This is a genomic window from Streptomyces bohaiensis, from assembly GCF_012033785.1.
GTDB classification, from domain to species: Bacteria; Actinomycetota; Actinomycetes; order Streptomycetales; family Streptomycetaceae; genus Streptomyces; species Streptomyces bohaiensis.
The window spans coordinates 1-44,905 of the sequence record NZ_JAAVJC010000015.1; the positions used below are offsets into that span (position 1 = coordinate 1).

The window sequence follows — 44,905 nt, forward strand, 5'->3', positions numbered from 1 at the left end:
GACAAGCACGTGAAGCCTCTGGTGGGTATCGGGCGATCTTGGTCGTGAACCCGTCTACCAGGGGCTTCACTCACGTGTCGAACCAACCGCCCAGCCCAGAGACCAGGTTGGCAAAGGCTCATCGGCGAATGGGTCGCGGTGAAGACCCGCTGGACCCTCTCGGTGGACACGACCGAGCAGGCCGCGCTCACCGAGACCGCGGCCGGCTGCCCGAACGAGACCATCACGGTCCAATTGGCGGACTGACAGAACGCGACCGCCCTGTGGCGGGCGTCGACGTCTTCGTCGACGCCCGCCACAGCTACCTCTTCGTCAGCGACGGACCCGCGAAGGCCAGAGAGCTCGGGACCAAACCGACGCCGCGATCGCCACGGCGAGAGGCGGAACCGGCACTAGGCCAACGGCGAAGGCGAACTCGGCCTCGGTGGCGGGCACCGCCGCCCAGCTGCCGCAACCTGGCGACCCACGGGCCAGGACCCGCCCCTGGACGTTACGCCGTCCCCGGCACCGGACGCTGATCGCGAGCTGGCGAGAGAGCCCGCGCCCTTGGCGGCGCGTCACGTACTGCGCTACGACTGCGAGGAGCAGGAGCACGGCGGCGAAAGAGGCAGGCCTGGCAACCCCACTTTCTCCCGAAGCCAGCACAGTGCCGGGGCCCACCAGATCACATGAGGTCAGAAACCGTCCACTTGAGCGAAGGGGCCAGTAGCGACGGTGACGTAGGAGCCCTCACTAGCAGCCGCCCCAGCCCCGAAACAGGCAGCACCGACGTAGGTCATCCGCGCTTACCCTTTCGCGCCATGAGATAAGAAAGATAGAGAGCGCAGAACGCCATAACTCCACCGAGGAGCCACCACACAACACTCTCACCCCCACCTTTACTGGAGGCCAGAACCAGCGAGGAGATAGCCCCCAGAAATAGAACACCTACGAATATTTCAAGCTTTACCATGAGATCACACGCATTCTTCACCACATGACCATGATCGACGATCAAGAGCTCGACGTCTCACCGCTTACGGTGCACGAGCTCGTCAGGCTCTGTTACTCCATACTCCGAACACCGTCATGGCCGCCCCTATCATCGCAGCCACCCCGACGACAACCGGAATCACCCAGTTAGTGGCATCGAATACAATTCCATAGACCAAGAAGCAGCAGCCAATAAGGCCAGCAAAGATGGAAATCCCGGTAAGTCGAGCAGCAGGACTCATGGACCAACCTTTCATAGAACCTTTCAGGGAAGGGTAGAGACGGGGCAGCGACCGCAATGCCCCCAGGTGAACTGGGAGCATTGCGGTGAGCTGCCTGCGCCAGTACACCAGCTCCCCTCCTGCGTAACTGACGCCAGCGCCCAGAGCGCAGCTGAAGACTCCGACACCGACTGATGCGGTCGGGCCGAAGGCGCTGGCCATGGTCATCACCCCGGAGTGAGCCGCAGCCTGAACGCCACTCGCGCAACCGCCCGCAAGACTGAAGGCGGTACTGGCGAGATCGGAAGCGTCGTCAAACGACAGGAGTCCGGTGGGGTAGATGCGGTTGACGGGGTCGCCTTCGGCGTAGAGGTAGGGGTTCTTCTCCTGGCCGGAGGGGTCGGGTTGGGTGAAGCGGCCGATGCGGGGCTCGGAGTAGAGGGCGGAGAGGTGGTAGACGAGTCAGGCCCCCTGGGCGTTACGCCGTGCCGGGAGCCTGGCGCTGCTCCCGGGTTGGCGCGTCGGCCCGAGCCTGGGTGTCGCGACGCGTCACGTACTGCGCCAGAACTGCGAAGAGCAGGAACGCGGCGGTGAAAAATGCCGGTATGGCCACTCCGGTCTCTTCCGAAGCCAGCGCGGCGCCCAGGAGCAGAAGCCAGACCAGCGCCCAAAGCAGATAGAACCAGCGACTGAGCCGCACCACTTTCGCGTAGGTCTTGCCTAACGGGAATCGCTTCGATGCCATGCCCAGCCCCTACCCGAAACGAATCGGATAATGAGCCTTTTCCATCCTCACTCCGAGCTGGCCAGATGCAGGGTGAGGACGGCCTGGACGAGGTTGGTGATCCGGGTGGTTGAGCACCGCAGCTTCCGGAGGAGTCGCCAGGACTTGAGGGTGGCGACGGCCTGTTCGACGAGGGCTCGGATCTTCGCGTGGGACCGGTTGACCGCCTGCTGGCCTGGAGAGAGAGTTTCCCGCCGTCCCCAGTACGGGGTGCGGACTGTGCCGCCGGCACCGCGGTAGCCCTTGTCGGCCCAGCACGGTATGCCCGCCTCGGTGAGGGCCTCGACGACGCCGTGTTCACGGGCCGCGCGGACGTCGTGGACAGCGCCGGGCAGGGCCGATGAGGCCCACAGCAGTCGGCCGAAGGGATCGGCGAGGACCTGCACGTTCATCCCGTGCTTCTTGTGCTTGCCGGAGTAGAACGGCCGGTCCGCGGCGACGCGGTCGATCGGCAGCAGCGTGCCGTCCAGCAGCACGAACGCCTTCGCCGAGGCAGTCCGTGCCGCCTCGGCAAGGCTCGGAGCGAGAGCGGCCAGGACCTCCACTGCCTCGGCGATGTACCGGTAGGCGGTCGTGGTTCCGATGCCGAACCCAGCCGCGAGCTGGGCGTAGGGGTGGCCGTTGCGGAGGTGGGCGAGGGTGAGCAGGGCCTGCCGCCCCGTGTTCAGGCGTCGCCAGCGGGTACCGATCACCTCACGGCGTCGGCGGAGCTCGGTGGACAGCAGGCGCAGGGCAGAGCTGGACACGTCCAGCCCGGACGGGTAGACAGGCACACGAAGCCTCTGGTGGGCGAGGGAATCTTGGTCGTGAACCCGTCTACCAGAGGCTTCACCACGTTGTCAGCACAACCGCCCAGCATCAGAGGCAGGTTGGAAAGGGCTCAATGCACCGGAACAGGCAACACCCGGCGTGGCATATCCGATGCTGCAAGCATGGGCGAAAGTAGCCGAGGCCCCACTCACGAAATTCGGGAAGAAGGGAGACTCCTGTGGTGAGCCGCAATACTACGCGACTCACCACAGGGGTCAGGGGGCGGTTCGGCCTGCCGTCCGCAGGGCGACACCTCGGGTTCTACCGAGAGCATCCCACCTTCACTCGACCCCGTTCTCATCTCTTCCGCCGTACACGACGGCGAGAACTATGAAACCAATCACGGAGGCCACTCCGACGCTGATCCAAACCCAGGAAGGAGCTCCCAGCGACACACCTTTAGCAATTAGTTCGTTCATGCTTTTCCTCTTCTTTCATTCTTCTGCTATGACATAATCTCGGAAGTAAGGTAGCCAGCGGCAAACCCCACACCGACGCAGACACCAGCCGCCACGGCTCCGCCCACACCTGCCGTGGGCGCGGCAATCAGTCCCGCTCCGAAGGCGCACGCTGACTGGCCGGCCACGCCCCCGACCATGCCGACGAGACCGTCTACCGCGGCGTCCAAGTCCCCGTTGAGGGTGTCTTCGACGACGGAGTTGGCGTCAGACAACGTCAAGAGGCCGCCTACAGCTCCGACCGCGCCAGCGACCCACAGTCCGGTGGGGTCGATGCGGTTGACGGGGTCGCCTTCGGCGTAGAGGTAGGGGTTCTTCTCCTGGCCGGAGGGGTCGGGTTGGGTGAAGCGGCCGATGCGGGGGTCGTAGTAGCGGGCGGAGAGGTGGTAGAGCCCGGTGGCGTCCTGGTATTCGCCGGCGAAGCGGTGGGGCTGGTCGAGCTCCTCGGTGGTGTGGGCGGTGCGGGGCACGCTGCGGGGACTGTAGCTGTACGCGTTGAGGCGGTCGCCGTCCTCGTCGATGACGGCGACCACCGACCCAATGGCGTCGGTGACGAAGCAGTGCGCCTCTCCCTCCCGGGTGAAGGAGTCGAGGGTGCCGCCGGGTTCGCGCACGAAGCCGGTATCAACCTCGTCGGTGGTGGTCGCGGACAGGCCGAGCGGGCCGTGCTGGAACTCGCAGTGGGTCGCGGCCCCCGTGCCGGACCCCGCAAGGGCTCGCGGCACGCTGCTGACAAGTCCCAGGACCGCCACAGATCGCCGCGACGGCCCACCGTCGCCACGGAGCGGAGTGGTCAGCTGCACAGCTCCGCTCCGTGGTCACTACGCAGGCGACCTCAGGTAGTAGACGCATCCGGCGGCCACCGGGAGCATCGGCACGGCGCTCACCAGAGCCGTTCTCCACTGGCCCAGAGCAAGGGTCGTCACGAGCAGGCATGCCGTCATCACGAGGAATCCCAGCATGACGATGCGGAGCCCACGCCCCGGCTGCCATCTCGCTGCTCTACTCACGCTGCCCTCAGTTCCTGAGCGAGATCACGGTCAACGCCACCTCCGACGACGCCGATGCCTCCGCCGATCGCGCCGCCCGCGACGCTCCCCGCGCCGCACCCGGGAAGGGTGGCCACGAAGAACCCGACGCCACACCCCACGCCCGCGCCGGCCGAGGTCCCGGCTGCCCCGGACACGGCCACGGCACCGATGTCGATGGCGATGGCGATGGCGAAGTCTTCAACCGAGTAGAGCCCGGTGGGGTCGATGCGGTTGACGGGGTCGCCCTGGCCATAGGAGTAGGGGTTCTTCTCCTAACCGGAGAGGTCGGGTCGGGGGCGCCCCTAACCGCCGTCGCCCCGGCCCCTCAACGCCACCACACAGACAAGAGACGCGAGAAGCGCGACCCCCAGGAAAATTCCCAGGGCAGCACCCCGAGAAACTCCTAGTGCGGCTACGATTCCTCCTGTCACTGCGAAAAGCATCATCGCCCCCAGAACAACGCCAAGAAGCTGCCTGTCAACCATCGATCACTCCTTCCCCGAGGGCGGGAAACCCTGGTTCGGGTTCCCCGCCCTACTCTCTGTCTACTCCAGCCCGCCACCACGGCGAACCATCCCGGGTCGGATCAACCCAGTACGCGACTCGTTACCGTGTAACCGACGCCGAAACCGAATCCGGCTGCGGCGCCGACACCACCCCCGGCCCCGGTCCCGACGACGGGCACCACCGACCCGACGGCAGCTCCCAGACCCGCCCCGATACCCGTGGTCGAGCCGACGAACCCGACATCCTCCCGAAACTCCTCATCGGAGTAGAGCCCGGTGGGGTCGATGCGGTTGACGGGGTCGCCTTCGGCGTAGAGGTAGGGGTTCTCCTCCTGGCCGGAGGGGTCGGGTTGGGTGAAGCGGCCGATGCGGGGGTCGTAGTAGCGGGCGGAGAGGTGGTACAGCCCCGTGTCGTCCTGGTAGCCGCCGGCGAACCGGTAGGGCTGGTCGACCTCCTCGGTGGTGTGGGCGCTGCGGGTCACACCGCGGGGACTGTAGCTGTACGCGTTGACCTGCGATCTGGCTTCATCGACCACGGCGACCACCGACCCGATGGCGTCGGTGACGAAGTAGTGCACCTCTCCCTCCCGGACGACGGAGTTCAGCGTGCAGCCGGCTCCCCAAACGAAACCATCACCGTCCAGCTAGCGGGCTAACAGAACGCGGCCGCTCCGTGGTAGCCGTCGACGAATATGTTCACGGCCACCACAGCTACCTGCGCGTCAGCTACTGACCCGCGAGGGCCTGAGCGCGGAACCAAACTGACGCCGCGATCGCCGCGGCGAGAGGAGGAAACGGCACCGGGGACACGGCGAACTCGGCCTCGGTGGCAGGCACAGCCGACCAGCCCCGCAACCTGGAAACCGCGGGGCAGGCCCCCTGGGCGTTACGGCGTCCCGGGCGCCGGACGCTGCTCCCGGGCTGGCGCGTCGGCCCGAGCTTCGGCGTCGCGGCGCGTCACGTACTGCGCCAGCCCTGCGAACAGCAGGAACACGGCGGTGAAGAATGCCGGTATGGCCACTCCGGCCTCTTCCGAAGCCAGCGCGGCGCCCAGGAGCAGAAGCCAGACCAGCGCCCAGAGCAGATGGAACCAGCGACTTAGCCGCACCACTTTCGCGTAGGTCTTGCCTCACGGGAATCGCTTAGATGCCATGCCCAGCTCATACCCGAAACGAACCGGCTAAAGCACCGGACCAGACGACAAACGGCCCGGCATATCCGATGCAGAAAGCATGGGCAACAGTAGCCGAGATCCCACTCACGAAAGCGGCGAAGGGAGACTCCCGTGGTGAGCCGCAATACTACGCGACTCACCACGGGATCAGGGGACGGTTGGGCCTGTCGTCCACAGGGCGGCATCTCCAGCCGACCGAGGGCAGCTCGCCTTCACTCGGCCCCGTTCTCCTCTTTCCCACCATAAACAATGACGACTACTATCATAACAACAACGGACAGCACGCCCACGCTGACCCAAAGCCAAGTAGGGGCCCCCAGCGACACACCTTTAGCGACTAGTTCGTTCACACTTCTCCTCTTATTTCGTTTTGCCACTATGAGGAACAACAACACACCCGCAGGCGGCACAACCCCTCGACGGCGAGAAACGTCAGCCGCGGTAGTAGACCATGCCCGAATTGACCTGGGCCCGATCGGAACACCCTGGGCACGGATGCCAGCGGCGCGAGCTAGGAAATAATCTGCCATAACCACGATCACTGGAACCCATAACACACCTGTAATATCCGCACGCGCACCGCAAGTCGAAAGCCTGGGATCTACCCGAAAAGCAGGCCATAGAGAAACCAGAACCCAGACACTACCATGAGGGCTCCAGTTGCCACAGCGATGAACAGGGCAGCGCACCTCCAAAATCCCGAGGAAGAGCCAAACGCTTCGCGCATTGTGACCGCTATCCCGGCCGCGAAGCGCTGCCTGAAGGCAATGAAACCGCACCCCGCGAACACCAGCAGCACCGAAGAGAGAATCTCCATCACCCACCACACCCCGAAAGAAGGTAGAGCACCGAGGCGAAGTGCGCCTCATGCGAACAGCAAAACATCCGCCATCCCCCTAGAGGCCTGAGTCCGCGACGATCAACAGACTGACAACGCCGGCAACAACGAAGCCCGCACCGAACAGGAGCGCGGTCCACTTGGAAGACTCGTGCAAGAATTGCGTCCTCCTCATCTTGAAGATGCGAGCGGAACTCTCCACGGAAGACCGCGCAAATCTCTCCCGAAAAAGAATGAGACCGCAGCCGAACAAGATAGAAATTACGGGACCTATAATGTGCACTTTCACCTTCAGGTGGACTAGTAGCGGGGGCACTAGTCCAGAGCCCCCGCCTAAGGATATTTGCTAGAACTGGTGCGCATACCCAACGGAACACGCCGGAGTACCGAAATAGCCAGTTCCGACAGATCCCGACGTGGCTCCGGTAAGTTCGTACGAAAGCGGCCCTGCCCCGCAGGAGCCGTACCGAGACCCCCCACGCGAGTATCCGTAACTCGTACGGAATCCGCCAGATACAGACGGCGGCCAGCCCACCCCGATGCTCGTCATCGCGCCGGTCTCTCCCGTGTCAACATTTCTGTTGACTCCTGCGCCGACGCAGATGATCGCGCAGACTTCGCCTGAGAAGCCGATTCCCCAGTCGAGTCCGGTGGGGTCGATGCGGTTGACGGGGTCGCCTTCGGCGTAGAGGTAGGGGTTCTTCTCCTGGCCGGAGGGGTCGGGTTGTGTGAAGCGGCCGATGCGGGGGTCGTAGTAGCGGGCGGAGAGGTGGTACAGCTCCGTGGCGTCCTGGTAGCCGCCGGCGAAGCGGTGGGGCTGGTCGATCTCCTCGGTGGTGTGGGGCGGTGCGGGTGACGCCGCGGGGGCTGTAGCTGTAGGCGTTGAGGCGGTCGCCGTCTTCGTCGATGACGGCGACGACGGAGCCGATGGCGTCGGTGACGTAGTAGTGGCTGCGGCCGTCGCGGGTGAAGGAGTTGAGGGTGCCGCCGGGTTCGCGGACGAAGCCGGTGTCGGCCTCGTCGGTGGTGGTGGCGGACAGGCCGAGCGGGCCGTGGTGGAAGTGGGTGTCGCCGAGGCGGACGCGTTCGCTGTTGTCGGTGGAGGCGTACTCTCCCGCGTACTCCTGGCCGGCGACAGTGATGCCGGTGAGCTGGGAGAAGGCCGACCACTGGCCGTCGGTGCGGGTGGTGGCCTCCGTCGGGGCGGCCGCGGTCTCGTTGCCGGCAGCAACTGGATTCGATACGTGCCACCCCGACCGCGCCGGGGATCAGAGACACCTCACACAAAGGGAGCGCTTCGAAACTACTTGTTCCGCTCAATAGTTGCGAAGAGACCGAGGCCGCCGCACAGCGACAACCCTCCCCCAAGCAGGAAAGCCCAATTGAACGACTCGGCATTGAGAAACAAGGAAAGAAATATAGCACCAAATAGCACCCCTACTGCAGCAAGCATCCTCGCCCTCGCGACTGCGCTCACGTACCCAACCCCTCTCCAAATGCAGCGCCAGACCAGAGGCGTGGGGTCAACCGAAACTCCATGAACCCACACCCCCAGGCCAGTGTCAAACATTCTTGAATCTACGCCGGAAGCCCACCGCCTACCTCATCAATTCCTACACCGGCCCTGTAGCCCAGGCTATTGCGCCTCACGTGCGGTCAAAGAACGCCCGCGCGAGCGGAGGCGAGCAGCCCCAGTGACGAAGAAGCACGCGTCAGCAGCCACCCGGCCCTGAGACGGCAGCAACGATACAAGTCATCTGCGCTTACCCTTTCGCGCCATCAAGCAAGAGAGATGGAGAGCACAGAACGCCATGACCCCACCGAGGAGCCACCACACAACTCTTTCACTCACACCTTAACTGGAGGCCAGCATCAGCGAAGAGATAGCAGCAAAGCATAGAATGCTCACGAACACCTGAAGCTTTACCATTCCATTCAGAAATTCTTCCTCATCTCTGCACTGTGGGGTCGAGGAGGGCACGCAGATCTCGACCCCAGCGCATCCAGCGGCTGGTCGGCGACGGCCAAGACATCGGCATCGGCCCAGCGCGGCGATCGGCACGGGACCGACGGCGAGAACGAACTCGGCCTCGGTGGCGGGCCCCGCCGCCCAGCCCCGAACCCTGGAAACCACGGGGCAGGCCCCCTGGGCGTTACGCCGTGCCGGGAGCCTGACGCTGCTCCCGGGTTGGCGCGTCGGCCCGGGCTTGGGCGTCGCGGCGCGTCACGTACTGCGCCAGAGCTGCGAACAGCAGGAACACGGCGGTGAAGAAAGCCGGTATGGCCACTCCGGCCTCTTCCGAAGCCAGCGCGGCGCCCAGGAACAGAAGCCAGACCAGCGCCCAGAGCAGATAGAACCAGCGGCTCAGCCGCACCACTTTCGCGTAGGTCTTGCCTAACGGGAATCGCTTCGATGCCATGCCCATCCCCTACCCGAAATGGACTGGCTAAAGCACCGGAACAGGCAACATACGGCCCGGCACATCCGATGCTGCAAGCATGGGCGGCAGTGGACGAGGTCCCATTCACGAAATCCGGAGAGAGGGGAGGCCCCTGTGGTGAGCCGCACTGCTACGCGACTCACCACAGGGGTCAGGGGGCGGTCAGACCCGACGTCCGCAGGGTGGCATCTCCGTTGGCCGATAGTCGCCACCCTTCACTCCGCCCCGTTCCCTTCCCTCCCACCATAAATGATGGCAAGAATTACGAAACCGACGACACTCAGCGCTCCGATTACGAGTCCAACCCAAGCCGGAAGCCCCAGCGAAGCGCCTTTAGCGACTAATTCGTTCATGATTTTCCTTTTCTTACACTTGCTATGACAACGCTGCAGAAGTGAGGATTCCAGCCCCGAGTCCTGCACCGACGCAGACACCAGCTGCCACGGCTCCGCCCACACCTGCGGTGGGTGCGGCAATCAGTCCCGCTCCGAAGGCGCACGCTGACTGGCCGGCCACGCCCGCGGCCATGCTTGCGAGACCGTCTACCGCGGCATCCAGGTCCCCGTTGAGGGTGTCCTCGACGACGGAGTTGGCGTCAGACAACGTCAGGAGGTCGCCGGCAGCTCCGATTGCTCCAGCGGCCCAGAGTCCGGTGGGGTCGATGCGGTTGACGGGGTCGCCTTGGGCGTAGAGGTAGGGGTTCTCCTCCTGGCCGGAGGGGTCGGGTTGGGTGAAGCGGCCGATGCGGGGGTCGTAGTAGCGGGCGGAGAGGTGGTACAGCCCCGTGTCGTCCTGGTAGCCGCCGGCGAACCGGTGGGGCTGGTCGATCTCTTCGGTGGTGTGGGCGGTGCGGGTGACGCCGCGGGGGCTGTAGCTGTAGGCGTTGAGGCGGTCGCCGGCTTCGTCGATGACGGCGACGACGGAGCCGATGGCGTCGGTGACGTAGTAGTGGCTGCGGCCGTCGCGGGTGAAAGAGTTGAGGGTGCCGCCGGGTTCGCGGACGAAGCCGGTATCGGTCTCGTCGGTGGTGGTGGCGGACAGGCCGAGCGGGCCGTGGTGGAAGTGGGTGTCGCCCAGGCGGACGCGTTCGCTGTTGTCGGTGGAGGCGTACTCCCCCGCGTACTCCTGGTCGGCGACGGTGATGCCGGTGAGCTGGGAGAAGGCCGACCACTGGCCGTCGGTGCGGGTGGTGGCCTCGGTCGGGGCGGCCGCGGTCTCGTTGCCGGCGGCGTCGTAGGCCCAGCCGTCGCTGTCGCCGTTCTTCGCGGTGATCTGCGAGGCGGCGTTGACGGTGTAGGTGGTACCGCGGGGGCAGCCGGGGCTGACGCCTTGGGAGGTGAGGTTGCCGGCGGGGTCGTAGCAGTACTGCCAGGACTCCACGATCTCACCCCCGTCCCGCTCCGCCGCGTAGGAGAAACGCCCCGCGCTGTCGTAGTCGTAGGACGTCACGTACCCCGTCAACTCATCCGTACGGGTACGGATTTTGGCCCCGTCGACCGCATCGAGCGCGTAGGTGTAGGCGAGGTCGACCAGGGTGGCGTCCTCGGTCTCGGCGGTGATGCGGGTGGGGCGGCCGGAGGCGTCCAGGTCGACCTCGGTGGTCAGCCCGTTGGGGTGGACGGTCTCGGTGCGTTGGTCGTTGTTGTCGTAGGTGTAGGTGGTGTCGTTGCCGTCGGGGTCGGTGAGGGTGGTGAGGCGGCCGGCGTCGTCCCAGGCATACTCGGTGGTGCCGGCGGGGTCGGTGTAGCTCTCGACGTTGCCGTCGGCGGTGTAGGCAAGGACCGTCTGCGAGCCGTTCTGGAGCGTGCGGACGGTCTCGCGGGAGAGCGGGTCGAAGGCGTAGGAGATGGTGCCGGTGGCATCGGTGCGGGCGGTGATGTTGCCGTCGCCGTCGAAGGTGTAGGCCACGGCGGTGCCGTCGGCGGTGACTTCGGTGATGCGGTCGCGGTTGTCGTAGGTGTAGGTCGTCTCGGTGCCGCGGCCGTCGGTGACGGTGATCGGGCGGCCGAGGTCGTCGTAGGTGTAGGTGGTGGCCTCGACGGGGCCGGGTGGGGCCACCTCCACCAGGTTGCCGGTGTTGTCGTAGGTGAACGCGGTGGTCTCGCCGTTGGCGTCCTCGGCGGTGCAGCGCTGGCCCTGGAACCCGCCGCAGTCGGGGTCGGCCGGGTTGTAGGTGTAGGAGCGGGTCCCGCCCGCCTCGCCGCTGACCGCCACGGACAGGGTGTTGCCTGCCGTGTCGTAGGAGAACTCGCTCTCCTCGCCGTCCGGCAGCGTCACCGTCCCCGGCAGGTCGGCGCCGGCGATGGTCTGGTAGCCGGTCAGCGCCGCCGTCGCGCCCGTCGGCAGCTCCGAGGAGGTGAGGTTGTTGCGGGCGTCTCACCCGTAGGCGGTCACGTTCCCCGGATCGTCCGACCCGGTGCCCATGGCGTCGGTCGCCGTGGTCACCATGTGCGCCTCGTACGTCCGCGACCGGGTCTTGCCCAGCGGGTCGGTGACCTCCTCCACCTCCCCCTCGCCGTTGACCTCGTACTGGGTCGCGTGCCCTAGCGGGTCGGTCACCGTCGTCGTCCCCGCCGACCATGGCGAATCCGCGCTGTAGGAGTAGGTGAACGTCGGCCCGGTGTGACCGTCCCCGTCGAACTCCGTCGCCCGCGTCATCGACGTCACCCGGCTGCTGGCGTCGTAGGTGAAGACCGTCACCCGCCCCTCCGGCGTGCGGACCTCCGTGACTCGGCCGTCGTCGTCGTGGCCGAACTCCGTCACCGCCCCCGAGGTGTCCGTCGTCGCCACCAGATCACCGTCGGACAGCGTGTACCCGCCAGTGCGGCCGGAGCTGTCGCTCACCTCCCAGACGTCGGAGCCCTCCCGCGACAGCTCCACCCACCGGCCCGACCGCTCCTCCGTCATCACCAGGCCGTCCCGACCGGAGGAACCGGTGCGCTCGACGGTGATCGTGCCGCCGTTGCGGTCGGTGACCTCCAGCAGGTTGCCGTCGGCGTCGTAGCGCTCCTTGCTGCCCGAGGACCGGTCGGTGAGCGTGAAGGAGTAGTCGGCGTGCTCGACCAGGTCCCAGCTGTACCCTTCCGGCGTGACGAACCCACCCTCACCGTCCATCTCGAACTGCACGGTCGCGCCGGTGGAGTCGTACCAGACGACCATGTCGTTCCAGAAGGTGTCCAGCCAGCGTTCGCCGCCCACCCACCACCGGTCCGAGACGTTCCCGAACGGTCCGTAGAGGGAGTTGTAGGTGCGGTCCAGCAGCAGGTTCTGCCCCACTCCGGCGATGTCGGCGTCGGTGGCGGCCAGCATCAGGTTCCCGTTGGACAGGTTGATCCGCGCCACGAGCGCGTCCGTGATCCGGATGTCGGAGATCTGGTGCCAGGGCACATCACCCTGGCCGTCCGAGATCCAGTTGAGGATCTCACCGGCCTCGGCCGGCCCCGCTACGTCTGCCTCGCTGCCGGGCTGGCGGGCCTCCCGCCATTCCCGGACCTCCGGGTCCAGCGGCGCAACGGGCTCGTTCGGCGGCGCTTGCGTCGTGCCCACGGCAACCGGCGGGACCGCCGCGTCGCCCCCCTTGCCCCACACCGAACCCCCCGCGCTGTCATCGGCCGCCGTCGCGGTCGACGGCAGCGCACTCACCGCAACTGCCACGACCGCGGCAGCCACCACCGCAGCCCTCATCTGATTCCGGGCACGCCGAACCGGCGCGCCATGAGCGCGTATTCGCACAGATCCCCCCACGGGATGTCATGGACGGCGCACATTGCCGTCACAGCCCGTGCACCTTCGCACAGTGATCACCAGGTGACTAGCGGCGATTCCCCGAAAGCCACCACACATGCGCCCCAGAACACGCCAACCCGAACAGCGCACAGCACCGCTCACTCCTCACCCACCGCAACCGAACACCGGTTCGCACCAGCCTCGACCCACACGGAGTCACCGACCACTGCATGCACCCACCAACCGGAATGGCTGATACCCCACCGCTGCCACTGTTCAGAACAGGTACCCCGAGCGCCGTAGAAGCTGTGGGCAGCTCGGACGGGGTGAAGCCCGGCCCGCAACTACCTGGCCGCCGGACCGGCAAGGAGCCGCTGCCGGTCAGGGAAGGTCGGGCACGACCGCCATGCCCGAGCAACGAACTTCCGGAGCGCGGCGCACAGCAGCTTCCTCGGCCCGTTCGCTCAAACTGCCCACTCTGACCACACACACGGTCGGCAGTGGTGGCGCAGGCCGTCCGTCGCGGCACACCTCTCCCCCACCTCCCAGATGGGCACACCGCTCAACGGCACGCGTTGCCGACCCCGACGCCATTACCAGCACCCCACACCCCACACCCCCACGACCTGCGCCACGGCTCTCCACCGCAACGCCCTGGCCTGTGTCGACAAGGCAGCCGGTGGGCTGCCGCCCGGTGCGGAGCCCAGAGTGGCGGCCGCGGACTGGCAGCGAGCCGCCTTCACCGCAAACGACTGCGAGAAGACAACCTTGCCTGCACCGGCCCCGGAAAGCACAAGGGCCCCTGCGGTGCTGGACACGGACGGGGCGGTCCAGACCGGCGCCGGACGTCACGGTTGCCGTGGCCCGATCAGGCGCCGGCGCAGCGCATCGCCGCCGTCCCGAGAGGTCTCCGGGCCGTTGCGGTGGCGCGATGGTGGACGTGCGGGAGATGCATACCGCCGACATCGAGGCTGTTTCGAGGATTCGAGTCCGCGGGTGGCAGGCGGCGGACGCCGGGATCGTTCCCCAGACGTACTCGGATGCCATGACGGTGGAGCGTGACGCAAATCAACGGCGGCAGTGGTGGTCTGAACCCGGACGACAGTCACGAGATCTCGTGGCGCTCGGTGACTGGGACCCCGGCGGGTGGGTCTGCTTCGGCCCGCGCCGCAGAGAACTGCCCGGTGCGGAGCCGGTCGGTGAGATATTCGCCCTTCACGTGTCACCGGATCTGGTCGGGCAGGCGTCGGCCGCCGGCTCCTGGAGGAGGCTCACGAGCGGATGAAGAGTCAGAGCTTCCAGGCGTCGACTCTGTGGGTTCTCGCCGACAACCAACGGACCCGGCGCTTCGACGAGCGGGCCGACCATCAGGCTGACGGTACTCCCCAGGACGACGCCTATGACGAGATCACGCTCACTGAGCTGCACTACCAGCGCGTGCTGTGAGTTCAGCGCCAACGGATACGTCCTGGCCGGCTCGAGACCGCGGACGCACGGCGTGTCCTGCTCGAGCTGCAGCTGGAAGTGGTCGAACAGCACGCGGCCGTCGCCGAGGCACCCGGCATACCGGCGCCCGTCTCGGACGCAGACGACGCGGCAGGTGACTCACGTCGGCACAAGCGGCCACGAACGGGGGTCGCGAGCGCCGTTCTTGGTCAGGGCGAGGTGTCAGCTCTGACTGTCTGGCTCTCCCGGAGGGTCCCGCGGTTGAGGGCGGCGGCTGCGAGAGAGAGGGCCCCTGCTGCTACGACGGTGGCCATCGCCGCAATGCCGCCGAGGTGTTCCACCGCAGTGCCGACGGTGATCGGGGCCAGTGCGGCGGCCGCGGTCGCGGAGAGCGCGACGACGCTGATGACCCGCCCCTGGATGTGTACCGGGGTGGTCGCGGCGATGCGTCCGAACAGAGTCGAGTTGACTGCCGGCGCAAGGAACAAGCCCGCGGCGAGCGGGGCCACCATCGCCAGGCTGCCATTCAGGGCGGTGCTCGCGACCAGCAGAGTCAGCAGCAAGGCCAGGGCCGTGATCAGCCGGCGCTGGAAAGGTAGGAGCCGCTGCAGGCGAACCGCGCAGAGGGCGCCGAGGAGACCACCGATCGCGATGCCGCCCTGAGCCAGGCCGAGCGTTCTGGAGCTGTACCCGGCGTCGGCGAGGATCAGCACGCCGGAGAACAACGCACCTGTCAGGGCGAAGTTGACGGGCGCCGCCATGAGGATCACCGCCCGGAGGAACGGGCGCGCGGCCACATGGCGCAGCCCCTCCAGCATGTCGTGACGCAGCGAGGTCGTGTCACTCTCCGCCCGTTTCGGGTGCTCGGGCTTGCGGATGAAGGACACCGTCAGGAGCGAGATCAGGGAGCTCAGGGCGTCGAGGAGGAACGGAACCGGCCGGCCGAGCGCGTACAGGAAGCCTCCCAACGGAGGGCCCGCCAGGGACGCCCCGTACGAGCGGGCCTCGTTGCGCGCGAAAGCGGCGGCGAGCTGCGACCGCGGCACGAGTTGGCTGACGATTGACGTCTCGGCCGCGCCGGACAGGACGTCCAGTAAGGCCGCCGTTCCCGCCACGGCGAAGATCGCAGCAAGCGACACCTGGTCCAGCAGGATAGCGATGGCCAGGGCCGTGAAGAGGGCGGCACGGCCGGCACCGCAGATCTGCACGACGCGCTTCCTGTTCCAGCGGTCGGCCAGGGCGCCGGCGGGCAACTGAAAAGTGACACGGATGACCGCCTGGAGCGTGCCGAGCGCTCCCGCCTGCGCGGCAGAACCGGTCAACGACAGCACGAGCAGCGGGAATGCCAGCAAGGTCACTCCGGCACCGAGCTGAGAGACGGCTTGCCCCGTCCACAACAGGGTGAAGTCCCTGTTCTTGCGCAGTGGCTGCAGTCCGTCGAGTTTCGCTTCCGTCGCAGATGCGGCCTCTGCGGTCATGGTTCCCCCGGTTGGGTTGATGAGCGCTCGGTGCGCGGCGGAGCTGTCGAGCGTCGCTGTCGGTGACCGACGTGCATCAACCGAACGGGTGGGTGAGGATCACGACCTCCACTGCTTCCGAGGCCGCCGGCCGGGTCGCTGGGTCCTGAAGTCGCTCTCGGTAGCGCATGACCAGCTCGTCGATCTGCCGGTGCAGTTCGTCCGCCTCGCTCGGAGTGACCCACCAGACGGTGTGCGACCGCTTGGGCCCGTGGTCCTGCGCTCGATGCCGGGCGAGCTGGCGCTCCAGTGTGAGATCGCCGAGGTGACGTGCAGCGACGGTGTGCTCGCTCCCGATCTCACTGTCCCCGGGAGCAGAGCCCTCGACGAGCCAGCCGAGTTGGGTGATGCGCCACGGGCGCGAGCGGCCCGGCATGTGGCCGGCCTCCTCCACGAAGCCGTACTTCGCGAGCTGACGCAGGTGGAAGGAACAGGTGGTGGGAGTCGCGTCGATCAGACGTCCCGCCTGGGTTGCCGTCAGCGCGCCGTGAAGAGTGAGGGCCTCGATGAGCGCGAGTCGCACCGGATGCGAGAGGGCGCGCATGGAGGCCGGGTCGTCGAGGCGGCGCGGAGCGCCGGGCGACGAGGCTGATCCGTGGTGCTCGCCGGAATCGGGTGTCCGCCGGGCCGGCTGTGGTCCGTCATTCGATCGCGACATGCGATGAGAGTAATCTCTCGAGAGAAGACTCTCAACAGGCACACGTCCGCACCCCGTTCGAGCGGAGGTCCACGCCGGCAGCAAGGCCGGGCTCCGCCCTCCGTCGCCCCTTGATCTCGCCGAGCCACAGGCGGTCGGGAGGCGCCGAGGAGAGCACCGGCGACGCGCTGCCTGCCACGTCCGGAGGCCGCTGGGCGGGGGACGCCGACGGCAGGGCCACGTCGCGAGCAGTCTGCGCGCAGCCGCGCACCCCGTGCGAAAGCCTGGGCCGACATCGAGTACCCACCACCCGGGCCCCTCGCGAGGGCTGCGCAGAGGTGGACGAGGTCGACCGGACACGGCAGCGTCGTCGGCCGACTGCACAGCTGGCGGGAGGCGGCGGCTGCGGTGCGAGTGGCTGCCGGCCGGTGGTGCGCCGAGTGCGGGAGCACCCGCTGATCACCTCGCGCGAGGCGGGGCAGCGGCCCCAAGGGGCCGCCTGGAAGCGGCGAGAGCCACCCGGCCGCGGCCCTTCGAGAACCGGAGGAGCAACTCGGAGCCACGAGCGCCTCACTCAGACCGCCAGTGACTGACTGCAACAGCGCCTACGCGGGCGGCGATCAGCAGATTCACCAGGCCACGACACACATCCCCGCGCGTGGGGGGGGGCGGCTGCACCTCTGCGGCCGCGAGCGCCCGGCACCGCTCAACGAGCCCGATGGTGGACCGTCGCCGAGCTGCGGGCCACCCGCCAGACGATCCACCCATGCGGGCTTGCCGGCGTGGTCGAACCAGTGATCCACCACGCGTCGCGAGCGCATCCTCCCCCTCGGTCGAAGAGCCGGGGAGGGCCGCGGCGCCATCGGGCCGGCTCTGACGAGCCCGCTCCGTTGACTCACAGCCTGGCGACCGGGCATCAGCCGGCCGGCTCCCCCGGCAACGCGGAACTGAGCACCGCAGATCGACGCAACGGCGTCGGCGCAGGTCAAGCAGCCACTTCTCATCCCACCGAGGCCACGTTCTCGGCACCGCCACCCAGTGCGGTACATTTGTACGGTACGGATGTACTACAAGGGAGTGACACATGGGATTCCTGATCGCCGGACCGGTCGAGAAGGGCACGCAGCCGTGAGCGGCCGCAGGGACCCTCAAGGGCGCCGGCGCGCCATGCTCGAGGTCGCCGCACAGGAGATGGCCGAGCACGGCTACCAGGCTCTGACGCACCGACGGGTCGCCGAACGTGCCGGGGTGTCGCTGAGCTCCACCACTTACCACTTCACCTCTCTGGACGACCTGCGCACCAGCGCCCTGGAGCTGCTGGTCGACCAGGTGGAAGCCGAGCTGCGGCAGTTCGCCCGCGAGATCGCGGACTGTGCGGGACGCCCCGAGGACATCGCTGCCGGGTTCGCGGTGCAGCTGCGCGACCACTCCGCGCTGCAGGCCGAGATGGTCCTGTACTACGCCGGCCTCTACGACCCGAAACTGCGTCCACTGGCGCGGCGCTGGGCCCAGGGCATGACGGAGGTGCTCTCCGACTACACCTCCCCCGCCGCGGCCAGAGCCGTCGCCATCTACATGGACGGCGTCATCCTGCACAGCCTCCTCACCGAGCAGCCCGTGGACGAAGCGGAGCTGCACACGGCGATCGCCGCCCTGATGAGCGCCCCCCCGGAGAAGACAGAATGAGCACCGCACAGACCGCACGCAGCGAACAGGCGCCCGGCGCCACCGCGGACCACCTGCCCCCGGGCCGACGCTGGGCGGCGCTGGGCGTGCTGGCCGCGAGCCTGCTCGTGGTCGTCATGGATATGACGATCCTCAACGTCGCCCTGCCCGAGATGGCGGCCGCGCTGTCGCCCACCGCTGCCCAGCAGCTGTGGATCGTCGACATCTACGCCCTGGTTCTGGCAGGGCTTCTGGTGACCATGAGCACGCTCGGGGACCGCTGGGGCCGCCGACGCATGCTCCTGACCGGCTTCGCGATCTTCGGCGCCGCGTCGTTGTTGATCCTGGTCGCCGAGTCGGCCCCCATGGTCATCGCCGTGCGGGCCATGCTGGGCGTGGGTGGCGCCATGATCATGCCCGCCACGCTGTCGATGATCCGCAGCCTGTTCACCGACCCCGGGGAGCGCGCGAAGGCCCTGGGTGTCTGGGCGGCGGTGGCCTCCCTCGGTGCCGCGGTGGGTCCCATCGTGGGTGGAGTCCTGCTGGAGCACTTCTCCTGGCATGCCGCGTTCCTGGTCAACGTGCCACTGATGGCGGCCGCCCTCGTCGCGGGCCTCCTGTTGCTGCCCGAGGCCCGCAACCCTCGCCCCGGACGCTGGGACGCTCTGGCCACCGGTCTGTCCATCGCCGGCATGGTCGCTCTGATCTGGGGCATCAAGCGCGTCGCCAAGGAAGGCCCCACGGACCTCCTGGCGCTGGGGGCCCTGTGCGCGGCGCTCGTTCTGCTCGTCTGGTTCGTGGTGCGGTGCCTCAACAGCGAGTCCCCGCTGCTGCGGGTGCGGCTGTTCGCCGTCCCCTCCTTCACTGCCGGAACGCTGGCCGCCTTGTTCATCACGCTCGCCATGGGCTCGGCTCTGCTGCTGGCAGCGCAGTGGCTGCAACTGGTGCAGGGCCATTCGCCGCTGCAGGCGGGGATCAGGTTGCTGCCGATGGCCGTCGCGGCCGCGGTCGTCTCACCTCTCGCACCGGTGCTGGCGCAGCGCATCGGCGCCCGTACCGTCCTGGTCGGCGGCCTTGCCGTGGCCGGCACGGGCTTCGGCGTCCTGGCCCTGGCCCCGGATCCGCTCACCTACGGAGCGATAGCGGCCTTCATGGCACTGCTGGGGGCAGGCATGGGCTCGCTGGCCATCGCCTCGGCGATCATCATGTCCGGCACACCGGCCGAACACGCGGGCAGCGCCGCCGCCATCGAGGAGACGGCCTACGAACTCGGTGCTGTGCTCGGCATCGCCACACTCGGCAGCGCCGCCGCGGCTCTGTACCGGGCCCACCTCCCCGCCTCCGACCTGGCCGCCGCCGGGCTCGATTCGACCCAGGTGGCCACCGCCCAGGACTCGCTGGGCAGCGCGCTGCACGTGCTGTCCGAGCTCGGGGAAGCCGGAGCCGTGGCAGCCGCGCAGGCACAGACGGCCTTCACCGACGGGTTCACCCTCGTGGGGGCTCTCGGAGCCGGGGCGATGCTGACATCGGTCGTCGTCGTGTTCGCGCTGACTCCGAAGAACCTCGACGTGACCAAGGGCCACTGACACCGCACCCCGGCCCGGACGGCGGTCGGAACCGCGACCGTGCCGAACGGCCGCTGGTGACGGACTCCGCAACTTCTCCATCAACGAGGTTCACATGACCCACAGCAGCAAGGCACTCGTCATCGGAGGCGGGATCGCCGGTCTCACCGCGTCCATCTGCCTGGACATGGCCGGCCTTGAAAGCGAAGTCTACGAGGCCTATCCCTCGCACAAAGAGGCCGGGTCAAGCTTCGTGCTCGCACCGAGCGGGCAAGAAGTCCTGAAATCCATGGGAATATTCGAAGAAGTGCGCGAGAACAGCTTCGACGCCGCCAACTCTTCATCTTTCTTCACGAGCAACAATGAATTCATCGGCCGCATGGAGTGGAATCCGTCCGTGCTGGGTGGCGAGTTTCTCTCCATAGGGCGCACCGAACTCCTCAATGCGCTGCTCGCCGAGGCGAAGCGGAGGGAGATACGGGTCACCTACGGCAAGAAGCTCCACTCGGCGGTCACGTCGCCCCACGACATCAAAGCCACGTTCGAAGACGGAACCGAAGCACACGGAACGCTGCTCATCGGGGCGGACGGAACGAAATCCCGCACACGGTCCCTGATATTCCCACACATCCCCCTGAAGCACTCGGGGGTGTGGTGCATCTTCGGAAAATCTTCGCCCGATTGCCTCTCTTACGACGAACTCGCAGCACTCCGCAACAGCATGAACTCCTATGAAGGACGAACAGCGACGTGCTTCGTGACACACGACGGAACAGGCGACAACCAGAGCATATCCTGGGTTCTCGTGGGCACCGTGGAACGAAAGATCCCCGTTAAGAACTTCGAACGGAAGCCGAAGGAGGGACTGCGCTCGGAACTCCTCGACTTCGTCCACGACTGGCAAGGCCCCGTACCCGCACTGATAAAGGAAGCCGGCGCACTCACACCCGTGCAGCTGCACTGCCTCGACGCCCTGCCGGCCTGGTCCTCGGGGCGCATCGCGCTCGTCGGAGACGCGATCCACGCAGCCAGCCCACTCCTGGGCCTGGGCGCCACCTTCGCCTTGGGCGATGCCATGTACCTGAGCAAGATGCTCCGCGAACACGACTACCCCGACGCCTTCTCCTACTACCACCACGACCGCCACGCCCACATTCGGAGCATCAGCGCGCACCAGCCCTTCACTCTCGGTGCATCCGCCGCACTCTTCACCTTCGGCCAGGGCGTGCCCCCCGTGGACTGGGAGGGCACGGACAGTCATACGCTCCTGAACGCCCCGCAGCCGCGAGGCTGACCCCGCTGCCGCCCCCCGCGCCGCGTTCTCCCGGGCAGCGGCGGCCGGGGGGCGACCCGGCGGCGGCGATATGGGATCCGGCGATGGCTGCGGCAACGCGGCACGCGAGCGCGCGACCCCACCGGACGGGGTCGGCCCCGTGACCGCCGACGGGAGCGAGGCCGGCGGGCGTCGTCCGGAACGTCGCCCGCACGGGCTCCGGCAGGCCGGCAGCCGGGACCCGTGCGGGATTCGATCAACTCGACACCTAACATAGGCAAGGCTAACCTTGCTGCTTGGTCGGAGGGCGCGCGTGCGTCGAGCTCCGTTGTTCGCGGCTGCCCGACGGCAGCCGCCTGGTGAGAGGTTCTTCTCCCTATGAGGCGTCATCTTCGCCTTGCCGCCGGCATGGCCACCGCAGCGCTGCTGCTGCCGACCCTCGCCGCGTGCGGCAGTGACAGCGAGGGTGCCGGCAGCGGTGACTCCGACAACGGGCAGAACGCGGACAGCGGAGCCGCGGACACTCTCACCATCTACTCCGGTCGGAACGAGGAGCTGATCGACCCGCTGATCGAGAAGCTGGAGGAGGCGACCGGGGTCACCGTGAGCGTCCGCTACGCGGGAACGGCCGAGCACGCCGCCACCCTGATGGAGGAGGGGGAGGGTACCAACGCCGGCCTCTTCATCTCCCAGGACGCCGGCGCACTGGGCGCCCTCTCCAAGGCGGGGCTTCTGGAGGAGCTCCCGGCCGAGCTGCTCGACGACGTGGACGCGGCCCACCGCGGCACGGAGGACGACTGGGTGGGCATCTCGGGCCGTGCCCGCGTGCTCGTCTACAACCAGGAGCTCGTGGCGCAGGCGGACCTTCCCGACTCGATCCACGACCTCACCACCGAGGACTGGCGGGGGAAGGTCGCCTACGCCCCGACCAACGCGTCGTTCCAGACCTTCGTCACCGCGCTGCGCGTCATCGAGGGCGAGGACCGCGCGGAGCAGTGGCTTCGCGACCTGCAGGCCAACGACGCCGAGGTGTTCGACGGCAACGGCGGCATCATGGACGCCGTCAACAACGGCGATGTCGAGGTCGGACTGACCAACCACTACTACTGGTACGCGACCGCCGCGGAGGAGGGCGCCGAGAACCTCGACAGCCGGTTGCACTTCTTCCCCGGCGAGGACCCCGGGTCCCTCCTCAACGTGGCCGGTGTCGCCGTCACCGCCCACGGGGGGCAGAGCGAGGCGGCCCGCAAGGCGGTCGAGTACCTGCTGTCCGAGGAGGCCCAGAAGTACTTCGCCGAGGAGACGATGGAGTACCCCCTGGCCGCCGGCGTCACGAGCCCCGTCGAGGACCTGCCGCCCTTCGAGTCCATCGAGGCCCCCGAGGTCAACCTCACCGACCTCGACTCCCTGGAGGAGACCCTCGCTCTGCTCCAGGACGTGGGCATGGTCTGATCACTCGCATGATCGCACCGCGCCCCACTCCCCCGTCGACGGCTTCCGTGAACAGCGGGACAGCCGGGAACAGCGGCACCGGTGGCGATGCCGGTGCCGGTGCCGACAGAACCTCGGGATCCGTCCGTCGCGCTGTGCGCGGCAGGCGGATCCCGCCGGTGCTGGCGGTCCCCGCGGCGTTGACGGGCGCTTTCGCCCTGCTCCCGCTCGTCTACCTGGTGATCCGTGCCCTGGAGCGCGGGCCTGCGTTCGCCTGGGGCGTCGTCAGTGCCGATCGCACCGCCGGACTGCTCGGCAACAGTCTGCGGTTGACCGTGGTGGTCGTGGTGGCGACCTGGGTCCTGGGGGTGTCGCTGGCCTGGTTGACGGAGCGCACGGCCCTGCCGGCCGCCCGGCTCTGGGCGGTGCTGGCGACGCTGCCGCTCGCGGTGCCCAGCTACGTGATGTCGTTCAGTTGGCTGTCGGCTTTCCCCGGCATCAGCGGGTTCACCGGCGCCGCCGTGGCCCTCTCCCTGGCGTGCTTCCCGTACGTGTACCTGCCCGTGGCCGCAGTCCTCCGGGGGGCCGACCCCGCGTTGGAGGAGGCCGCACGGTCACTCGGCCACGGGCCGTGGCGGACTTTCCGCTCGGTGACCCTGCCCCAGCTGCGGCCTGCCGCGGTCGGCGGCGGTCTGCTGGTCGCGCTGTACGTGATGTCGGACTTCGGCGCCGTCTCACTCATGCGGTACGACACGTTCACCCGTGCTATCCACACCAGTTACCGCGCGAGCTTCGACCGCACCCCAGCGGCGGCCCTGGGCTGCGTCCTGGTGCTGATCACCGTGGCGCTGGTGGTGGCGGAGCGCCGTACCCGCGGCCGGGCCCGCTACGACCGGACCGGGCGCGGCAGCGCACGCCCGGCGCAGCGCATGCCGCTGGGTCGTGCGGCGCGTACGGCAGCACTGGGCTGGTCCGCCGCGGTGGCGCTGGCCGCCGTCGCTTTTCCTGTCGGCACGCTCTGCTACTGGATAGCGGTCGGCAACTCCGCCACCTGGGCCCCGGGACCGCTGTGGGAGGCGGCGGTCGCCACGGTCGGGGTGGCGGCGGCCGGAGCGGTCGTCACCGTGCTGTTGGCGGTCCCGGTCGCTGTCCTGTCCGTTCGGCACCGCGGGCCGCTCGCCCGCACGCTGGAGCACGCGTCGTTCGCCGGCCACGCGCTGCCGGGCATCACGGTGGCGCTCGCCTTCGTCTTCCTCGCCGTCCGGTACGCCGAGCCGCTCTACCAGCAGTGGCCGTTGCTTGTTCTCGCCTACGCGGCGCTGTTCCTCCCGCTCGCGCTCACCGGCGTTCGCGCCGCGCTCCTCCAGGCGCCCGAGTCGTTGGAGGAGGCGGCGCGGTCGTTGGGACGCGGACCGTTCGCGACCCTCCGCGAAGTGACGCTGCCCCTGGCTGCCCCGGGCATCGCGGCCGGTGCGGCGCTCACCTTCGTCGTGATCATGAAGGAACTGCCCGCGACCCTCCTGCTCCGTCCGACGGGCATGGACACGCTCGCCACGCGGCTGTGGACGCACACCGACAACTTCGCCTTCGCGGCGGCAGCGCCCTACGCGCTCACCCTCGTCCTGATCGCCGCCGTCCCCTCCTACCTGCTCGGGAGACACCGCCCGTGACCGATCTCAGCGTCCGCGCACTGACCGCGGGCTACGGGAAAGCGCCGGTCCTCGACCGGCTGGACCTCGACATCCCCTCCGGCCGGCTCACCGCGGTGCTCGGCCCGTCCGGGTGCGGCAAGACCACGCTGCTGCGCTGTGTCGCGGGCTTCCTCCGCCCCGCGGACGGCACCGTCACGGTCGCCGGGCGGATCGTCGCCGGCCCGGGCAGACACGTTCCCCCGGAGCGCCGGGCGGTCGGCATCGTCGCCCAGGAGGGGGCGCTGTTCCCCCACCTGACGGTGGCGCGGAACGTCGGCTTCGGGCTGACCTCGCTGCCGCGCGCGGAGCGCGCCCCTCGCGTCGAGGCGATGCTCGAACTCGTCGGCCTCGCCGGCCTCGGGTCGCGGATGCCGCACGAACTCTCCGGTGGCCAGCAGCAACGCGTCGCCCTCGCCCGCGCCTTGGCTCCCCGTCCGTCGGTGGTCCTGCTCGACGAGCCGTTCAACGCTCTCGACACGGCGCTGCGCGGTGACCTTCGGGACGATGTGCGGGCCGCGCTCGCGGCCACGGGGTCGACGGGCGTCCTGGTCACGCACGATCAGGAGGAGGCGCTCTCCTGGGCGGACCACATCGCGGTCCTGCGGCAGGGCCGTGTCGCGCAGCACGGGTCGCCGCAGGAGCTGTACGCCGAGCCGGTCGATCCCTGGGTCGCATCCTTCCTCGGCGACGCGGTTCTGCTGCCCGGTCGTCATGAGGGCGGCCGTGTCCTCACCGCGCTGGGCGCGCATCCCCTGACTCCCGGAAGCGACAGCCGTCTCACGGTGGGAACCGCCGTGCTGCGCCCGGAGCAGTTGCAGCTCTGCTCGGCGGAGGCGGCTCCGGTCCGGGGGTCCGTGACCCGGGTCCGTTTCCATGGTCACGATGCGCTGGTCGCCGTCGCTCTGGCCGACGGCACCACCGTGCGCGTCCGTCACCCCGGGCCGGTGTCCGTCGTCCCCGGGGACGAGACCGGACTCCGCGTACAGGGTGCTGCCGCCTTGCGAGCCACCGCGGCGGATCCGCCGGGCGCCGCCGGTGGACCGACGAAGAAGTCGACCGACCGGCCGCCGCGGGCGGGCCTGCCGACCGGCTGAACGGCTCGACCGCGTCGGGTCCGCGGTGGGCGGCGCGGGCGCGGTACGCATGCTCCGCGCCGCCGTCCCGGCGCCACCGGGGCGGGCACAGGTGGTGGCGTGGGCCGGTCCTGATGGTCGGTCGGTGCGGCGTCGTGGCGCGATGCGTCGGTCGTCGTGGCGAAGGGCGTGGGCGGCCTCACCGTCCGCCGAAGGCCTCGCGGCATGCGGTGGCGAGGTCGGCGTCCAGCCAGCCCTGCCCCATGTCGCAGACGGCGCCGGGGTCGAGCCCGACGGCGGGTGGGACGGACCCGGCCGGCGCGTCGGCGTCCGGGTTGCCCGGTAGCGGCCGGGCGGGCGCCGGTAGTGGTGAGCGCGTGGTTGTGGGCTCCGGCTCGGACTCCGGGGCGGTGGGAGGCCGGGCGGGTGTCGGCGGGACGGGCCGCTCCTCGCGCGCTTCCTCCAGCACGGGGGTGGTCTCCTCGATCGGGTCGGGCACGGGGATGGCCGGGACGGCTTCGGCGGCCGGGCGCGGCGAGCTGCCGGCCGGGGATTGGGAAGGCAGCGGCTGCACGGTGGTGCATCCCGAGAGCGCGACAGCGGCCAGCGCGATCGCGAGGGCGGTGGAACGGTGGCACATCGGGCGATCGTCGCATCGGCAGGGCCGGTTTGCCCCATGGTGACGGTGGCGGACCGGTTGCTTGCCGCCGCGGCCCGGTAGCTGGCGATTCGTGACCACCGCGTGAACGGACCGGTTCTTGGCCATCCCTCCCGACGAACCGGTGGCGACGGCGTACGCCGGTGGATGGTTGCCGATGGCCGCCGTGAAACGTGGTGCGCGGCGGACGCACCGGGTGCGGTCGCCGGGCGGCCGGGGGCGGCGAGGCCCCGCTGTCGCTTGCCGGAGCTCACCCGGGATGTGTCCGGCCGATCAGGCGTTGGCCTATCGGGCAATCGCGTTGTGACAGACGCGCTCAGGTGCGCAGCCAGACAACGAGGGCTGCTGCGGTTGGGGCGCCCAGGAGGACGCAGCCGTGCTTGTCATGGCGGGTTGCCACGGCTCTGGCGTGCCTGAGCCGGGGGACAGCCCGTTCGACGGTGTTGCGGCTCTTGTGCCGTCCGTTGTCGACGCCGGGGGTGCCGTCTGCCGCGTCCCCGTTGGGGCGGAGCATGCGCCGGATTCCCCGCCCCGTGTCCGCATCGACGACACTGCGGCGCAGCAGTCACCTGATCGGCGGACAGGTCTAGCCGAGGACGACGAGCGTGCCGACGACGGCGCTCGCCACGGAGGCCGCGCCAAGCCCTACCGCGGCCGCGGGGCTCTCGCCGCGGCGGACATGACTCGCCCCCGCACCGATCATGAGTGCGACGAGGCCGGCCGCGGCGAGCGGGGTCAGGATCGGGAGCACGTCGGTGGCGAGCGGCAGCACGAGGCCGAGCGCTCCGGCCACCTCGGCCGCACCGATCGCCTTCACCGCGGGCGCCGAGAAGTCGTCGACGAACGTCATGCCCTGCGCGTGGAGCGCCGGCTTGCTGCGAATGAGCTTGGTGCCGCCGGCGGCGAGGAAGCCGAGTGCGAGCAGGGTGTTGAGGCACCAGAGGGCGATGGTCACGGATGTCTCCTGGAGGAGGAAGGGTGAGGGGACGGGGCTCGGCGGGGCCGGCGACGGGTGCGACGATCCGTTGTCCGAGGCTGCCCCGGGCGGGAGAGGAGAAGAGTCAGGGAAGGTCGTGGCGGGGCGCGAGGTGGGGATCGAGCCGACGCTGCATCCCGAGTCGACGCGCCAGCCCCGCAGCAGCTCCGACCAGTCGACGCTGCAGCCCGAGCGGTACGCCCACGACCAGGCTGTCCGACGCCTCGATCACCAGGGCGGCTTCAAGGGGGTTGCGCGGCAGGCCCATCCGAGTGGAGCGGCCTTCCGCTTCCCGGCCGAAGCTCGCGCGGAGGGACCGCTCGTAGGCGAGGCCGGGACGGGCGACGAAGCGGAAGACGGCCGGCTGGTCGCCGCTGTTGTAGTAGCGGTGCGCGAGACCGGGGGGCACGTTCAGCGACTCGCCGACGGGAAGCAGCAGCCCCTTCCGGTCGCCGACATCGAAGGAGAGCGGTCCTTCCAGGGTCGTGAACGTCTCCTCGAAGCCGGTGTGGACGTGCAGGGGCGGCCCGTGTCCCCCCACCCTGAGGAAGACCTCGGTCTCGACCGAGCCGTCGCTGCTCTCCTCCGCGGACCGCAGGAAGGTGACGCTGACCCCCATCGCCTCACTGGTGATGGTGCGGGCCAGGCCCGAAGGCGTGTGATCGATGGTCACGGTCCGCCCGGTGAGGGGGATCTGGTGGGTCGGCATACGGGACTCCTGGAAATGGAAGTGATTCCGGTTAGCCGGAGCGTAGCACAAGCGGAATCAATTCCGGTTAGCGTGAAGTCGGTGTACCCTCGCCGCATGACGACCGCCCGCTCCGCACTGCGCGCCGACGCCGCGCGCAACCGTGCGGCCCTCCTGAAGGCGGCGCGGCTCGCGCTCGAAGCCGAGGGTTCGCTGCCGCCGCTGGCCGCGCTCGCCCGCCGCGCGGGCGTCGGGGTCGGGACGGCCTACCGCCACTTCCAGACGGTCGAGGCCGTGCTCGCGGCGCTGGGCGAGGAGGGACTGCGCACCCTGATCGCCACGGTGCGCAGTGCCGCCTCGTTGCCCGACCCGGCACAAGGTCTGGCCGCGGCCGTCGACTCGGTCGTCCGCGGCGCGCTCGACGATCCCGGCATCGCGACGATCCTCGAAGGCGACGAAGGCGGGCCGTCGCCGCTCACGGCCGAACTCAGCGACATCGTCGACAACCTGCTGGTCCGCGCGCGCGCCGCGGGGGCGGTCAGGAGCGAGCTCGGCACCGAGGACATACGACGGCTCGTCACCGGCGTGATCCATGCCCTCCGCAACACACGCGAAGAGTCCACCGTGGCGATCTACGTCCGCGTGCTCGTCGACGGGATCCGCGACTCGTCGCGGTGAGGCGAGGGCCGAAGAGGCCGCCGCCGGGTTCACGCGCGCCCTGTACCGACGGGAATGCTGATCAGAGGTCGGTTCGGCAACCCAAACGGGTGGGGAGCGGCCGGGCCGGCGCCCCGAGCCCTGCGCAGGAGCAGAGGCGAGGAGTGGCTGACGGAACAGACCGGTACCGCGGCCCGCGCGCCCGGGGCCGCCGCTTCCCGACCGGACGCGCGGGAACAACGGGGCAGGCGCCGGGCGGAACGACGATCGCCGGCCGCTGGCGCTCGGGATGACGAAGCAGCTGGGACCGGCGATCGCCAGGGCGCTGGGGAAGGGCCGCCAGCCGGGCCCCACCCGGCCTGCGACGTCGCGACCGGCGCATGCGGAGCGACGGCCCGCCCGGGAGGGTCAGGTCCCGGCGGAGTACATCTGACCGTAGACGGCGGTGCCTTCACAGACCACGAAACCCTCGCTGCCGGCGAACGGCACGTACAGGACAGTGTCGGTGCCGGGGATCTGGATGTTGACCGCCGTGGCGCGCTTCTCGACGCACTCCTCGGCGCGCGCGGTGTAGGAGATGGCGGTGCGGGCCATCGCCTGGCCGGAGACGGTGATCTCCTCACCCGCCGTCTCCCCGCCCGACTGCTGGGCGTGCTCGACGACGTTACCCCGGGCGTCGAGCAGGCTGAGGCGAGCCGGGTATCCGGCGAGGGTGCAGCTGTCACCGGCGATGGCGGAGAACCTCACTTCCGCCGAGCCGCGGGTGCCGTCGACGGAGCCGTGCCAGAGGATGGCCTCGGCCTGGATCTGGGCGGGCGTGCAGTTCTCACTCGATGTCGCCGCGGGTGCGGCGCTGCCGGCCGCGCCCGCGGAGGAGGTCCCGGCCAGGGCGAGTCCCAGCGCGCCGGCGGCCGCAGTGACGGCTCGCACGACGCGGCGTGGTGCTCGGGACGGGAGAGTCGAGAGGTCGGGACGGGGGCGGCGGGAGACCGTGTAGGTCTCGGGCTGGGAGGTCATGGGATTCGCCTGCCCGACACGGCGGGACCACGCCGGGGACGCCGGTCTTGGCCTGATCGGCCGGGTCGGCTCACGGCCTCACCCGTCCCGCGACTCACTCCCGGCTCGGCTCGGCGCCCCGGCCTGCTGTGCACCGGCAGCGGGTGGTGCGCGTGGTCGACCGTCGTCCACCGGTCTGGTGCGGATCGAGCCCCGGATCGGCTTGTGGTGCGCTGTTCGTTGCGGACCGCACCTCCTCGGTGTACCAACCCGGACACCCCGCGGGGTCGCGCCCCGGTCCCGCAGCCGACCCGAGGACACGAAGCGGCGGGGCCCGGCGCGCGAGTCGCCGAAGGGGCCGCCCGGCCAGGGAAATCGCGATGGCTGCCGCGAACAGGAGGGCAGACGCACCGCATCGACCCAGCCCCCTGCCCGACACGACGGCCGCGTGCGGGTGCCTCACCGATGACCTGGCCGGAGGAGCCTCGCGAAGCGGGCAGCCTACGGCCGGCCCGCGGCTGCGTGGATCCCAAGGAGACCAGGGCAAGGATGCATCACGCCTTCGGGGTCAGCGACGGACCGGCGCGGACGCCTCGCAGGCGCCTGTGGTCCCGTTCCCGCGGCGGCACCGGCTGACGGTGGCGCGCCGGGCAAGCGCTCAGAACCCGGCCGGGATGGCCGTGCGGCCGACGGGCTGCCTCGGTCACGGGCGCCGAACGGTCTCCCGCACGCGGGGCGACGCGGCGAGCAGCAGCGCGAGGGCGGCCTGGCCGAGCGCGCAGAGCGCGAGCAGAAGGCCGGGACCGCCGCCGTCCTCGGCGAGGCGCGGGACGATGGCACCGGCCGCCTCGGGCAGAGCCGCGCCGTCCTGGAAGAAGCGGTCGGCCAGGACGCCGCCGAGGATCACAGCCAGGGGGAACGGCCCCTGGCCGAGCAGGCGCCTGGCTCCGAAGACCGTCGCCTGCAGATGCCGGGGAGTACGTTCCTGCCAGACGGCCGTGGCATGGGCGTTGGAGATCTGGACACCCGCCTGGTGCACGAGTTGGGCGACGAACCACACCACCGGCACGGCGACCAGCGCCGGCGTCAACCGGCCGACCAGGGCACCGAGCACGAGAGCGGTGACGATGACGGCGGCGCGGCTGCCGCGGCCCCCGACCGTGAGGACCACCAGCGCGCCGAGCAGCAGCCCGACCGGTCCCGCCACGGTGAACGCCGCGAGGTTCCACTCCTCGGTCCCCGCGGTGGAGGAGGTGACCACGTAGACGGTGACGACCGCCGTGGCCAGCCCCGCGAAGAAGTTGACACCCGCGTAGACGAGCTGCAGCGTCCGGAAACCCGGGTCCGCGAGGATGAAGCGGAAGCCGCGTCGCGCCCCGGCGAACGGACGCAGCCTTCTGTCCCGTCCCGGGCGCTCCGCGGCCGGCCAACGGACGGTGGCGGCCAGAGCGCCGGCCAGAGCGAAGGTGACGGCCTCGAAGGCGAAGACCGCGGCCGGGGCGACCGTGGTGTAGAGGGCGGCGCCGATCACGGGGCCGGAGACCGTGGGGATGGTCTCGACCAGGGAGGTGAGGCCGTTGATGCGGCTCAGGTCCCGCTCCGAACGCAGTTCGCGGACCGTCGCGGACAGCGTCGTGGAGAGAGCGGCCTTGGCGGTACCGGCGAGGAAGACCAGCAGCAGGATCGTCCGGAAACCGTCGCCCTCCGCCGCGGTGAACTGTCCCACCTGCCAGGCGAGCAGCAGCGACACCACGCTCAGCACGGCGTTGCCCAGGCAGACGACGTGTCGCCGGGGGAAGTGATCGCCGACGGCGCCGGCGAGCGGGGCGAGGTAGATCATGCTCAGTGAGCTCGCCCCCACGACGAGCGCGAGCGCGGAGGCGTCGCCGGTTTCGCTGTACACCGTGAGGGCGAGGCAGAAGGCGGCTGCGCTGGAGCCGAGCAGGGAGAACAGCTGGCCGGTCCAGAGAACGCGGAAGGCGCGGGCACCGCCGGTCGACGACGGCTGCTGCGGGGCGGCGAGGCGGCGGTCGACAGGGCCGGTCATCAGGTCCTCGCACGGTCGGGGCTACAGCCGCCGGCGAGCGTAGCGAACCGTGCCGACCGGCGGGGGCGCCCTGCGTCGGTCCGCGCCGCAACATGGAACCACGGCGGTTGGGTAAGCGCCCGCAACCACCCCACCACGATCGACGGGGCCCCAGGGGCTTCGCGCCGGGTGGAGAAAGGCAGGCCCGATGTCCGACCACCATCATACGAACGAACGACGCAGCGCCACCGTTCCGGGGCAGCGGCCACGTCCGGGCAGCCGTGCCGTACGGGCGCGCGCACGGTACGACGGCACCGAGCGGGTAGCGGAAGCGAGGGCACTGGCCAGGCGGTTCCTGAGCACGGTCCAGACCCGTGAGCCGGTCGCACAACCGCGGGACCCGCGACGCATCGGCGGCCACGGCCTCCACATCGTCACCACGCTCTGCTCCGCCTTCCAGGCCAGCCGCAACCACGGCGGCAAGCGTGTCACCGCCACCCTCCCTCTCGTGTCCGCTCCCGGCTGACCGCGCGCAGCGTTCACCGTCGCGTCCAGCGGCCAGAACCGCTTCGTGGATTCCCCGGGTCCCCGACGGCGCGCCGGCGTCCGTGCCGGCGGCACGTCGCGGGCATGCGGCGCCCGGGAGCGGAAAGGCGCCCCCGCACGCAGTGCCCACTCAGCCGAGGAAGCGAGACCATGAGCGAGTTCATCTCTCCGGACGATCCTGCCCACGACGACCGTGCCCGCGCGCTGGTGCGCATCGGACACGAAGCGATCGCCGTCGCCAACGACGCGCTGCTCGACGAGTACTTCGCCGAGGATTTCGCCTTCCACGGTCCTGCCGGTGACATGACCTACCCGCAGCTGCGGGCGTTCTTCGCCTCGATGCGAGCCGCTTTCGAGGGCTTCTCGTGCGAGCGCCGGACGCTGGTGAGCGAGGGCGACTACATCAGTGCGCGGACCAGCATGGCGGGACGGTTCACCGCGCCGTTCGACGCCTCCCCGCTCGGTACCCTGCCTCCCACGGGGAAGCCGATGCGGCTGGAGCTGATCAACGTCTTCCGTTATCGCGACGACGGGAGACTGGCGGAGGAGTGGGTCCAGTACGACAATCTCGCCTTCCTGCGGCAGCTCGGCGTCGATCTCGTCCCGCGCTGATGCTCGGGCCGCCGTGAGGCGGTACCGCATACGTCGCCGACGTCGGTCGAGGCCATGCCCTGGTGGGGCCTCGGCCGGCCCCGGGCGGTTCGCCGCCGCGTACCGGACGGCCCACGGCTTTCCGCCCTCCCGGGCCCTGCACCAGCCGCCTGTCGCCCACCACCGTGAGCGGTGCAGTCGCACGGCGGCTGTCGCGAGCGGCGCTCAGGTGCGGTGGGACGCCGCGTGGTGGGCGCCCGCCGTGGCGGTGGGACGGCAGGCGGTCGGACTCCCGGCGCGGGCCGTGTGGCGACGTGACCCGGGCTGCGGCGCACCCGTTGTACGCGTAGGACCGAACGAGGAGCCATGAGGGACCACGCCGGCCCCGAGCCCGCCACCGACCCGGTCGAGATGCCACCGAACCTGCCGTGCGGGTCGACCGTCGCCGCTCCGGAATGCGGTGACATCGGCGACGACGAGGACCGGCACCAACCGGCCGTGCTGGGTGCGGGGCCGACGCGCCGCGTGCTGCGGTTGGTGGCGGCACAGCGCGAGGGGCAGCCCTGGCCCCGGACGGGGCTGGCCGAGTTGGACCGGCTGACCGGTGGTCTGGCACCCGGCACGCTGACGGTCATCGCCTCCCGTCCCGCGATGGGCCGTTCCACTCTGCTGACGGACGTCTGTCGCCACGTCGCCCTGCAGCAGCGGCGGCCGGTGTGGCTGTGTTCGTTGGAGGAGAGGGACGAGGTGACGACCCGTGTGCCGGCTGCCGAGAGTTCGGTGCCGCTGCGGCACCTGCACAGCGGTTCGACGACCGAACGGGAGGAACAGCGCCTGGCCCGGGCCGTGGTCGACATCGATGCGGCGCCTCTTCGGGTCTCCGCGCCTGTCGCGCTGACACTCCGGGAGTTGGCCGTGCAGGCGCGGCGTCTGCACGGAGAACAGGCGCTCCGCCTGCTGGCGGTCGACGGTCCGGACGAGCTGCTCCTCGCAGCGGGACGCCCCCCGAGCCGGAGAGGGCGCCGAGGTCCTGCGGGCACTCCGCCGACTGGCGCGGGGGTTGCAGATCCCGGTCGTGGCGACGGCTGCTCTCGATCAGTCGCGGGCGCCCGACCGCCGCCCGGCGCCGACCGACCTCCGGGAATCCGACGGGGTGTTGCGCACTGCCGATCTGGTGCTCCTGCTGCACCGGGCGGACGCCTACCGGCAGCGGATGCCGCTCGCCGGTGAGGCCGAACTGACGCTCGCCAAGCACCGGCGCGGTCTCACCGGCCGCCTCGTCATCGCCCACCAGGGGCACCGGGGCCGGTTCGTGGACGTTCCCGACGGCCCCCGGTTCAGCGCCCACGGCGCCGAGGAGACGATCGAGGACGGCGTGGCGGACACCCACCCCGGCGGACGGCTGACCTCTCGTCCGGACGCCGTCGTCCGCTCCGAGGACACCCACGGGGCCGCCGGCGTCGCGGAGGGGCCGACCACCCCTCTCCTTGGCATGCCGCCCCGGGCCGTGACGGTTTCGCACAACTGATCGTGCACGCTTTGTCCGGACGGGGGTAGGTGCACCGTCATGTACGAGGACGATGTGGTGGAACTGGCGATAGAAGCGGACAGCGTCCGCCAGCAGATGACCGACGGGGCGCTGTCGGTGGACGCGGGTGACCGGGCGGCGCTGAGCTCGGTCCGCCGCATGTGCAGCCTGGGGTACAGCGCCGCTGCGCCGGAGAACTTCGACGAGTACCTCGCCCTGGATCTGCGGCGCGCGGCGCGCTGCTCGGGGCACGACCCCGCCCAGAAGCCGGTGGGGACCGTGATCCGCCACGCCGCCGAACTCGTGGAGTCGGGGCGGAACCCGCACGCCGTGCTCAACGCACTCACACCGCTGGTCGAACCGGCCACCGTCGAGAAACCTGCGGCCGGCGCCGGCCCCGACCCCCGAGAGGTCCCCGCCCCGCTCGACGAGCCGGGCTGACGCTCCGTCGTCGTCCGCGGGCGGAACGGGGCAGCGGGGCAGGTCCCCGCTGCCCCGTTCGGCCGCGCGGGGGCCACGAGTGTCGTTCCGGCGCGCGACCTCTGCGGCCGGGCCCCTGGCGAGGGGCAGCGCACTGCCGGTGCCGCCGGTATCGGGGCCCACGATTGATGGGACTCCATGCGGTCCTCGTCGACCCACCGGGTGTGTCGGCCGGTGGGGTCGACGAGGACCGCATGGAGTCCCGCTCGGCGTACGGCGACGATCACCCGACCGCCGGCACGGGCCCCCGATCAACGACGGTCACAGCGCCCCGGTGGGGCCCACGAGATCGATCCCGTACGGCGCGCGTAGGGCCGCCGCCGCGGCTCCGACGACGGAGGCCCGGTTGCGAACCGTGACCGGACCGGCGTCCGGAGGGGGACGACGGCAGCGCAGCGGCGGGGCGGGCCGCCACGGATCGGGCTGGGCCCGTGCGTCGTGGGGGCGTGGCGGGGACGTCCGCCGAACCGGATCGCTACTTTCCGCAACGGAGTCGCCACGCCCTCCACCGCCGGAGCGATGTCCCGCACCAGGCTCGGACGCCAGCTGAGATGAACGCGACGTGCCGGATCGTTCGCATGAGCTGTCACCTTCCGGAGGGGAACCATGACGAACCGACTGGCCCGTTCACTCCTGCTGCCCCTGGCAGTGCTCGCGACCCTCTTGGTGGGAGCGGCCACCGCGGTGGCGTCGCCCGGCACCGCCGCGGCCCAGCAGTCCGACGACGGCGCCCCGGCGCCGCTCAACGCGCCCACCGTCCCGAAGTACTTCCCCGGGATCGGGGGCGGGCCGTACAGCATCGCGTTGCAGGCCGCCTACGCCACCGCCTACGGGGCCGCCGCCAACGAGGGCTATCCGGCCGCCACCTGCCGTCTCTCGGCGGGACCCGTGGCCCACCAGAACAACCAGACCTACTTCCAGGTCATGCTGGAGATCTGCTGCACGCCGCCGGCGGGCGCGGGGCCGGCGCGATCATCGGTGTCCACTCCGGCCGGTGCATCGACGTCCGCGGCGGCACCGCCCGCGAGGGGACTCCCGTACAGCTCTACGACTGCAACGGCACGGACGCGCAGCGATGGAGCTTCCACGCCGACGGCACGGTCCGCGCCATGGGCCACTGCATGGACGTGCATCGCGCCCACACCGCGAACAACACCTACGTCGGCCTGAACCGGTGCCACGGCGCGGACAACCAGTGCTGGGAGCGGCTGCCGAACGGCAGCCTGCGCAGCGTCCACTCCGGCAAGTGCCCGGACGCGCCCGGTTTCGGCACCCACAACGGGCACCACCTCGTCATCCGGGACGGCAGCGGCGCGGCGAACCAGCTGTGGCGCGGCCCCGCCATGGAGTCCTGAGCGACGGACGGCCGGGCGGCCGGGGGGCCGCTGCGTCCAGCACCGAGCGGTCGACTCCCACGCCGAGGCCCGGGATCCGGCAACAGACCGACGGGGCGGTGGCCCACGACATCGGCGGAGCCGACCATGCGGCGACTCGGGCCGATGGGCCCGCACACGCCGCGGACGTCTCCCTGTCTCCCTGCCCCGCTGTCCCGCTGTCCCGCTGTCCCGCGCTGCGGCTGCCCCGCGACGTTCCGTCCACCGCCCTGCCCCGTCCGCTGCGCCCTCGACCGGCGCACGGCCCGAGGCGCCCGCGCGGAGCCGAGCGGAGCGGCGCCGGTGATGAGACGCTCGGGCTATGCGCAAGCTCCGCGGGCGGTCCGAGGCGACCTTGATTCGACCCGGCAGTGCACTGTTCACCGCCGCGCGGATCCTGCCGTTCGTCGCGATCGTCGCGGTGGTCTCGATCGAGCTCTCCCCCGCGCACTTCCTCTACACGGGCCCGTTCCTCACCCCCGCGCCGGCGCTGGCCGCGCTCACGATGGGGCCCGGGGGAACGGCGGCGGTGGCCCTCCTCGCGGGCGCGGCCAGTTGCGCCACCGCGACCTGGAACCAGGCATGGGGCAGCCAGCAGGTGTACGCGAACCTGTCGGCGCTGCTGCTGGTATCGCTGGCCAGCCTGGTGTCCAGCGCCGCCCGGGCACGTCGGGAGCGGGAACTGGCCCACGTCAGACGCATCGCACAGGTCTCACAGGATGTGGTGCTGCGCCCTGTTCCGGACCGGCTGCCGGGCGCACGGGCCGCGGGGGTCTATCTCGCGGCGGAGGCGGGCGCACGGGTCGGAGGCGACCTCTACGAGGTCCTCGCCACGCGGTACGGCATCCGCGTCCTCGTCGGCGACGTGCGCGGAAAGGGGCTGCCGGCGGTGCGCACCACCGCCGCGGTGCTGGGCGCCTTCCGGGAGGCGGCGCACTACGAGGCCGAACTGGCGGACGTGATGACGCGCTGCGAGGCCGCGCTGCAGCGGGAGATCCGTCGGGCCGAGCAGCTACCGGACGGGACCGGACCGGACGACCCGGCCGAGCAGTTCGTCACCGCCCTCCTCGCCCAGGTACCGACCGAACCGGTCGTGGAGCTGGTCAGTCGGGGCCACCCCCCGCCGCTGCTGCTCAGCGGCGGGGGCGTGCGTTCCCTGGAAGCCGCGGTGCCCCTGCCGCCGCTGGGTCTCGCTGAGTTCCTCGGCTCGACCCCCGCGAGGGCGGAGACCTTCCCGTTCCGTCCCGGCGAGCGGTTGCTGCTCCACACCGACGGGGTGGTGGAGGCGCGTGATCCCGCGCGGAACTTCTTCGATCTCCCGGTCCACCTGGCCGGGCTGGGCCATGACGCACCGCAGCAGCTGGTGGAGCAGATCCGCGCCGCGCTCCTGCAGCACGTGCGGGGGAGCCTGGAGGACGACGCCGCCCTGGTGGTCGTCGAGCGGGAGGCGGCCGGTACCCCCGGCAGGCCGGCGCCTCCCTGACGCGCGGCGCCGGGCGGGCACGGCGCCGTCCCCGAACCGCGCCGACTCAGTCGTCGCCGGGGAAGGAGACACCGGCGAGCGTGCAGGAGACCTGCCAGAGTCGAGCGGCCTCCTCCGGGCTGCGGGCGCCTCGGTAGACGCGCTGCTCGCGCGCCGCGCCGGTGAGACTCCCCCACCCGCGGGGCCCGTAGAAGCGGCCGCCCCGTGCGTCCGGGCTCGTCGCGGCATGCAGAGCGGGACGCAGACCGCCGTCGACGCGCTGTACCGGCCAACCCAGCGGGGCGAGGAGTCGGAACGCCGCGTCGAACGGCGAGCGACCGCCGCCCATCCTGGGCCCGGCGGACTGGAGGTTGGTGGCGGTGAACCCCGGGTGGGCGATGTTGCTGGTGATCCCCCACCCGCGGTCCCGGCTCCGCCGGTCCAGTTCGAGGCCGAACAGCATGGCCGCCAGCTTCGACTGCCCGTAGGCGGGCCACGGTCGGTAGTCCTGCTCGAACTGGAGGTCGTCCCAGCGCATGCCCGTGACCATGGCGGCCGCCAGGGCCGACTGCGTGGTCACCCGGGCGGCGCCGGCGATGAGCAACGGCAGGATGCCGGCGACGAGGGCGACGTGCCCGAGGTGGTTGGTACCGAACTGCAGCTCGAAGCCGTCGACCGTGGTGTGGCGCGTCGGCGGTGTCATGACGGCAGCGTTGTTGACCAGGATGTGAATGGGACGTCCCTCTGCCGTGAGCCGGTCCGCGAGAGCGGCGACGGACTCCAGGGAGGCGAGGTCGAGTGCGCGGGTGTCGGCGGTGCCACCGATGCGTTCGAGCGCCACCCGGCCCTTGGCCGCGTCGCGCACCGGAATCAGGACCTCGGCGCCGGACTGGGCGAGGCGGCGGGCGAGCCCCAGGCCGATGCCGTCGCTGCCCCCGGTGACCACGGCCAGGGTGCCGTGCGGATGTGATGGGTTCATGCGGCGATGCTCGCCATCGGCGCGGCTCCCGGGCAGAGCGCGGTTGTCGGGGGATCGGTGATCCCTGGCTGGGCCGCGTGCGTCGGGCCCACAATGCCCCCATGAATCGTGATGCGCTGGCCGACTTCCTCCGCCGCCGCCGGGAGGGGCTCCGCCCCGCGGACGTCGGTCTCCCTCCGGGAGCGAGACGCCGGACACCGGGGCTCCGCCGCGAGGAGGTCGCCCATCTGGCGGTCATGTCCACCGACTACTACACGCGGCTGGAGCAGCGGCGCGGTCCGCAGCCGAGTCCCCGCCTGGTCGGGGCGATCGGCCGGGCCCTGCGCCTGAGCAACGACGAGCGCGACCACCTCTACCGTCTCGCGGGGCACCACGCCCCCGCCGCTGTCCCGACCGCCACCCGGGCGGCTCCGGGGCTGCTGCGCGTGCTGGAGCGGCTCGACGACACGCCGGCGGTCGTCTTCTCCGACCTCGGGGTGACGCTGGCGCAGAACCCGATGGCGGTCGCTCTCCTCGGAGACACGTCGCGCTGTTCCGGACTCGCCCGCAGCGCGATCCACCGCTGGTTCACCGACCCGGCAGAACGCGCCCGCTACCCGGAGGCGGATTGGGGCCGGCAGAGCCGGGCGCAGGTCGCGAACCTGCGGGCCGCCCACGGCGTGCAGGGGCCGCGGTCACGGGCCGGTGCGCTGGTACGGGCGCTGCTGCAGGAGAGCGAGGAGTTCGCGGAGCTGTGGGAGCGGCACGAAGTGGCGCGACGCTTCGCCGACCGCAAGACGCTGCTCCACCCGGAGGTGGGAGCCATCGAGCTCGACTGCCAGGCGCTCTTCACCGAGGACCGCTCGCAGACACTGCTGGTCTTCACCGCCGAGCCGCGGACCGCGGCTCACGAGACGCTGCGGTTGCTGTCCGTGCTGGGAACCGCCCGGTTCGATCCGGCCGAGGACCGCGGAGGCCGATGAGAGACGGCTCTGTCGCCGCTGGGCCGCGAGTTGCTCGCCTCGGAAGGTTCCCGGAAGGTGTGTGCCGTTTCTGCTCGCGCCGCACCGGGGTCGGGCTGCCCCGGAACGACGTGGTGGAGAGGGGACTGCCGAGTCCTGCCGGGGAGTCCGCGACGCGGGGCCGTGAGGAGCGTCCGGTGATGTGCGCGGACGTTCCCCCCCCTCGCAGCCGGCGGTGCTGCTCGGCTGCGAGGAGCACGCGTGAGGTTCCTCGGCAGGTTCGGGACGGACAGGGGCAGCGCTTCGCGGCGCCGGCGGACGAGTCGGCGTGCCCGTGCTGAACGGCCTCACCCGGCACGTCCGCGGTACCCGGCAGAAGGAGCGCCCGCACTTTCCCCGGGCGGCCGCGACCGGCAGCCGGGCGGGAGGTGGCGGCTCAGCGGGCGGGGCGCGGCGGTGGCACGGCGGGCAGCAGCTCCCACAGCGGCCTGCTGCCGGTGGCCCAGGCGCCCAGCACCCGTCGGTCGACGACGTGCAACCGCTGGCGGCCGGCGAAGACCGCCGCGGGGGCGGTGACGCGACCGTTGGTGACGATCACCGCCACATCCGCCCCGTGCACCTGCCGGGCCGTACCGTTGAGGATCTGGAAGTCCGGCGTCCCCACCGGGGAACCGGCGAGGCCCCGCCGTCGGTGTTTGCACTGGACGACCCAGCGGCGCCCGAAGGGGTCCGTCGCCTTGACATCCGCCCCGAGATCCCCCGCGCCACCGACGCGGACCGCGTCGCGGCAACCGTCGCGCCGCAACATGTCCCGCACGGCTTCCTCGAAACGGGCGTGGTGCAGCGCGTCGAGCATCGAGAGCGCGTCCCCGCCGCTGCCACCCACGGCCGGGGCACGCCGCGGGGAGACTCGACGACTCCCCTGGCGCCGGGTTCCGGAGCAGAGGGTGAGGGCCGCGACCGACGCCGCACCCCACCAGGTGGTGAGCACGATCTCCAGGAGCGCCGTCAGGGCGGCCACGCCTGCGAGGGTGGGCATCGCACGGGCTGCCGCCGACTGCGGTGGCCTGCGCCGGTGCCGCTGCGGGCCCCGCCCGCGGCGGGGCCCGGCCGCTCGCCGCGTCCCGCGCGGGGGGCTTGTCACTGGCCCGCCCTGGTGACGCCGGCAGCCAGCTCACCGACGGCGCTGAAGATCGCCTGCCCCACGGGGGTGGGCGCCAGCACGACCCCCAGGGCGAGGACGAGGACCACGGTCACCTTCTCGTCGTTCCTGCTCCGCGACTGCGTGCGGCGGCACAACCGCGCGACGACGACGGCTGCGAGCAGCACGGTCACATGGACGGTCAGCACTGCCGGACCTCTCCCCACTCCCGACCCCACCGGAACGAGACGACCCACGCGCCTCGGTCGTCCTGTATAGCCGCTTCGGCCCCCTGAACAGCCCGGTGGCCGATCAATGGCAGGAATCAGCGCTATTTGGTCCGAACACGCGCGAGTCAGCGGATGACCGACATGCGTACGACGGGGTACTCAACGGTGCGGTGTCGACGCAACCGGTCAGTTTCGAAGAAGCCTCGGCATCGAGCGAGCCCGTAGTGTCACCGTGGAGCAGCAAGGATCACGCACAGGGGAGTGATGACGATGGGCGGCAGTGTCGATCCGGCGCAGGGCACCGGCGGTTTCTCATCCGAGGAACGCGCGGCGCTGCAACAGCGCGCCGCGGAGCTCAAGGCGGAGGCGGAACGGCCGCGGGGCGGCAAGGCAGCCGCGCAGGAACTGGAGGTGCTGGCGAAGATCGCGGAGATGCCGCCGGCCGATCGGGCGGTGGCGGAGCGCTTCCACGCCGTCGTCACCACCCACGCTCCCGACCTCGCGCCCAAGCTCTGGTACGGGCAGCCCGCGTACGCCCGGCGCGGCACCGTGGTGTGCTTCTTCCGCAGCGGGGACGCCGACAAGGAGCGCTACTCGACCGTCGGCTTCACCACGGCGGCCGCGCTCGACGACGAGAGCGGCCTGTGGCCCACTTCCTACGCGGTGACCGAGCTGAGCGAGGCGGCGGTGGCCGAGCTGACCGAGCTCGTGCGGCGCGCCGTCGGCTGAGCCCGGCGAGGGCCGCCCGCGGCCCGGGTATCGCCCCGGCCCGCGGGGAGGAGGCGCCGACCGCGGGCCGGGGCGGGGCGGTCAGCCGGTCGGCTGGGTGAACCGGATCCGGTTCCCGAACGGGTCGCGGAGACCGCAGTCGATCCCGTAGGGCCGCTCGGTGGGCTCCTCGGTGAACTCGACTCCGCGCTGCAGCAGCGTGCGGTGGGTGCGGTGGCAGTCCTGGGTCGTCAGGACGAGCCAGCCCCCCATCGCCCCCTTGGTCACCAGGGCGCGGACCTGCGCGGCGGTCTCCTCGGACAGCGCGGGCGGACCGGGCTTCTCCAGCAGGATCTGCCGTTCCGGGTGACCGGGAACACTGACGGTGAGCCAGCGCATGAAACCCAGGTCGACGTCGGCGGCGACCTCCAGGCCGAGGGTGTCGACGTAGAAGGCGCGTGCCTGGTCCTGGTCGAGAACGTAGATCTGCGACTGTGCGATTCCGGTGAACATGCGACGACGGTATCCACGGCCCGGCGCGAGCACTTCTCCGGAACTGCTCACTTCCCGCTCGGGGCCGCCCGGCCGTCCTCGCCCTCCCGCGGTCGCTCACCGGAGGGGCCGGACGCCGGACGTGCCCACGCCATCGCGAAGCAGGTGGGAACAGCGAGCGCGCCGCCCTCGCGGCGGAACGCGCGGGGTGACCGGCCGACGATGTCGCGGAAGGTGCGACTGAAGGTGCCCGGACTCCGGAAACCGACCTCGAAGCAGATGTCGGTGACGCCGCGATCGGTGTGGCGGAGGAGGAACATCGCCCGCTCGACCCGGCGGCGCTGCAGGTAGCGGTGGGGCGTCTCGCCGAAGGTGGCGCGGAAGGTACGGGCGAAGTGAGCCGGAGAGACATGGGCGAGGCGGGCCAGCGCCGGCACGTCCAGCGGCAGGGCGTGGTCACGGTCCATGGCGTCCCGCACCCGGAGCATGCGGCGGTTGGAGTCCTCGAGCGCGCGGTTCACCGCCCCATCCCACCACGCCCCGCTGACGGCGGACGCCGCCGCGGGGCTGTCCCGACCGCCGCCCGACCGCCAGCGGTCCCTGCCCACCCGCACCCCGGCCGAACGTCGGGGCGCTGCTCGGGGGTTCGGGGGCGTGCGGCTGCGAAGGCGAGGTGGTCGGGCACGAAGCGCGAGGCCAACCGGGTTGCCTGCGGCCCGGTTTGATCGGCCGGCACCGCCGCACGCCGCCGGGACGGCGAGGTGGATACCGCGTATGCATACGCGGTATAAAGGGAGCGCGGAAGGACTCCTTCCGCAGACCGATGCCTCCAGCCGAAAAGGAATCGATGTACAGCCAGGCCTTCGCCCCCGAGTACCAGGGCGCCCTCACCGCCCTGTCCGTCAACTCCTCCCTGCCCGACGTGCTCGCCGCGGCCACCGAGCAGCTGGCCGAGGCCCGCCGCGCCGGCTCCCCTCTGGAGACGGCCCGCGCCGGCCTGGCCGCCGCCGAGGCGTACCGTCGGCTGGGGCGGACCGAGGAGGCGGAACGCGCCTGGCGGGACTCCTACCGTGCCGCCCGGTCCGCCGGAGACGCCGGCGCGATGGCGTGGGCGCTGTGGAGCGGCGGCACGCTCGCCCGGCAGCGCGGCCGGCTCGTCCTCGCCCGGCGGCTGCTGGGCCTCGCGGCCGACCTCGCCGGGCGCGGCGGCGACGTCGTCGCCCGCGGGTACTCGCTCGCCGGCATGGCGGAGACCGGACGCATCCAGGGCGACTACGAGGCGGTCCGCCGCCTCCACGAGCAGCTGCTCGCCGAGGCCCGGCGCCGCGGGGAGGCCCGCCACACCGTCTGGGCGCTCGAGGGGATCGCGCAGATCCACCGGAACACCGGCGACCTCGACAGCGCGTACCGGCTCTTCGAGGAGGCCGCCGGCATCGCCGCACGCGCGGACGACCACCGGGGCCACGCATGGGCGCTCCGGGGGCTCGCCGACGTGGTGTCGGTGCGGGACGGCGACATGGCGCGGGCGCTCACCCTGCTGCGCGAGGCGGAGCGGACCTGCCGCACGATGGACCTGCGCGGCGCGCTGGCCTACAACCACAAGATGCAGGGCAACGTGCGGTACCGGGCGGAACGCTTCGAGGAGGCGCGGGCGTCCTACGCGCAGGCGCTGGAGGAGTTCCGCGCCATGAGCGAACCGCGCGGGGAGGCGCTGGCGCGCCTCGGACTGGCGAAGTCCCGGGCGCGCCTGGGGCGCGACCGGACGGAGACCGCCGCCGAGCTGGCCGAGCTGGCGGGGACGATGGAACGCATAGGTCTGCGCCATGCGCTGGAGATGGTGCACTTGGCGCAGGACGAGTTCGGGCTCGCGCCGGCGGTCGGCGCGTCGGGGGCCGCCTCGTGACCGGGAGCGGTCCCGCGCTCCGGGAGGCCGAACGACCTGCGCCGGTGACGTCGGCCGACCCGGCGGCCCGCGAGGCTGCTCGACTCCTGGACCGCTGCCGGGCCGAGGTGCGGCCCGACCTGGTCGACGCCGTGGGCAGGCTGCACCCGTGGCTGGCCGAGATGGCGGGGTACGCGTTCGGTTGGTGCGAGGTGGGCGGGGCGGCGAGGCGCACCGCCGACGGGGGCAAGGGCGTGCGGCAGGCCCTCGCCGTGCTGGGCGCCGAGGCGGCGGGGGCGCCGGCGCGACGCGGCGCTCCGGCGGCGGTCGCCGCGGAGCTGGTCCATGTCTTCTCGTTGCTGCACGACGACGTCATGGACGGGGACCTCACCCGGCGGCAACGGGACACCGTGTGGCGCGCGTACGGCACCGGGCCCGCGGTGCTGGCCGGTGACGCGCTGTTCGCGCTGGCGGTGGAGACCGTGGCACGGCCCCGGGACACGGGGCAGGGTGCGGCGACCGTGCGCATGCTGTCCGGGGCCCTGGGCGACCTGGTGCGGGGGCAGGCCGACGACCTCCTCTTCTCCTCCCGCCCCTGGGCAGGAGAACAGGCCGTCCGCGTCGACGAGTACCTCGCGATGGCCGAGGGCAAGACCGGTGCCCTGCTGGGGTGTGCCGCCGCGATGGGCGCCGCGATGGGCGGGGCGGCGGAGCCCGCGAGCTCCGCGCTGGACCGGGCCGGGCGCAGCATGGGCGTGGCCTTCCAGCTGGCCGACGACGTCCTCGGCCTGTGGGGCGACCCCGCCGTGACCGGGAAGCCTGTCCACGGCGATCTGCGGGAGCGCCGCAAGACCTACCCCGTGCTCGCCGCGCTGCGCTCGGAGACCCCCGCGGGGCGCGCGCTGCGCACGGTGCTGGAGCGGGACGGGGACCCCGCGGAGGCGGCCGCTCTGGCGGAGGAGGCGGGGGGCAGGACCGCCGCACTGGCGGAGGCCCACCGCCACCTGGCCGCTGCCCGGTCGGCCCTCTCCGAACCGACGTTGGGGCCGAGGGCCGTGCGGGAACTGACGGCGCTGGCCGAGTACGCCGTCCGGCGCCACCGCTGACAGCGGGCGGCGGCCGCGCCTCACCCGGCACGCCCCGGCGGCCGCGCGGTCGCTGACAGCGGGCGGCGGCCGCGCGGTCGCGGACGGCCGGGGCGTGCCGCCGCACGTTGGTGACCAGTTCGCTGCCGACCAGCGGCAGCAGCATGCGCGCGTCGGCGCCGACCTCGACCCCACCGGTGGTGCGCA

The 44,905-nt window shown here is 70.8% G+C and carries 41 protein-coding genes and 2 pseudogenes; 20 read left to right on the forward strand and 23 right to left on the reverse strand.

Translation table 11 applies throughout. The features are described from left to right. Positions 1–1,034 precede the first annotated feature (1,034 nt). The 10 genes from HCN52_RS25155 to HCN52_RS25165 form a co-directional block, all read right to left on the reverse strand. A complete protein-coding gene (locus HCN52_RS25155) occupies positions 1,035–1,616 on the reverse strand; it encodes an RHS repeat-associated core domain-containing protein (protein WP_376767088.1) in 582 nt (193 codons plus the stop codon). A 55-nt stretch (positions 1,617–1,671) separates the two neighbouring features. Beyond that, positions 1,672–1,938 (reverse strand): hypothetical protein, encoded by a 267-nt coding sequence (locus tag HCN52_RS03740; protein ID WP_168086913.1) that lies wholly within the window; start codon positions 1,936–1,938, stop codon positions 1,672–1,674. A 47-nt stretch (positions 1,939–1,985) separates the two neighbouring features. Further along, entirely contained in the window at positions 1,986–2,750 is a 765-nt protein-coding gene (locus HCN52_RS03745) for an IS5 family transposase (RefSeq protein WP_168086914.1), read from the reverse strand. Between the two features lie 482 nt (positions 2,751–3,232). Then, positions 3,233–3,970: an RHS repeat-associated core domain-containing protein gene (locus tag HCN52_RS03750; RefSeq protein WP_312876520.1), complete on the reverse strand. Its 738-nt coding sequence runs from the start codon at positions 3,968–3,970 to the stop codon at positions 3,233–3,235. Positions 3,971–4,862: 892 nt separating this feature from the next. Then, complete coding sequence (locus HCN52_RS03755) at positions 4,863–5,360, reverse strand: RHS repeat-associated core domain-containing protein (protein ID WP_376767086.1); 498 nt, start codon at positions 5,358–5,360, stop codon at positions 4,863–4,865. Between the two features lie 308 nt (positions 5,361–5,668). Beyond that, complete coding sequence (locus tag HCN52_RS03760) at positions 5,669–5,893, reverse strand: hypothetical protein (RefSeq protein WP_168086915.1); 225 nt, start codon at positions 5,891–5,893, stop codon at positions 5,669–5,671. A gap of 1,247 nt (positions 5,894–7,140) precedes the next feature. Continuing rightward, the gene (locus tag HCN52_RS03765; protein ID WP_376767087.1) at positions 7,141–8,025 is read right to left on the reverse strand and encodes an RHS repeat-associated core domain-containing protein; all 885 of its coding nucleotides are present in this window, start codon (positions 8,023–8,025) and stop codon (positions 7,141–7,143) included. Positions 8,026–8,947: 922 nt separating this feature from the next. Next, on the reverse strand, positions 8,948–9,214 hold the full coding sequence (locus HCN52_RS03770) for a hypothetical protein (protein ID WP_168086916.1): 267 nt from the start codon (positions 9,212–9,214) through the stop codon (positions 8,948–8,950). A 396-nt stretch (positions 9,215–9,610) separates the two neighbouring features. After that, the gene (locus HCN52_RS25160; protein WP_312876521.1) at positions 9,611–11,512 is read right to left on the reverse strand and encodes an RHS repeat-associated core domain-containing protein; all 1,902 of its coding nucleotides are present in this window, start codon (positions 11,510–11,512) and stop codon (positions 9,611–9,613) included. A gap of 99 nt (positions 11,513–11,611) precedes the next feature. Then, entirely contained in the window at positions 11,612–12,781 is a 1,170-nt protein-coding gene (locus HCN52_RS25165; RefSeq protein ID WP_312876522.1) for an RHS repeat domain-containing protein, read from the reverse strand. 1,111 nt (positions 12,782–13,892) lie between these two features. On the opposite strand from HCN52_RS25165, the gene HCN52_RS03780 reads away from it, so the two are divergent. Continuing rightward, complete coding sequence (locus HCN52_RS03780; RefSeq protein ID WP_245174845.1) at positions 13,893–14,246, forward strand: hypothetical protein; 354 nt, start codon at positions 13,893–13,895, stop codon at positions 14,244–14,246. Then, a complete protein-coding gene (locus HCN52_RS25170) occupies positions 14,243–14,407 on the forward strand; it encodes a hypothetical protein (RefSeq protein WP_245174846.1) in 165 nt (54 codons plus the stop codon). Before HCN52_RS03780 ends, HCN52_RS25170 begins: the two co-directional genes overlap by 4 nt. 209 nt (positions 14,408–14,616) lie before the next feature. On the opposite strand, the gene HCN52_RS03785 is transcribed toward HCN52_RS25170, so the two are convergent. Together HCN52_RS03785 and HCN52_RS03790 are read right to left on the reverse strand one after the other, a co-directional pair. Continuing rightward, positions 14,617–15,885, reverse strand: a complete 1,269-nt coding sequence (locus HCN52_RS03785; RefSeq protein WP_168086917.1) for an MFS transporter — start codon at positions 15,883–15,885, stop codon at positions 14,617–14,619. 76 nt (positions 15,886–15,961) lie between these two features. After that, entirely contained in the window at positions 15,962–16,582 is a 621-nt protein-coding gene (locus HCN52_RS03790; protein WP_168086918.1) for a helix-turn-helix domain-containing protein, read from the reverse strand. Positions 16,583–17,728: 1,146 nt separating this feature from the next. On the opposite strand from HCN52_RS03790, the gene HCN52_RS03795 reads away from it, so the two are divergent. The 6 genes from HCN52_RS03795 to HCN52_RS03820 all read left to right on the forward strand — a co-directional run bounded on the left by HCN52_RS03795 (position 17,729) and on the right by HCN52_RS03820 (position 25,280). Then, on the forward strand, positions 17,729–18,247 hold the full coding sequence (locus HCN52_RS03795) for a TetR/AcrR family transcriptional regulator (RefSeq protein WP_168086919.1): 519 nt from the start codon (positions 17,729–17,731) through the stop codon (positions 18,245–18,247). Continuing rightward, positions 18,244–19,812, forward strand: a complete 1,569-nt coding sequence (locus HCN52_RS03800; RefSeq protein WP_168086920.1) for an MFS transporter — start codon at positions 18,244–18,246, stop codon at positions 19,810–19,812. Before HCN52_RS03795 ends, HCN52_RS03800 begins: the two co-directional genes overlap by 4 nt. Positions 19,813–19,906: 94 nt before the next feature. Further along, positions 19,907–21,085 (forward strand): FAD-dependent oxidoreductase, encoded by a 1,179-nt coding sequence (locus HCN52_RS03805; RefSeq protein ID WP_168086921.1) that lies wholly within the window; start codon positions 19,907–19,909, stop codon positions 21,083–21,085. Between the two features lie 357 nt (positions 21,086–21,442). After that, a complete protein-coding gene (locus HCN52_RS03810) occupies positions 21,443–22,516 on the forward strand; it encodes an iron ABC transporter substrate-binding protein (protein WP_168086922.1) in 1,074 nt (357 codons plus the stop codon). Between the two features lie 158 nt (positions 22,517–22,674). Then, positions 22,675–24,165, forward strand: coding sequence for an ABC transporter permease (locus tag HCN52_RS03815; protein WP_312876523.1), 1,491 nt, complete (start codon positions 22,675–22,677; stop codon positions 24,163–24,165). Then, entirely contained in the window at positions 24,162–25,280 is a 1,119-nt protein-coding gene (locus HCN52_RS03820; protein WP_168086924.1) for an ABC transporter ATP-binding protein, read from the forward strand. Before HCN52_RS03815 ends, HCN52_RS03820 begins: the two co-directional genes overlap by 4 nt. Before the next feature lie 178 nt (positions 25,281–25,458). Here HCN52_RS03820 and HCN52_RS03825 read toward each other — a convergent pair whose 3' ends face one another. The 4 genes from HCN52_RS03825 to HCN52_RS03840 all read right to left on the reverse strand — a co-directional run bounded on the left by HCN52_RS03825 (position 25,459) and on the right by HCN52_RS03840 (position 27,602). Further along, positions 25,459–25,899: a hypothetical protein gene (locus HCN52_RS03825; RefSeq protein WP_168086925.1), complete on the reverse strand. Its 441-nt coding sequence runs from the start codon at positions 25,897–25,899 to the stop codon at positions 25,459–25,461. A gap of 334 nt (positions 25,900–26,233) precedes the next feature. Beyond that, the gene (locus HCN52_RS03830; RefSeq protein ID WP_168086911.1) at positions 26,234–26,431 is read right to left on the reverse strand and encodes a hypothetical protein; all 198 of its coding nucleotides are present in this window, start codon (positions 26,429–26,431) and stop codon (positions 26,234–26,236) included. Positions 26,432–26,503: 72 nt separating this feature from the next. Continuing rightward, positions 26,504–26,872 (reverse strand): DoxX family protein, encoded by a 369-nt coding sequence (locus tag HCN52_RS03835; protein WP_168086926.1) that lies wholly within the window; start codon positions 26,870–26,872, stop codon positions 26,504–26,506. 106 nt (positions 26,873–26,978) lie between these two features. Next, the gene (locus HCN52_RS03840; protein ID WP_168086927.1) at positions 26,979–27,602 is read right to left on the reverse strand and encodes a cupin domain-containing protein; all 624 of its coding nucleotides are present in this window, start codon (positions 27,600–27,602) and stop codon (positions 26,979–26,981) included. Positions 27,603–27,698: 96 nt separating this feature from the next. On the opposite strand from HCN52_RS03840, the gene HCN52_RS03845 reads away from it, so the two are divergent. Continuing rightward, positions 27,699–28,259: a TetR/AcrR family transcriptional regulator gene (locus HCN52_RS03845; protein ID WP_168086928.1), complete on the forward strand. Its 561-nt coding sequence runs from the start codon at positions 27,699–27,701 to the stop codon at positions 28,257–28,259. A 387-nt stretch (positions 28,260–28,646) separates the two neighbouring features. Here the strand turns inward: HCN52_RS03845 and HCN52_RS03850 are convergent, their stop codons facing one another. Together HCN52_RS03850 and HCN52_RS03855 are read right to left on the reverse strand one after the other, a co-directional pair. Continuing rightward, a complete protein-coding gene (locus HCN52_RS03850) occupies positions 28,647–29,255 on the reverse strand; it encodes a DUF4232 domain-containing protein (RefSeq protein ID WP_168086929.1) in 609 nt (202 codons plus the stop codon). A 682-nt stretch (positions 29,256–29,937) separates the two neighbouring features. Further along, entirely contained in the window at positions 29,938–31,281 is a 1,344-nt protein-coding gene (locus HCN52_RS03855) for an MFS transporter (protein WP_168086930.1), read from the reverse strand. A gap of 187 nt (positions 31,282–31,468) precedes the next feature. Here HCN52_RS03855 and HCN52_RS03860 point away from each other — a divergent pair, with 187 nt between their 5' ends. The 7 genes and pseudogenes from HCN52_RS03860 (at position 31,469) to HCN52_RS03890 (ending at position 37,261) form a co-directional block, all read left to right on the forward strand. After that, entirely contained in the window at positions 31,469–31,786 is a 318-nt protein-coding gene (locus tag HCN52_RS03860) for an ATP-binding protein (RefSeq protein ID WP_168086931.1), read from the forward strand. 170 nt (positions 31,787–31,956) lie between these two features. Continuing rightward, the gene (locus tag HCN52_RS03865) at positions 31,957–32,418 is read left to right on the forward strand and encodes an ester cyclase (protein ID WP_168086932.1); all 462 of its coding nucleotides are present in this window, start codon (positions 31,957–31,959) and stop codon (positions 32,416–32,418) included. A gap of 390 nt (positions 32,419–32,808) precedes the next feature. After that, positions 32,809–33,354, forward strand: a pseudogene (locus HCN52_RS26340) (DnaB-like helicase C-terminal domain-containing protein); the annotation flags it as partial. Positions 33,355–33,403: 49 nt separating this feature from the next. Next, positions 33,404–33,925 (forward strand): annotated as a pseudogene (locus tag HCN52_RS25855) (DnaB-like helicase C-terminal domain-containing protein); the annotation flags it as partial. Positions 33,926–33,964: 39 nt separating this feature from the next. Continuing rightward, positions 33,965–34,366 (forward strand): hypothetical protein, encoded by a 402-nt coding sequence (locus tag HCN52_RS03880; RefSeq protein ID WP_168086934.1) that lies wholly within the window; start codon positions 33,965–33,967, stop codon positions 34,364–34,366. A gap of 617 nt (positions 34,367–34,983) precedes the next feature. Further along, positions 34,984–35,760, forward strand: a complete 777-nt coding sequence (locus HCN52_RS03885; RefSeq protein WP_168086935.1) for a ricin-type beta-trefoil lectin domain protein — start codon at positions 34,984–34,986, stop codon at positions 35,758–35,760. Positions 35,761–36,100: 340 nt separating this feature from the next. Next, positions 36,101–37,261: a PP2C family protein-serine/threonine phosphatase gene (locus HCN52_RS03890; RefSeq protein WP_168086936.1), complete on the forward strand. Its 1,161-nt coding sequence runs from the start codon at positions 36,101–36,103 to the stop codon at positions 37,259–37,261. 46 nt (positions 37,262–37,307) lie between these two features. Here HCN52_RS03890 and HCN52_RS03895 read toward each other — a convergent pair whose 3' ends face one another. After that, the gene (locus HCN52_RS03895; RefSeq protein WP_168086937.1) at positions 37,308–38,219 is read right to left on the reverse strand and encodes an SDR family oxidoreductase; all 912 of its coding nucleotides are present in this window, start codon (positions 38,217–38,219) and stop codon (positions 37,308–37,310) included. Between the two features lie 101 nt (positions 38,220–38,320). On the opposite strand from HCN52_RS03895, the gene HCN52_RS03900 reads away from it, so the two are divergent. Continuing rightward, positions 38,321–39,181, forward strand: a complete 861-nt coding sequence (locus HCN52_RS03900; protein ID WP_168086938.1) for a helix-turn-helix transcriptional regulator — start codon at positions 38,321–38,323, stop codon at positions 39,179–39,181. 415 nt (positions 39,182–39,596) lie between these two features. On the opposite strand, the gene HCN52_RS03905 is transcribed toward HCN52_RS03900, so the two are convergent. Together HCN52_RS03905 and HCN52_RS03910 are read right to left on the reverse strand one after the other, a co-directional pair. Then, on the reverse strand, positions 39,597–40,181 hold the full coding sequence (locus HCN52_RS03905; RefSeq protein ID WP_312876524.1) for a restriction endonuclease: 585 nt from the start codon (positions 40,179–40,181) through the stop codon (positions 39,597–39,599). 119 nt (positions 40,182–40,300) lie between these two features. Next, positions 40,301–40,510: a hypothetical protein gene (locus tag HCN52_RS03910; protein WP_168086940.1), complete on the reverse strand. Its 210-nt coding sequence runs from the start codon at positions 40,508–40,510 to the stop codon at positions 40,301–40,303. Between the two features lie 291 nt (positions 40,511–40,801). On the opposite strand from HCN52_RS03910, the gene HCN52_RS03915 reads away from it, so the two are divergent. Next, positions 40,802–41,260, forward strand: coding sequence for a DUF1801 domain-containing protein (locus HCN52_RS03915; RefSeq protein WP_168086941.1), 459 nt, complete (start codon positions 40,802–40,804; stop codon positions 41,258–41,260). Between the two features lie 81 nt (positions 41,261–41,341). Here HCN52_RS03915 and HCN52_RS03920 read toward each other — a convergent pair whose 3' ends face one another. Both HCN52_RS03920 and HCN52_RS03925 read right to left on the reverse strand, forming a co-directional pair. Beyond that, the gene (locus HCN52_RS03920; protein WP_168086942.1) at positions 41,342–41,752 is read right to left on the reverse strand and encodes a VOC family protein; all 411 of its coding nucleotides are present in this window, start codon (positions 41,750–41,752) and stop codon (positions 41,342–41,344) included. Positions 41,753–41,799: 47 nt separating this feature from the next. After that, positions 41,800–42,219, reverse strand: coding sequence for a helix-turn-helix transcriptional regulator (locus tag HCN52_RS03925; RefSeq protein ID WP_168086945.1), 420 nt, complete (start codon positions 42,217–42,219; stop codon positions 41,800–41,802). A 359-nt stretch (positions 42,220–42,578) separates the two neighbouring features. Here HCN52_RS03925 and HCN52_RS03930 point away from each other — a divergent pair, with 359 nt between their 5' ends. After that, positions 42,579–43,634, forward strand: coding sequence for a tetratricopeptide repeat protein (locus HCN52_RS03930; RefSeq protein ID WP_168086943.1), 1,056 nt, complete (start codon positions 42,579–42,581; stop codon positions 43,632–43,634). A gap of 44 nt (positions 43,635–43,678) precedes the next feature. Next, positions 43,679–44,719, forward strand: a complete 1,041-nt coding sequence (locus HCN52_RS03935; RefSeq protein ID WP_312876525.1) for a polyprenyl synthetase family protein — start codon at positions 43,679–43,681, stop codon at positions 44,717–44,719. The last annotated feature ends 186 nt before the right edge of the window (positions 44,720–44,905 follow it).

Bases quoted from the DNA above. Each gene is read 5' to 3' on its own strand.
- HCN52_RS03915 (WP_168086941.1), top strand. From the start codon at position 40,802: ATGGGCGGCAGTGTCGATCCGGCGCAGGGCACCGGCGGTTTCTCATCC.
- HCN52_RS03800 (WP_168086920.1), top strand. From the start codon at position 18,244: ATGAGCACCGCACAGACCGCACGCAGCGAACAGGCGCCCGGCGCCACC.
- HCN52_RS03885 (WP_168086935.1), top strand. From the start codon at position 34,984: ATGAGCTGTCACCTTCCGGAGGGGAACCATGACGAACCGACTGGCCCG.
- HCN52_RS03825 (WP_168086925.1), bottom strand. From the start codon at position 25,899: ATGTGCCACCGTTCCACCGCCCTCGCGATCGCGCTGGCCGCTGTCGCG.
- HCN52_RS03770 (WP_168086916.1), bottom strand. From the start codon at position 9,214: ATGGCATCGAAGCGATTCCCGTTAGGCAAGACCTACGCGAAAGTGGTG.
- HCN52_RS03785 (WP_168086917.1), bottom strand. From the start codon at position 15,885: ATGACCGCAGAGGCCGCATCTGCGACGGAAGCGAAACTCGACGGACTG.
- HCN52_RS03790 (WP_168086918.1), bottom strand. From the start codon at position 16,582: ATGTCGCGATCGAATGACGGACCACAGCCGGCCCGGCGGACACCCGAT.
- HCN52_RS03860 (WP_168086931.1), top strand. From the start codon at position 31,469: ATGTCCGACCACCATCATACGAACGAACGACGCAGCGCCACCGTTCCG.
- HCN52_RS03810 (WP_168086922.1), top strand. From the start codon at position 21,443: ATGAGGCGTCATCTTCGCCTTGCCGCCGGCATGGCCACCGCAGCGCTG.
- HCN52_RS03925 (WP_168086945.1), bottom strand. From the start codon at position 42,219: ATGCTCCGGGTGCGGGACGCCATGGACCGTGACCACGCCCTGCCGCTG.
- HCN52_RS03930 (WP_168086943.1), top strand. From the start codon at position 42,579: ATGTACAGCCAGGCCTTCGCCCCCGAGTACCAGGGCGCCCTCACCGCC.
- HCN52_RS03840 (WP_168086927.1), bottom strand. From the start codon at position 27,602: ATGCCGACCCACCAGATCCCCCTCACCGGGCGGACCGTGACCATCGAT.
- HCN52_RS03805 (WP_168086921.1), top strand. From the start codon at position 19,907: ATGACCCACAGCAGCAAGGCACTCGTCATCGGAGGCGGGATCGCCGGT.
- HCN52_RS03895 (WP_168086937.1), bottom strand. From the start codon at position 38,219: ATGAACCCATCACATCCGCACGGCACCCTGGCCGTGGTCACCGGGGGC.
- HCN52_RS03855 (WP_168086930.1), bottom strand. From the start codon at position 31,281: ATGACCGGCCCTGTCGACCGCCGCCTCGCCGCCCCGCAGCAGCCGTCG.
- HCN52_RS03830 (WP_168086911.1), bottom strand. From the start codon at position 26,431: ATGCTCCGCCCCAACGGGGACGCGGCAGACGGCACCCCCGGCGTCGAC.
- HCN52_RS03780 (WP_245174845.1), top strand. From the start codon at position 13,893: ATGGTGGACGTGCGGGAGATGCATACCGCCGACATCGAGGCTGTTTCG.
- HCN52_RS03920 (WP_168086942.1), bottom strand. From the start codon at position 41,752: ATGTTCACCGGAATCGCACAGTCGCAGATCTACGTTCTCGACCAGGAC.
- HCN52_RS03890 (WP_168086936.1), top strand. From the start codon at position 36,101: ATGCGCAAGCTCCGCGGGCGGTCCGAGGCGACCTTGATTCGACCCGGC.
- HCN52_RS03880 (WP_168086934.1), top strand. From the start codon at position 33,965: ATGTACGAGGACGATGTGGTGGAACTGGCGATAGAAGCGGACAGCGTC.
- HCN52_RS03795 (WP_168086919.1), top strand. From the start codon at position 17,729: ATGCTCGAGGTCGCCGCACAGGAGATGGCCGAGCACGGCTACCAGGCT.
- HCN52_RS03900 (WP_168086938.1), top strand. From the start codon at position 38,321: ATGAATCGTGATGCGCTGGCCGACTTCCTCCGCCGCCGCCGGGAGGGG.
- HCN52_RS03865 (WP_168086932.1), top strand. From the start codon at position 31,957: ATGAGCGAGTTCATCTCTCCGGACGATCCTGCCCACGACGACCGTGCC.
- HCN52_RS03845 (WP_168086928.1), top strand. From the start codon at position 27,699: ATGACGACCGCCCGCTCCGCACTGCGCGCCGACGCCGCGCGCAACCGT.
- HCN52_RS25170 (WP_245174846.1), top strand. From the start codon at position 14,243: ATGAAGAGTCAGAGCTTCCAGGCGTCGACTCTGTGGGTTCTCGCCGAC.
- HCN52_RS03740 (WP_168086913.1), bottom strand. From the start codon at position 1,938: ATGGCATCGAAGCGATTCCCGTTAGGCAAGACCTACGCGAAAGTGGTG.
- HCN52_RS03850 (WP_168086929.1), bottom strand. From the start codon at position 29,255: ATGACCTCCCAGCCCGAGACCTACACGGTCTCCCGCCGCCCCCGTCCC.